Genomic DNA, 57,671 nt, shown 5'->3' on the forward strand with positions numbered 1-57,671 from the left:
CACTCCAATAGCGGCACATTTGCAGATAGCTGGCACACGATGTAGGTTTGCTTAACTCAAGCGAACCTATATTTTACGGCGCATTAAGTTATGAACTCAATGCTATAACTTAGCTCATATATCACATTCTTTCTGAGTAATTCGCCATTTGGCAACAAAACAGTTAATTTCAAAATATCCTTCCAAAATTTTTATAATTAATCTCAAAAATAATGTAACTGACTAATTATAAATGAATTAATTATTTAATAGTCGCGAATAAATCCTATGTTACTTCCATGTTCATATTCAGTTTATTTTGAAGACTAACCCAAACACCCCCCTTTTTGGCTTTTTAGCAAAAGTGTGTCTTTTTAACTAAATCTAACTAATTGATTTATATCGGTTTATTATTTTTAGGTAAATGGCTGTTGCTAAATAGCAACAATAACACCTCCTCAAATTAAGCTTCTCTCGCTTTATATTGTTTAACTCATTGTTTTTAAATAATAAATAAAAAGTGGCACCGAAGTTGTAATACCTAGAGTGTATTAAGCAAAACGTGATGAAAGCCAAAGGCCTTAATCGCAACAACCCAATGAAGGAATACTATTATGAAAACATTTCAATCAACACTAGTACTAATGGCGCTAGCTTCTTCATCAGCGGCTTTTGCAGTAACAGATTTTGATACGCTAGACGTAGATGGTAATGGCGCAATCAGCCAAGCCGAAGCATCAGTGGATGCTGAGCTTTTAAGCAAATTTGAAGAACTCGATACAAACCAAGATGGTGAGCTATCTGAAGATGAGTTTTCTAAGGCCTAAAATTAAAGCCTTAAGCAGTTTAAGCAGTTAATGCTCTGTAATGTTATCTAAATTCTGAGTTGCCAAAGACAACCTAAGTAGGCAAGGGAGCCTACTAAAAAGAATAACCAGGAAGTGACTAGAGAGCACTATAGAGCAAATTTATTTAGGACACCGCATACTTTTGAAGGATTAAATTATGAAAAAGCTACAATCAACATTTGTACTTATGGCTATTGTTTCTTCGTCAGTAGTATTTGCAAACACAGACTTTGAAACACGCGATGCAGTCGACAACGCTTCAATTAGTCGCTCTGAAGAATCGGTGCAAGTGATAGAGCAATTTGACGAGCTGAATGTTCAAAGTAGCGGTGGTCCGACAGAAAATGATTTTTTTGAATATTAATTTATAAACACTTTACTCCTAAAGGATCTTTGAAAAGGACTTCTTACCCCTAATCAGGCTCAAAGCCTAAGGAAACGATTATGAAAACATTACACAAAACTCTAGCACTTGTAGCCCTTGCTTCTTCTTCAGCGGCGTTTGCTGCGGTAGATTTTGATTCTTTTGATACTGATGGCGACGGCGTAATTAGTAAAACAGAAGCCCAAGTAAACTCGCAACTAGTACAGCTTTTTGATCAATTAGATGCAGATGGAAATGGCGAATTATCTAAAGAAGAGTTTTCGAAGGTTCAGTAACAGGCTCTATATTTAAGTTAGTCGTAAAGCCTTACCAGTCATACTCACAAAGCAGCTAAGTAATTAATACTTAGCTGCTTTTTTGTGCATTTAACTTAATATATTACTGTTTAGTCACCAAAATAGTGCAAAACTCGAGTTTTAATTTAATTAAGTTACTGATTATTAAGTTGTTTTATTATTGGTTTTAAACTTGCAAATCTATTTATAACTTAGGTCAATGAGTATTTAAAATGGCGCGAATGAGTTATATCAGTAGTGTTGAGCGCTACCACGAATATGAGCATGTAATACACAGCTTACTTGAATCTATTTTGATGAGTATTGAGGATGGGTTAACTAAGGAGCGTGATACCCGCTACCTGATTAAGCAGTACCCATTTTTAGAATTACAATATTGTTTAAATGCAGAAGGTTTGCAGCAGGGTAATAATGTCTGCTTTAAACGGGCATATAGAAAAAAGCTAGGTGAAAGTGGTAATCAACAAGATTTAAGCGAGCGCCCCTATTTTTTGAACGCTAAAACAAGTGATAGGGTGTGCTTTACTGATCCCTACATTTCTATAGCGACTAACCATTTATGTATATCGGCGATTAAAGAACTAAAAAAACCAATTAATAATCAACATTACTTGGTCGTTGATGTGAGCTTAACGCAGCTTATTGAGTTTGTAATGGGTGATACTGCGCGCGCTAATATGTCGCCTTACTTTAAAGCGGGTTACGGTATTATTGTTGCGTGCTTATTTTGCTTAGTATTATTTTTACTGAATATCGTTTTTAATGATATATACGCGCTATTAACCCATGTAGATACCTCATCAGACCCACTTGAACCCTTTAGTATCATTATTTACATCACCCTAGCATTAGCAGTATTCGATTTAGGTAAAACAATACTCGAAGAAGAAATCCTTATGCATAAGGATATTTTTAGGCACTCATCTACGCGGCGCACTATTACACGGTTTATATCTACCGTGTTAATTGCTATATCAATTGAGGCGTTGTTAACTATGTTTAAAGCGGCGTTGGGGCAATCGGAGTATTTAATGCCTGCAATAGCGATGATGCTTGCAGTAGTGGGGCTTTTAATTGCACTAGCTATTTATGTTTATTTAGGAGCAAAGGCCGAAACGCTATTAATGCGGGCTCGTTTAAAACAAAAATCCTCCAAGTAGGAGGATTTTTATATTACATAACTATTAATAGTTATTTATTGTTTATCTTGCGCGCGTTTGGCTTTAAAGTCAGACTCGCTCGTCCACTTTGGCCAATCGCCATTGTTTGCAAGTTGAGTGGCTATATCAACAATAAGATCTATATCTTGCTTAACACCACCTAACGACCAATCAGCAGAGTAGTCGTCTGCTTCTTTATGGTACTTATGCGCAATGTACTCAGGATCGGTATCGCCCAGGCTCATAAATAATAGACTAGGCACACCTTGCTTAGAAAGTGAGAAATGATCAGATCTAAAAAACAAGCCATTTTGCGGGCGAGGATCCATTTTAACAACACGACCTTGTGATTTTGCAGCCTTTGCTAAATAGTTTTCCATTGTCGATAAATCTTTACCGTATTGTAAAATGTAGTCAGTGCCATCAAGCACGTTCATGCCATCAATATTTAATAGACCGACCATTTGTTTTGTAGGTACAACCGCACCCGATGCAAATTCTTCAGAACCAATTAACCCCGTTTCTTCTGCTGTAAAGTTAGCAAAAATAATTGAGCGTTTAAATGGTTTTTGCTTATTCATTTTGCTCATGATGCGTGCTATTTCAAGCGTGGCTGCAGTGCCTGAAGCGTTATCTACTGCGCCGTTATAAATCTTAGGGCCAGTATCAGTTTGTTTAGTACCAAAGTGGTCCCAGTGAGCGCTAATAACAACGTATTCGTCAGGTGATTCGCTACCTGTAATTTGTGCAACTACGTTATGCGATTTTGCATGAGATACTTCGTTTTTAAAGGCAAGGTTTGCTTTTAAGTTAAGTGGCGTCGCTTTAAAGTCATCATTTAATGCTGCTTGTTTTAAATCTTGATAGTTAAGCTTTGCGGCGTTAAACATTTTCTCAGTCGCATCAAGTGTTAGCCAGCCCATAACCGGTAATTTAGACGCGTTTAAATTGTTATCCATTAACGTGTATTTAGTGCCGGTGTTTGAACTTTCAACTACGCCCCAAGGGTATGCCGCAGGTGCTGTTTCATGAACAATAAATACAGCCTTTGCACCTTGGCGAGCGGCTTCTTCATATTTATAAGTCCAGCGACCGTAGTAGGTCATTGCATTGCCAGTAAAAAGGGCATCGTTTTGAGTAGCAAAGCCTGGATCGTTAACTAGCACAACCACTGTTTTACCAGTTACATCAATATTTTTATAGTCATTCCAGCTATATTCTGGCGCATTAATACCATAGCCCGCAAATACAACGTCAGAGCTTCTTACATCAATTAATGGCTGAAGTTGCTCGGTACGTGCGGTAAAGTCTTTGCCTGATTCAAAGCTCAAATCACCTACCTTTAACTGCATGTCCTGATTAGCTGTCACCATTGCCATTTTTACAGGCTGTAAGTATTTACCTTTATAAGCACCGGTTAAACCCAGCGCTTTATATTGCTCGCTTAAGTAGCCTACTGTTTTCACTTCGCCATGAGTAAGCGGGCCTCGGCCTTGAAAGTCATCAGAGGCTAGCGTTTTAATATGCTGTTTAATATTGCTAAGGCTTACACCGGCTGTATTTTCTAATGGGGTTTGTTCGCTTGCAGGCTCTGAGCAGCCAAAGAGTGCAACTAGCAGGCTTAGGCTAGCGCTTTTTAAAAGAGTAGATGCCATAGTCTTCATATTGTTATTTAATTAGGCTTTCAATATAAAGGAAGCACCGCAGCGATGTCGAATTTTTATAGAGAACTTTTCATTCAATTGCAGATTGATTTTATAAGGTGTATAAATAACGAACAACCTAAAGGAGCACATAATGAGCCAATGTAAAAAAAGTGGGTATTTATTTATAGCTAGTGGCATTGCATTTTTTGCTGCTGCAAAATTAGCTGAGCAGGAGACATATTTTGTGCTGTCTGCTTCTTTTATAATATTGGGCACTATAAGTATAAAAAAAGCGGCTTAATAACCGCTTAGTTTTTTTAGCTAAATATAAAGCTTAAATACAATACTTGGCACTAAAAGCAAAAAACCAGCATTAGCTGGTTTTTTAGTATAAGTTGCAGTTAGCTTTATGCGTCTGCAAGCTTTACGCGGATCTTACTTTTATCAACAGTAGATTGGTTAAGTGCTTTAATGGCGCTTTTACTTTCTATGTCGTTTGGCATTTCTAAAAAGGCAAAGCCTTTAGATTGGCCAGTTTCTTTATCAAGTACCAAGTTGCAGGTAGTCACTTTACCGTGCTCTGCAAATAAAGTACGAAGCTCATGCTCAGTGGTAGCACGAGACAAGTTACGAACTAATAGTTTCATAATGAACCTAAATAATTATGTCAGTACTAATTATCTCAAGTAACTCAGCTTTAACCTAATTTTATTTTAAAACATATATAAATAAACGTTCTATAGGAATAATTGTTTGTATCACACTGAAAAAACATAGCTTTTATAATTTTAAATGGATTGCCATTAAATTGGTCATGTTAATTGGTAATTGAGTTGTGGTTATTTGCATAGTTAATTGGTAAGTTTATGTTTTATTAACTTACTATTAACTATAAAGCTAACAATGCCTAAATATAATCTTAAACTGCGTAATGTAATTACAACCGCACTTCTATCTTGTTTAGTTGTTGGTTGTGGCAGCTCTGGCTCTGATTCTACGGTGCAAAATAATGACGCGATTACTTTAAAAACTCCAGCAATAATTGGTGGTAATAGCCGAGGCGAAGTTATTAGTGATAGTAATGATGCAATAACAGGCTCATTAACCATTACTGATCAACAATCCGGTGAGGCTGCTTTTATAGCACAAGAAAATAGCGCTACAAGCTATGGTTTTTTTAGCTTAAATGCTGGTGGATATTGGTCATACACACTTGATGATTTAAATGCTTCAATAACATCTTTAAGGGAAGATGAAAAACTGCAAGACACAATAACAGTAAACTCTTTAGATGGTACTGGCGCACAAATTATCATAACAATTGTTGGTGCACCAATAACTCAAGCTGATGGCTTTGAGAGTATCTCGCACGTGTTATTGCAATCAGATGGCGTAGATTCGGGACTTGGCGCATACACACTTATTGAAAATGCATTCGGCGAAGGGTCAATTGAATCTCCAGATTTATACGCTGGCAATCATGAAAGTGTTGTCCATATTATCGAAGATACCGATACGATAATTGGTAGCCATTTTGTATTTTTAGCCCACCGAGATGATGACCAAGATAAAGACAAAGGTGCAAGTGACAGGCAACGCAACGAAATAAAAACCTACGATAAATCACCGCAAGAAACACTGGCGTTTGAGGGTGAGACATTTCAATACAGCTGGAAATTTAAAGTAAGCAGCGAGCTTGAGCTTACGAGTAAGTTTAGCCATTTTTTTCAAATAAAAGCCCGTAACGAGAGTAACGACAACACCAATGGTAATGACGATCAGCCTATTATCACTCTCTCGGGTGCGCAAAAAAACAGTACAGGCAATCAACTGCAAGTGCGGTATAGCGCAGGCTTTGACGAAAACGGTAACAGCACGGGTCTTGATAAAAACTTAATTGAAACCGACTGGTCTTTAATTACAGATGAATGGGTCGAGGTATTTGTACAAGCTACATTTAGTGAAAGTGGTAAGCTTGATATGACATTAACGCGCTTAAGCGACAACGCAGAGATATTTAATATAAGCGAGCAAAACATAGATATGTGGCGCGGCTTTAATGATGATGATTTTGCTCGTCCTAAGTGGGGAATATACCGCTCAATTGTTGAAACCGACAGCCTTCGAGTTGATGAAGAACGTGTTAGGTTTGCTGATTTTTCTATCACAAGAGGTAAGTTAGCGCAGTAAGCTATTTTATCAATTAGCATGAAAAAGCCGTTAATAATTATGCATTATTAACGGCTTTTTTTATTCTTTGATAAAAGTGGTTATTTTACTTCTTTGCCCGCTGCTTGTTGATCAGCATGGTAGCTTGAGCGTACAAACGGACCTGAAGCCGCGTGAGTAAAGCCAATTTCGTCTGCATACGCTTTTAAGCCGTCAAACTCTACTGGTGGCACGTAGCGTTTAACCGGTAAGTGATGCTTAGAAGGTTGTAGATATTGGCCTACAGTTAGCATGTCAACGTTGTGTGCACGTAAATCGCGAAGTACTTCTTCAATTTCGCTAATTTCTTCACCTAAACCTACCATTAAGCCTGATTTAGTTTTAACTTCTGGGTGAGCTTCTTTAAAGCGACGAAGTAATTCTAATGACCATTTGTAGTCAGCACCTGGGCGAGCTAGTTTGTATAAACGTGGCGCAGTTTCAAGATTGTGGTTAAACACATCTGGTGGCGTCTCGATTAATATCTCTAATGCGCGGTCCATACGACCACGAAAATCAGGTACTAAAATTTCGATAGTGATAGTTGGATTATGTTTACGAATCTCGCGAATACAATCGGCAAAATGCTGAGCACCGCCATCTCGTAAATCATCACGGTCAACTGAAGTGATTACAACGTAGCTTAGCTTCATATCTTTTATAGTAAGTGCTAGCTTTTCAGGTTCAGTGGCATCAGGTTTTAATGGGCGACCATGGGCAACATCACAAAATGGGCAACGACGAGTACAAATAGCACCTAAAATCATAAAGGTAGCTGTACCGTGGTTAAAGCATTCAGATAGGTTAGGGCACGAAGCCTCTTCACATACCGAGTGTAAGCCATGCTTACGTAGCGCTTTTTTAATGCCGTCAATGCGATCGGTTGATTTAGGTAAGCGAATTTTTAACCATTCTGGCTTACGCAACATTTCAGTTTTTTCTGTAGGTAAAACTTTTACTGGGATCAACGCCATTTTTTCTGCGTCGCGTAGTTTTACACCTGGTTCCATTTTGACTGGTTTATTCATTCGTTTTCAAACCCTTCAGTATGCTTAACCTGTGTTGCATTAAGCTTCTTGATCATGTGTTTCACCAATCCTTCACCTGCACTTTCTAGGTTTTGAGGACCATCTAATTCTTTAGTTTGCACCATATTCATGCCCGCATAACCACATGGGTTAATGCGTAAAAATGGACTTAGGTCCATGTTAACATTTAATGCTAAGCCATGAAACGAGCAACCACGACGAACTCGTAATCCAAGGGATGCAATTTTGCTGTCGTTAACGTAAACACCGGGTGCATCAGCTTTAGCATAAGCTTCAATACCATACTCGGCGAGTGATTCAATAATGCACTCTTCAAGCCATGTAACCAATTCACGTACACCAATCTTTAAACGACGTAGATTAAATAATACATACATCATTTGCTGGCCAGGGCCGTGATAAGTTACTTGTCCACCACGGTCAACTTTAATCACCTCAATGTCGCCAGGAGCTAGTAAGTGTTCGTCCTTACCAGCCTGACCTTGGGTGAATACACTCTCGTGCTCTACAAGCCAAATTTCATCTGGCGTATTTTCATCACGGGTGTCGGTAAAGTCCTGCATTTTTTGCCAAATTGGCATATAACGCTGACGACCCAGTTGGCGTACGATCAAAGTGTTTTCGTTCACAACAAATCTCAACTATGGCTTAAAGCATGTGGCGTACGTCATCAATATTGCTGATCACGTTGTAAATTTCTTCAATGTGTTTGCCACTGGTAACCGTTGCTACAAGGCTTACTGACTCGTAATTACCTTTGCTGCTTGGTTTTACTTTAGGGGCGTAATCGCCAGGTGCTATTGGTTGTAACTTAGCTAAAATTTGATCAGTTAAGTTTACATTAGCTAAACCCATTATTCTGAATGTAAATGGGCAAGGGTACTCTAGGTACTCATCAAATTTAGTATCTTTAACAGGTTGAACCACGACGGTGACTCCTCATACAAAAGTGTGGACTCTATGCAAGCTCGAAGCTTAATACAGATAGGCAATTAGCAGTCTTGCTTATATGGGGCGCATTCTAACATTTTTCAAGCAAAAAAAAACGCCTCACAGTGGAGACGTTTAAATTAGTTACCCTAGTTAATAGGGGAGCTATAAATTACTGCATGATCTGTAAACGTAAGTAATCATAAATTTTGCTAAAGAAGCTGCCTTCTTCCACTTCTTCAAGTGTTACTAGTGGGTATTGAGCAATATCTTCGCCCTCTAGTTGTAAGAATAACGTACCTACTTTAGTACCTTTAGCAAGTGGTGCTTCAAGTGTGTTATCTAGCTCAAAGTTGGCTTTAAGGTTTTTATGCTGACCACGTGGGATAGTAATCGGTGTATCTTCTAAAATACCTAAAGATACATTTTCTTTGTTACCCATCCAAATACGTTGTTCTGCAAAGCTATCGCCTGCTTTGTACGGAGTAATTGTTTCATAAAAACGAAAACCATAGTTAAGTAGTTTTTTACTTTCTACTTTACGAGCTCGTTCGCTGGTAGTACCCATAACAACAGCAATTAAACGCATATCGTTTTTAGTTGCTGAGGTAACTAGGCTGTAGCCAGCTTCTGATGTATGACCAGTTTTAATACCGTCAACATCTAAGCTTTCGTCCCACAATAATGAGTTACGGTTATATTGCTTAATGCCGTTATAAGTAAACGATTTTTGCTTATAAAGTGCATATTCATCTGGCACATCACGAATAAGTGCAGCACCAAGTGTCGCCATATCGCGAGGCGTTGTGAAGTGCTCGTCAGTATCAAGGCCGTGGCTGTTGATAAAGTGGCTGTTGCTCATACCTAATTTAGCAGCATGGGCATTCATTAAATCAGCAAATGCGCTTTCGCTTCCAGCAATATGCTCAGCCATTGCAACACATGCATCATTACCTGATTGGATAATAATACCGTGGTTAAGCTGATCAACACTAATTTGCTTACCTACTTCAATAAACATCTTTGAAGATTCTGGGAAGTTTTTAGCCCATGCTTTTTCGCTTACCGTTACCATATCGGTAGTGGCAATATTACCTGCTTTAATTTCAGTACCAATTACATAACTGGTCATCATTTTAGTTAAACTTGCAGGTGCTAGCTGTGTATCGGCTTCACCTTCCGCAATAACTTTACCTGTTGTAAAGTCGACCAAAAAATAACCTTTTGCATTAACTTGAGGTGGTGCCGGAATAATTTGGGCGCTGGCTGAAAATACGGCGGCTGTACAAACTAGGCCGCATACACCTTTGAGGATTTTATGTTTAATAGATTTCATCATACTCATTAATGGTTAAAGTTAAAGATTCGCGTTACGCCATTTTATACCCAAACCACCCCAAGATGCGAGCATCCTGGGGTAGTTTGGGTATTAGTCTTACTGAGTGTAAAGCAAGAACGCGTTTTGAAATTGATTTTGTTTTAATTTTTTTAATACTTCGTCTGCATGAGGGGTGTCTTTTATTGGCCCTAAATGCAGTCTGTAAATATCGTCTTTTTGCACAATATTTGTTGGTAATTTGTATTGCTCTCGCAATGTGCTGGCAAGTGCTTCAATATTAGCAAGTGTACTACCTGCAGCTACCTGAATATAGGTTTGACGCGCAGTTGCGCCCGCAAGCGTAACGGCTTCTAGCTTAACCTTTGCTGTACCATGGGTGTAATAGCCAAGCTTATAAGCGGCTGCGTACGAAAGGTCAATTACTCTATCGTCATGAAACGGGCCCCGGTCGTTCACGCGTACGATTACCGACTTACCATTTGCTGTATTGGTTACTTTAACAAAGCTAGGTAGCGGCAGCGTTTTATGCGCTGCGGTCATGGCAAACATATCATACGTTTCACCATTTGAAGTGTGATAACCATGAAATTTACGACCATACCAAGAGGCAATGCCTTCTTCACTAAAGCCTGTTTCATCAAGCATGGGTGAATAACTTTTACCAAGCACTGTATATGGGCGACTAGCGCTGGCACTTTTAGTAACTTCGGTAACTATAGCGTCTTGCATCTCAAGTGTAGTTGGGGCTCTTAATGGTGCTGCATCATGGCGCATGCTATAACGGCTACTTGAGCCGCTACTACATGCACTTAAAAGCAAAATTAATAACGTGGTAAATATAAGCTGGTTAGTGTGTCGCATTATTTTAAAAGCATCCTTTTATCTGTTGCGATTGACATAATAATGCCAAATCCTGCCATTAACGTCACCATCGATGTACCACCATAACTAATCAGTGGTAAAGGTACGCCTACAACAGGTAATAAACCCGACACCATGCCTATGTTTACAAATACGTACACAAAAAAGGTAAGGGTGAGTGCGCCTGCGAGCAATTTACCAAATGCATCTTGTGCATTAACAGCAATGTATAAACCACGGCCAATAATAAATAAATAGAGACTAAGTAAAACACATACGCCAAATAAACCAAATTCTTCGCTTAAAACCGAAAATATAAAGTCGGTGTGGCGCTCTGGCAAAAATTCTAATTGCGATTGCGTACCAAGCAGCCAGCCTTTACCTTCTATACCGCCTGAGCCAATAGCAATTTTAGATTGAATAATATGATAACCCGAACCGAGCGGATCGCTCTCAGGGTCTAAAAAGGTGAGTACACGCTGCTTTTGATAATCGTGCATACCGTAGTGCCAAAATGGCCATGCGGCAAGCGCTACAATAGAGCTTAAAAAGCCGATTAAACGCCAACTTAATCCAGACAAAAACAAAACAAATATACCTGAACTTGCAATAAGTATAGCGGTACCTAAATCGGGTTGTTCTTTAATTAATAATGTAGGGAGCATTACAATCATAAAGCCAATAATTAAGTGCATTGGCCGAGGAGGTAAGTGGTTACGCCCTATATACCAAGCTACCATCATAGGGACTGCCAGCTTCATTAATTCTGCAGGTTGAAACCGTGTCACCCCTAAATCGAGCCATCGCTGTGCGCCTTTTGAGCTTACGCCAAATAAAAGTACACCCACTAGCATTAATAAACCAACGCAATAAAGTGGGATCACTAAACGCTTTAATGTGGCAGGCGAAAACTGGGCCAAAACAACCATAGCAACAACCGCTCCGCCCATACGAGTCATGTGCCTAATCATCATTGAAGAGTCTTGGCCGCTTGCGCTGTAAACAACCATTATGCTACCAGCCATCATTATGAGTAATGCAATAAGCAGTGGTAGGTCTAGATGCATACGCATCCAAATAGAGCGTTTATCGTGCAAAGCGGTCATGGTGTATCGTTCCTTGCAAGATTAACTGGATTGGCTGCAAAGTAGTAATCCATAAGTTGGCGAGCAATTTGAATACCACCGTGGTTGTTTTCTAATACAACAGAAACCACAATTTTAGGATCGTTGTAAGGTGCAAACCCTACGTAAATTGTGTTGTCACGCTGGCGCTCTTTAAGCGATTCTGCATCGTAGCGTTCACCTTGGGCAATACTAACTACCTGTGCAGTACCCGTTTTACCAGCCGAGTCGTAGTTAGTGCCTTTAAATGCTTTGTGCGCTGTGCCTGATATTTTTTGAACTGTATTATGCATTGCATCTAACGATACTTGCCAATGGCGTGGATCTTTTAAAATAACAGGAGGTTTTTCTTCGTTGTTAATTTGCGTTATGTCGCTATCTTTTTTTATTACTTGCACCAAATGAGGTGGATGATTAATACCACGATTAACTAATATGTTAGTCGCATTTGCAATTTGAATTGGTGTAGCAGTCCAGTAACCTTGACCAATACCTACTGAAATAGTATCACCACGCCACCAAGACTCTTTAAAGCGTCCTTCTTTCCATTCTTTTGAAGGTAGAATAGCAGTAGTTTCTTCATGAATATCAATACCTGACAAATCGCCGTAGCCAAAACGGGCCATAAAATCACTGATTTTAGTAATGCCTAACCGATAAGCCGCATCGTAAAAATAGGTATCGCACGACTCTTCAATCGCCTTGTATACATCCACATGACCATGGCCCCAACGTTTCCAATCTCGCCATTTGTGTTCAACATTTGGAATTTGAAAAAAACCAGGATCCCACATTGATGTTGATTCATTTACTATATTTTCTTCAAGCGCTAATACAGCCATTAAGGGTTTTACCGTAGAGGCAGGGGCATAACGACCTTGCGTAGTACGGTTTATTAACGGACGGTCTTGGTTAAGTAACGCTTTATAATTTTTGCTGCTAATGCCGTGTACAAATAAATTTGGGTCGTAACTTGGGTTTGAATAAAGCGCCAGCACGCCACCATCTTTTGCATCCATAACTACAACAGCGCCACGCATATCTTTAAGCCCATGCTGTGCAATTTGTTGCAAGCCAATGTCTAAGGTAAGTACTAAATCGCTACCAGGTTGTGGCTGGGTCATGCTTAGAGTGCGAATTACACGGCCACGGTTATTAACTTCTACCCGTTGTGAGCCCACTTTACCGTGCAATGTCTCTTCATAGTATTTTTCTAATCCGAGCTTGCCAATATCATATGTAGCACGGTAATTGGTTGCACGATCTTCTTGTTCTAATTGGTTTAGCTCTTTTCTATTAAGCTTGGCAACATATCCAAGCGCATGCGTTAGCGTGTCGCCAAATGGGTAGTAGCGAGCCAGACGTGCCTCAATACTAAAACCAGGGAATTTATGCTGATTAACCGAAAATTTCGCCACTTCTGTTTCGTCTAAGCGGGCTTTTAATACTTGTGATTTAAAACGACGGGTGTGTTTTATATCTTTTAAAAAGTCTTGTTTATCTTGCTCTGTAATCGCAATTATTTTACTTATTTGCTCAAGCGATTCGTCAAGGTCATCTACCTCTTCGGGGATGACTTCAAGGTTGTAAACAGGTTTGTTTTCAGCAAGTAGCACACCGTTACGGTCGTAAATTAAACCACGGTTGGGTGCAATAGGAATAACTTTAATGCGGTTATCGTTGGAGCGGGTTTGGTAGTCTTGGTGATCTTCTACCTGAATAGTATAAAGATTAGAAAGTAATACAGCGACTAATCCTAATACAAAAACAAAACCCACGAATGCTCGCCTAGCAAATAAGTTTGCTTCTGCGGAGTGGTCACGAATAGTGGGTCTATGTTTTAGCATGGCAAGGGGTTACTCGCGATGATAAGGATGGTTGTTATTTAAGCTCCAGCCTCGGTAAAGGCTCTCTGCAACAATTATACGCACCAAAGGGTGCGGCAATGTTAAATTAGATAACGACCATTTTTGCTCAGAAGCTGCAATGCACTCTGGAGCAAGTCCTTCAGGTCCGCCAATAAGTAAACTTACATCGCGGCCATCGAGTTGCCATTTTTCCATATTTTTAGCAAGTTGGTGAGTATCCAGCGCTTTCCCTGTTACCTCTAACGTTACAATACGATTGCCTTTTGGAATAGCCGCTAATGTTTTTTCACCTTCAATGTGTAAAATACGTTTTATATCTGCATTTTTACCACGTTTTCCGGCTTGAATTTCAATTAACTCTAGGGCCATATCTTTAGGGAAACGTCGCTGATATTCTGCAAACCCCGTTTCTACCCATGCTGGCATTTTAGTACCAACAGCAATCATTTGTATTTTCACGTATTACTTCCAAGCATTGTCTAAAATGAGTGAGCGTTTAGCCCCACAGTTTTTCTAGATCGTAATAGCTACGTGCTTCGTTTTGCATCACGTGTACAACCACATCACCTAAATCAACCAGTGCCCATTCGCCGTCGCCTTCACCTTCATAACCTAGTGGCTCTGAATCTGCATGACGCGCTTCTTTTGCTAAGTGATCGGCAATTGACTGTACGTGGCGTTTAGAAGTACCAGAACAAATTACCATGTAATCTGTGATATCTGATGTTCCAGTAACGTCAATATGAACGATGTCACGCGCTTTCATATCGTCAATTTTGTCCATAGCAAAGGCGAGTAGTTGTTTTGAATCCAAGGTTTTGTCTCAATTTAAAAATTTAATGGCGCGCATTTTAACACGCTAGGAGTTTTTAAGCATCAATTTGATAGAGCTGATGCACTTCTATGTAATGACTCACTGCATCGGGCAATAGTTCATTCTTTTTATTACTTTTTTTCAGTTGTTCGCGAATGGTGCTTGAGGCCGCATCGAGCATTTCGCCCGGTAAAAAATAAAGTTTACCTGCAAGTGAGTGTTTAAGTGCCGCTACTTCGCCGGCATTTGCGCGTTGCATATAGCTTTTGAGCTCACCTGTTACAGTGCAATGTTGAGCAGGGCGCTGGTACACCACAATATGGCAAAGCTGCGTTATTGCCTTCCACTCAAACCATTTATCTAGGTTGTTAAATGAGTCCATACCAATTAAAAATAAAATAGGTGTAGTGGGGTGCTCTTTACGAAGTTCTTGTAAGCTCAGCAACGAATACGATGGACCGGTTCGATTAAGTTCTCTTAAATCGAGTTCAAAATGAGGATAAGGTGCAATAGCTGCGTTGAGCATATTAATTCGGTGCTCTGCACTAATACCCGGAGCTGCTTTATGTGCAGGTAATGCACAGGGCATAAAATAAAGCGTATTTAAATTAAACGCATTTACGCATTGCTGCGCCATATTTAGATGGCCTAAATGGACTGGGTCGAAAGTGCCACCAAAAATTGCGATCATTTAACACCCATTAGCTATTTATTAATTAACCGCGTGGCACGGCATAGGAATGTTGAGCGGCTGGCAAAATTTAATACAAATATGAGCAAGCGCTTGGTAAGGTGCAATTAAATTACCTTGCTTGTAACTGGCATCAAACAACGCAACATCACTGTTTATTTGTTCTAGTGTATGCATGTTTAAACGGTTAATAGCATTTTGAACTGGACCTTGTTGGTTTTTCCAAATTGCTTTTTGTTTAAATAAATTAGCGATAGGTTCGCCATTTAATAAACCAAGTTGCACGCTTATAAGTGTATTAAGCTCTTTGGTTATAGCCCACAAAATACTCACCACTTCGGTGTTATCGCTGGCAAGTTTGTTTAATACTTTTATAGCTTGTTTAGCGTGACCATTTAATAGCGCATCGCTTAAATCAAAAATATCAAACTTGGCTTGGTTTAATAGGCCTTGCATTACTAATTGCTGAGTAATTAATGCATTGCCGTGCAGTAGCGAGAGCTTCTCAAGTTCCTGAAAACAGGCTAACAAGTTGCCTTCGGTGGCATTTATTAAGCTTACTTTGGCGTCGCTTTGCATATTAAGTGATAAACGTTGGCATTGCTCATCAAGCCATCGTTTTACATGAGAGCCCGTAAGCGGGTAGCAAGGTACAAATACACCTTGCTTATCAAGAGCTTTAAACCATGCTCCACGTTGTACTTCTTGGCTGGCTTTAGCGCCTTTAACAATTAAAATAGTATCGGGATTAACCAGCTCAACCACTTTTTTAAAGGTGTTGCTGCCAATAACGCCTGGCTTTTGTTGGTTTAAATCAAGCTCAATAATAGTGCGGGCGCTAAACAGCGACATACTTTGGTACTGGGCTATAATTTCTTGCCAATCGAATCCTTGCATTAAAGTAAACTTAATTACTTCATCAAAACCTTGTTGCTTAGCACTGTCGCGAATTTGTTGTACGCACTGCGCTTCTTGAAAAGGCTCTTCTCCAAATACTAAATAAAAGGGCTTTAGCCCTTTATTTAATTCACTCGGTAGTTGATTAGCGTAGCAGCGCATTATAGTTGCGACAGCTCTCTAACAATACGACGACTGGCTTGCTCACGAATTTCGCTAATAAGTAGCTCAAGCTCTTTTGCTTTTGCTAATGCATGATCCGGATCGTCTTGGTAATTACGGTAAAGCTCAAAACGTTTTTCTATCGCTTTTTCACCTGGGCGTTTAACTACATACGATACGCCATAAGCGAGCTCATATTCAGCAACTTGGCCGTTTTGAAACAGCGAAAGTGTTTGGCGTTCAATGCTTTCTTTGCGTAAATACAATTGGGCTTTATCTTTAGCTGACGATACTAACTCTACGTTACTCGCTTTAAGCTCTTTTTTAAGCTCAGTGAATAAAGTCGATTTTTCGTCATCGCCTACAAGTGTTAGCTGTTTTAAGTTATCAGGCAGGCTAGAGGCTTTTTTTAAATGAAAGCCACAGCTTGATAACAAAAAACAGACTAGCACTAAGGCTAGTCCATTTTTAATGGCGTTAAATGCAGCCATATTAGTTAGCTACCACGTTAAGTAGCTTGCCTGGTACGTAAATGATTTTACGAATGGTTGAGCCATCAGTAAATTTAGTGACGTTAGATTCTGCAAATGCAAGGGCTTCTACTTGCTCTTGAGTTGCATCAGCTGCCACTGTTAACTTAGCGCGAAGCTTGCCGTTTACTTGTACGATGATTAGTTTTTCATCTTCAACAAGTGCAGACTCGTCAACTTTTGGCCATGCAGCATCTAAAATCTCACCTTTTTTACCAAGCTCTTTCCAAAGCTCATGCGATAAATGCGGAGTAATAGGTGCAAGCATAATAACTAATGCTTCAAGTGCTTCGTTAGCAATCGCTACATCTTGTTTGTCACTCAGTGGTGCTTTTAATAACTTATTAGAAAGCTCCATAATGGCTGCAATAGCGGTGTTAAAGGTTTGACGGCGTTCAACATCATCAGTCACTTTAGCAATTGCTTTGTGTAAGTCGCGACGTAGTACTTTTTGCGGGTTAGTTAGCGCTGATTTATCAAGTGCTTGGTAACCTACTGTTTTAACGTCTACCGCGTATTTCCATACACGTTTTAAGAAACGATGTGCGCCTTCAACGCCTGAGTCTGACCATTCAAGCGTTTGCTCTGGTGGTGCAGTAAACATCATGAATAAACGCACTGTATCTGCACCATACTGGGCAATTACATGTTGTGGGTCTATACCATTGTTTTTAGACTTAGACATTTTGCTCATGCCTGATGAGAATACCGGCTCGCCGTCTTCTTTGTGCCATGCTTTAGTAACGCGGCCTTTTTCGTCGGTTTCGGTATTTACATCAGTTGGCGAAATCCAAATATCGCCGCCTTTTTCATCTTTACGATAAAATGTTTCAGCAAGTACCATACCTTGACAAAGTAAGCGGTCAAACGGCTCGTCTGAATTAACTAAACCAAAGTCACGTAATAATTTATGGAAAAAGCGCGAGTACAATAAATGTAAAATTGCATGCTCAATACCACCAATGTATTGGTTTACTGGTAACCAGTAGTTAGCAGCCGCAGGATCTAGCATGCCTTCGTCGTAGCGTGGGCTACAGTAGCGTGCGTAGTACCAAGACGACTCCATAAAGGTGTCAAACGTATCCGTTTCGTGAAACGCAGGTGCGCCATTTACTGTTGTTTTAGCCCACTCTGGGTCTGCTTTAAGTGGTGAAGTTACACCGTTCATTACCACATCTTCTGGTAAGCGAACTGGTAGCATATCTTCTGTTGCAGCAAGTTCTTTACCATCTTCATCGCTAAGCATTGGAATTGGAGAACCCCAATAGCGCTGACGGCTCACACCCCAGTCACGCAGGCGGAAGTTTACTTTACGCTCACCAACACCGAGTGCTTCTAATTTATCGGCAATCGCTTTAAAACCAGCTTCAAAATCAAGGCCGTTAAATTCACCCGAATTTACAAGTACGCCTTTATCGGTAAATGCTGATTCTTTTAGGTTTACTTCAAGATCTGAACCTTCAGCAGGCGCAATGACTTGTTTTATATCTAGGCCGTACGCTGTTGCAAACTCAAAGTCGCGTTGATCGTGTGCAGGTACTGCCATTACAGCGCCTGAGCCATAATGCATTAATACAAAGTTAGCAACCCAAATTGGTACTTGCTCGCCCGTTAATGGGTGAGTTGCGTAAAAGCCTGTTGCTATGCCTTTTTTCTCCATTGTTGCCATGTCTGCTTCGGCAACTTTGGTGTTTTTGCATTCTTCAACAAACATTGCAATAGCATCGCTATTTTTAGCGGCTTCTTGCGCAATAGGGTGACCACCAGCAACAGCAACATACGTAACACCCATAAAGGTATCTGGACGTGTTGTGTATACGCTAAATGTTTCGTCGTTATCGGTGCGTTTAAATTCAATATCACACCCTTCAGAGCGGCCAATCCAGTTGCGCTGCATTGTTTTAACTTGCTCTGGCCAATCTTCTAACTTGTCTAAATCGTCAAGTAGCTCTTGTGCGTAGTCGGTAATTTTAATAAACCACTGTGGAATTTCTTTTTGCTCAACCACAGCACCTGAACGCCAACCGCGACCGTCAATAACTTGCTCGTTAGCGAGTACAGTTTGATCGACTGGATCCCAGTTAACTGTCGACATTTTTTTATACACTAGGCCTTTTTCGTAAAGCTTAGTGAAAAACCACTGCTCCCACTTGTAGTATTCTGGATGACATGTCGCAATTTCGCGATCCCAGTCATAACCAAAACCTAATTGCTTAAGTTGGGTACGCATGTAATCAATATTTTCGTATGTCCACTTAGCTGGTGCTGTTTTGTTTTTAATAGCAGCGTTTTCTGCAGGTAAACCAAACGCATCCCAACCCATAGGTTGCATTACGTTTTTGCCTTGCAGGCGCTGGAAACGAGAAACAACATCACCAATGGTGTAGTTACGCACATGACCCATATGCAGTCGACCACTCGGATAAGGGAACATAGAAAGGCAGTAATACTTTTCTTTGCTCTCATCTTCAGTGACTTTAAATACCTGGTTTTCTTCCCAGTAGCTTTGTACTTTTGACTCTATATCTTGCGGGTTATATTGCTCTTGCATCTATGGTTCCAGACTTCTTGCAAACTAATAAAAAATTGCCGTTAGGATACCCCAAATAAAACACTATTCACAGCGTCAAAAACATGCTTTTATTAAATTGTAACTTTCAGTGCAGGTTAACCTGCATTTTTATAGTGTGGTTAGCTAAAGACATAAGTTACAGACTGATTTAACAGCAATTTTGAAGGAGTAAAAAATGACTGATTACAAAACATGGCTTAGCAGTTTTACCCATTGGATAAAAGATGTGAAAGAGCATGGTTTAAAAGATGTGGTTTCTGGGTTTGTTGAATCTGAGCAGGCGCTTAAAGATTTAAGTCAAGAAAGATATGAGCTCTACAAAAGTTATTTAAAGAATGATATTGAACATATAGTAGAGAACGAATCACACTATAATTCGCTTGCATGGCAAGAGCTTAAAGAGTCTCTTTGGTTTGAACTTTCGCACATAGAAGATAAAACTCAACTTGAGTGGCAATCTCTTAGCCAAGATTTTAAGCACAATGGTGTGTATCACGCAGGCGAATGGATAGCCATGGGCACATTAGTATGTAAGAATTGCACCCATAGTTACGATGTTTATCACGCTACACAAATTACACCGTGTATTGAATGTGATGGAATCTATTTTAGTCGTAAGGCACTGCACCCTTAAATATAAGTATTAAGTGGCTGCGGGCCACTTAATACGCCCAAAGGCCAGCGAATATGCTGGTAAAAAAAGAAGTTAGAATGACGAAAAAATTGCTGCCACTATCTGTTTCAAAGCTCGCACCGAGTATTTCTACTAATCACGTAAACACGTGTATGAACAATCCATACCCAGAGCAACTTACGTTTATAGGCCAACAACGCGCCCAAAGTGCTTTAGATTTTTCATTAGGGATGGAACTGCCGGGTTACAACGTTTATGTAATGGGCGAGGCCGCTCACGGGCGCTTTACGCTTGTTAAAGATAAACTTAAACAACACGCAAAAGACCGCTCAACGCCAAACGAATGGTTATACGTAAACAATTACGATGACCACAGAGAACCTATTGCGCTGTTTATGCAACCAGGCCAAAGCAAGCAACTTAGTGACGATATAGATTCATTTTTAGATGAAGTGCTCGACACCTTTCCTGCGGCATTTGATAACCCAGCGTATCAGCGTAAGAAAAAATCAATCGATCGTGAATTTAACGATGCCTACGACAGTGCTATTACCGCAGTAGAAATTGCGGCGTTTGAGCAAAGCGTTGCATTAGTTGAAGAAAAAAATTCAGTAGGGTTTGCACCACTTGTAGATGGTAAACAATTAAGCGACAGCGAATTTGGCGAACTTGAAGAAACGTTACGTGAAGAGTTTTTTGAAAAAATTGAAAAGCTAGAAGATGCATTAATAGAAGCGTTAATAGAGCTGCCACGTTGGAAACGCGAATCAAAAGAAAAACAACGCAATCTTAAAAAATCGACTGCAGAGCAAGCCACTAAACCACTTTTAAAAGACTTAGAACATAAATACGCAACTCATATTGGCGTACTGCGTTATTTAAAAGATATACGCGTTGAAATTATAGACGCGGTACTTGAATGGCTAGATGACGAAGACGAAAGTGAAGAAAGCAAAGAAGACTTTGATCGCAAAGGCATGCTTACCGACTTTTTTGCACCTAACATTTTAGTTGAGTTTAAAGAGGACGACGCAGCACCGGTTGTGTACGAGCCTAATCCAACGTTTGGCAATATATTTGGCAAAATTGAGTACTCAACATCGCAAGGCTCTTTAATTACCTGTTATCGCTCAATTCAGGCTGGTGCATTGCATCGTGCTAATGGCGGTTATTTAATTATGGACGCTGAAAAAATCATGGCAAACCCACAAGTGTGGGATGGTTTAAAACTCGCGTTAAAAACACATCAAATTAAAAACGACTTACCGTACCAAGACAGCACAGTAGGGACTAGCTTTACACTTCGCCCGCAGCTTATACCGCTCGATGTTAAAATTATTTTATTAGGTTCGCGCGAGTTGTACTACACCATAGGTGAATACGACGAAGAATTTGCAGAGCTATTTAGAGTATTAGCCGATTTTGATTACTACTTGCCAAGTAGCGATAAATTGCAATACCAGTTTATTACTAAAGTAACCGAGTATTGCGAGCAAACATTAAAGTGCACTGCAACGCAGGCTGCTATGGTGCGTTTACTTAAATTTAGTTACCGCCAAGCTGAGCATCAAAATAAATTATCAGCGCGTTTTGCTGATGTACTTGAACTTATTGCAGAAGCCAGTTACTACGCAAAACAAGACAAATTAGCCGTTATTGACGCGCACCATATTGACGAAGCCATTGAAGGCAAGCAATACCGTACCGGCCAAATTAGCGAAAATATGCTCAGTGATATAAAAGAAGGTCACACACTTATTGCAACCGACGGCCAAGCCATTGGTAAAGTAAATGGCTTAACCGTATTACACATTGGCGATACCTCATTTGGTACCCCTGCGCGTATTACGGCAACGGTTTATGCTGGCGCCGATGGCGTAATAGATGTTGAACGCGAAGCTGAGCTTGGTAAAGCAATTCACTCAAAAGGTGTTATGTTGCTTACCGGTTATTTAGGTAATAAATATGCGCAGCACTTTAGCTTAACGCTTAGCGCTAATATTGCCATTGAGCAAAGCTATGGTTACATAGATGGCGATAGCGCGTCTTTAGCAGAGTTGTGTGCGCTTATTTCGTCTATTACAAGCCTACCTATTAGCCAATCAATTGCGCTTACAGGCTCTATAAACCAACATGGTGATGTACAAGCCATTGGTGGCGTAAACGAAAAAATAGAAGGCTTTTTTAAACTGTGTAAAATGCGTGGTTTAACAGGTTCGCAAGGCGTTATCATTCCTAAATCAAACCAAGTTAACTTAGTGCTTGATGACGAAATACTTAATGCGGTTGAAGCGGGTAAATTCAATATTTACGCAGTTGAAACCGTAGACCAAGCGCTTAACTTGTTAATGGATATAGAAGCTGGCGATATTATTGATGACCAGTATCCAGAAAACTCAGTAAACGGTATTGCACTTGCTCGCCTCAAAGAGATTGCCGACATAGTAAACGGCGATGATGACGAAAAAGACGAAGAGCTAGATAACGAAAAAGGTTAATGATGATTAATATAATTTTGGCGGTAGTTATCGCCATTTTTTGTTTTTTAATATTTCAAAATAGTAAAAAAGCAAAACAACAAGCAGGCATAAATGCACAAATAGGTGCAGATTATTTAGCCGCTAACGCAAAGGTAGAAGGTGTAGTAGAAACGACTTCTGGCTTGCAGTATAAAGTAATCCATAAAAGCGAAAACGAAAACACACCAACCCCAAAAAGTATGGTTAACGTGCATTACCACGGCACACTAATCGACGGCACTGTGTTTGACAGTTCAGTAGAGCGTAAAACACCTATTAGCTTTGGTTTGCACCAAGTTATTAAAGGTTGGACTGAGGGCTTACAACTTATGAGCCCCGGCGATAAATACACGCTATATGTACCGCACCAATTAGCGTACGGCGAAAAACGTGTAGGGAGTATTCCTCCTGCCTCAGTACTTATATTTGAAGTAGAGTTACTGGCAATTGAGTCTTAGTGATCAAATAACAAGGAAGTAAATTATGAATAAAGACGAATTACTTAAAATAGCCAAGGGTGATATTAACTTTACCTTTCAATCTATTATTTATGCATTAGCGCTATGCTTACTAGTTGCAGCTGTTTTTTTACTAGAGATGAGCGTTAACCTACAAATGGGTTTAATAGTTTGTATTATCGGTGTGTTTGGAATGACTATTTATAATAATTTAAATACTCGCCTAAATGCGGCGCTTGCACTTATTGCGCTCTCACAAGATAAGCAAAGCACTAAGTAAGCAACGAGTTAGTTTAATAAATTGGTATAAGCCCTACTTTAATAAAGTGGGGCTTTTTGCTTTTAGCTAACAATAAAATTTACTCAAGAATTTTAATACGAGGTCGATACCTATAAAAGAGACAAAGCTATTTTAGGGATAAAATAATGAAGATTTCACCGACTCCCATTGCATACCAAGTACACAGCTCAAATGCTCAAACTTTAGCGCAATCAGATAAACTACCTGTTGAAAAAGCGAGTGAAGAAAAGAGCGAGGAAGAAAATGAGGAAGAGCCAAAATATGTGTTATCAAAGTTTCTAGATACCAAAGCGCCAGAATATAGTGAAGATAACGCAACGTTTGGCAATCAATATAAAAACCTAGAAAAAGTATACAAGCACTTCACTGGGCGAGTTATTGCGCTGCAAGAACAAATTAATAAACTTAAACAAAGCCCCGTACAACGTAGTTTAACTATAAATACTTCTGCAAGTGAGCTAAATAAAAGTGATGCGAGTTTAACTCTAGATGCAGAGCACTTAGGCTCTAAAAAATATAAAAATACGCAACAGCAAGAACAAATAGATATGTTAGAGCTGCAATTAGGGGAGTTAAAGTCAGAGCAAGCAGCAATAAAACAACAAATGGTTGAGCTGGTTATTAGTGAAATGAAGAGACGGGGCGACGACTATACTATTTAGCGCCACCAACATACTGGTGGGCTAGCTTTTAAACTCACTTTTACCCACTTCAAGTTTAAACCTACCTTCTTGCTTGCCTGCAATCATAAAGTCTAGCTGTTTTATATCATCAAAATCAATAATCGGTTGTTGCTCAAGCACGCGGCCGCGATACGTTAAAGTAAAATCACTCGGAGCAAAGTTTATATCTACCCATTCATTTTTTACTGTTTTAAATGAGTGGGTGTACGCTGCGCCATCAAGATAATTGGTAGTTCTGAGCCTAAGCTGATAGGTTTGTCCATCCCCTTTAACGCGCAGTGCTATAGCTTTAGTATTTTGGCTTTGTGTATTTAGCTCTGTACGTATTGATGCAAAACCGCCGTTATTATCAAGCGAAACATTGCCTGTAAAAAGCAAACTTTCTTGAGTTTGTGTTACTTGGCTATTAGATACACCGCCCATTACTGAGTCGTTAACAACGTACCAGCGCTGGTTTGCATTCGCTTGTGCACTTACAGCTAATAAATTAAATACAAAAAGTGATGATAGTTGCTTTGTTGTCATACGTGTTTCCTAATTCGCATTAAGTAAGTGGGGTACTTACAACCAATACGCTTTAATAACGTATTTGTTCACTAATTTAAAACTAATTATTTTTACGAGCCCACTTATCCATTATTTTATTAAATAATATTTCATCATCAGTTTGCTCACCAGGGCAGGTCTGCGCGCTACCTTGAGGCATGCCATTACTACCAAATACGGTTGAAGTATCAATTAAATAGCATTTACCGTTAAATTTTTCTAATCGTCGTGTGCCTATTGTATTTTGGCTAATAACTTCCGATTTTTGTGATTTAACCGGTGATTTAACCGGTGATTTAATTGTGGGCGTGGCAGCTATTGCATCATCAGTACTGTCTGAGTTATCTGCTTCGCCAAACGTGACCATTTTTTTATGCGTTAAGTTATTTATAGGTGCGCCATAAATAGGCGCATACGGGTTAAGTTTTTTAAACGTTTGCGTGTTGGTATTAATGGTGTGGGCAGAGGGGTGAGATTTATTTGTAATAGTGGACTTTGTTACTGTTGTTGTTTTTGGTTTTTCGTCACGTTGTTTGGGTGCTTTAGTAGCTTGTGTTTGAGTTGTAGGTATTTTATTGGTGCTTACAGATTCAGGTGCTTTTTTTACCTCTAACTTTGCAGGCTCAACAATCGGTGCGTTAGTGGTGGTGTTAACGGTGCTTAACTTAGGTTGCGTTGATAAGTTAACCATTACATAAGCGTTTATTACGGTGTCTTTTTTTGTTGGAGGTACTTCAACTTTTATTTTTTGCGAAAGTAATTTATGTGAAAGTAATAAGTACAGCAACACGCCATGTATACATAACGAGATAACCCACGGCCACGCATTCCCTTTATTCACATCAAACCCTCAACTTAATAGTGCTGTTAAGAGTCAATAAAATACATTTAGTTCACCTAAAGTTAATGTGTTTTACTTTGTAGCTTTATTGCAGATACAACAAAACTATTTTGCAGTTTTTGTTGTTTTTGCATGTGCTTTGTTACGTTATTATGAGTGCAATCAAACTTAGGAGGCATTATGACATTACTTTTTGAACCAATAGAACTTGCAGGTAAAACATTAAAAAACCGTATTGTTATGCCCCCAATGACTCGCTCGCGTTCAACACAGCCTGGCGATATAGCTAACGACTTAATGGCAACATATTACGCACAGCGCGCAAGTGCCGGGCTAATTGTAAGCGAAGGCACACAAATTAGTGAACTTGGCAAAGGCTACGCTTGGACTCCGGGTATTTATTCAAATGAGCAAGTTGTAGGTTGGAGTAAAGTAACCAACGCAGTACATAGTGCTGGTGGCGTTATGTTTGCTCAGCTTTGGCATGTTGGCCGTGTAACTCATAGTGACAACACCGGTGGCGTGCAGCCTATTTCAGCCTCGGCCATTGCTGCAAAAGACGTAAAAGTATTTGTAGATACAAACGGCGCACCGGGGTTTGTAGACACCCAACTCCCACGCGAAATGAGCAAACAAGATATTACGCATGTCATAGGCGAATTTCGCCAAGCTGCTAAAAATGCAGTTAATGCAGGATTTGATGGCATAGAGCTTCATGCTGCAAATGGTTACCTTATTAACCAATTTTTAGATTCAGAATCAAATGCTCGCACCGATGAATATGGTGGCAGCGTGCAAAACCGAATACGTTTTTTAATTGAAGTGGTAAATGCTGTTAGCGACGAAATTGGTAGCAGCAAAGTAGGCGTAAGACTAGCCCCGTTAACAATTCTTAATGGCACAGTAGACGAAAACCCTGAGGAAACTTATTTAGCGGTTTCGGAGGCATTAAATAAAGCCAGCGTGGGTTACATGCATATAGCCGAAGCTGATTGGGATGACGCACCTTTAATGAGTGTTGAGTTTAAACACGCTATTCGTAAAGCCTACAGCGGTGTATTAATTTACGCAGGCAAGTACACAAAAGAGCGCGCAGACAAAGCACTTAGCGAAGGCTGGGCCGACATGATTGGTTTTGGTCGCCCATTTGTATCAAACCCAGACTTACCAGCACGCTTAAAGCAAGGCAAGCCTCTTAACAGCCACAACCCCGACACTTTGTTTGGTGGTGCAGAGCAAGGCTATACCGATTATCCAACGGTATAATTGCTAGTCAGTAATAAACATTGAGTAAAAACATGAAGGGCTGCATTTTATGCAGCCCTTTTTTGTGCACTGATTCTATTAGCTTTATCTTGAGCAAAAAATAAAAAACGCGTAAGTTAACCGGGTTACCTATTTTAATAACAAGAAAATAAATGAAAGCCAAAGAGATAGAACAATTAGAATTATCAAATTCTGAAACCCGAGAAGTTATTACCCCCTACGCCTTTAAAATAGACAGTGCTTTACTGGGCTTGCCTTTAGCTACGCCAATTCGGCGTGCACTAGCGATTATTATTGATGTAGCACTGATATTTTTAGCAGCCAAACTCAGCGCGGCTTTAATAGCATTTATTGCTGCAATGGCCTTTTATAAAGGTACGGCACAGCAATACCTTCCAAAAATGTCGAATGTGTGGCGAAGAATCTTAAAAATAACGGCAGCAAGTATTTTATTTGTAAGCGCACTTACAGTGCTTTCAATTGGCATTGATTACCTAGAAGACGATAACACTGATCAAGGTTTAGCTGTTCAGGGCGTAAAAATACAAGATGAAATACAGCTTACCGCCACAGAAAAACAACGGGTAAATACTTATTTAGCACAAACAGCTGATGAAAGCTGTGAGCAACCTTGCCAACAAAACGCGCTTGATAATTTAATCGGGCAAGTACCTAAATTAGCAGAAATGGACGACCTACAAAACCCACAACTTGCTACCGTACTTTTACAGCTACTAGTGCTCAGTGAAAATAACGAAATAAAGCCTGCACAGTTAATAGAAGAAAAACCTGCACAAACAACCACAAATAGTATTTTGCAGTGGAGCAAAGGCATTATTCAAGACTTAGGCTTAGGGTTTGGTTGGGCTGCTGTTTACTTTACGTTGTTCTCGTTACTTTGGCGCGGCCAAACACCGGGTAAAAAGGTATGTAATATTCGTGTGGTTGCCTTAAGCGGTGAGCCATTAGGTTTATTAGATTGTTTTGGTCGCTACGGCGGCTACGGCGCAGGCTTTGCAACGGGCTTATTGGGCTTTTTACAGATATATTGGGATCCAAACAGACAAGCCATTCAAGATAAAATATCAGCCACTGTGGTTATTAAAGGCAACTTGAATCAAGTTGTAAATGTTGAAACGGTAGAAGAGACTGTAAAAAGTTAAGTTTGCTCTTATTAATTACAAGGATGGTTATGAAAGCTTTATTAATGGCGTTTAGTTATCTGTATTTTATTACAGCTTCGTATGCATCAGAAAATATTGTGTTAGCAAAAAAACATCAGCTTAAGTCTATTATTTTAGGTGAGCAGCGCAGTTATAGTGTTTATTTACCACCAAGCTACAAGCAAAACCTCGAACGAGTATATCCTGTTATTTACTTGCTTGATGGCGGTCCAACCCATTTAAAAGCCTTAGCGGGGCTCGTTGAAGCACTCAGTACTGAGCGGCTAGAAAAACAAATTCAACAAGCAATTATTGTCGCTGTTCCTAACAGTAAAAATGCGATAAGAGAGCGCGACTTTACCCCTACCAATGTCGATTGGACTTTTAACGGCAAGCTACTCGAAAAATTTGAAAACATTGGCAATGCCGCAAACTACACTGTTTTTTTTGAAAAAGAACTTATTCCCTTCATTAATAAAAATTACCGTACATCAAATAAGCGGGTATTAATTGGGGAATCTTTCGGCGGCTTGTTCGCAAGTTATGTTTTACTTACAAATCACTCTTTATTTACTGATTACTTAATTATTGATGCAACCTACCTTTGGGATAATAATTATCTCAATCGTTATTTTGACGAGCAACAGCTTATAAATAAGCAGCTTAAAGGCAATGTATATTTTACTTTTGCTAATAATGCAGCTTTTGGTGAAATTGGAGAGGCTAATTATAAATGGGGCTTAGAGCTTGCTAAAAAACTAAAAGCGCACCCGAGTAACAGTTTATATATAAATCAACGTTACTTTGAAGAAGAAACTCATGGCACGGTGGCAGCGCTTAGTTGGTATTATGGTTTAATACGTTTATTGAAATTGTAAATAAAGCTTTCGGTTATTCCAACGCTTAATCAGTCCCTGAATAGCTTTATACCACTTGCTTTACTAATTTTTTGCAAGCTTCTATTAAAAGTATCAATTTGAATTTGTTTATTTGGGTATATGCTTTTTAAGTGTTTTATTAATAATGACATAAGACCTCTATTTCTATAGTTGGGTTCTGAATAGCACACCCAAATAAAGATAATTTCACTTATTTCATACATTAAATAAGCTTTGTTTTTAATAAATAAAACTTGATATGGATATAGAGAGTACTCTGAAAAGTTCATATGATCTAAATAAAAGCTTTTGAATCTATAAATATGATTCGATTTATATGTTACTGGATCTATGACTACTTCCTCTTCAACAAATTCACTTGCATCACAATCATAGGCGCACTCTGCAAAATTTAAGTTTAGTTTAGAAAACTCTATTAAGCTGTTTTGTTCAATCAAATTTGGCACCATTATTACTAAATAAAACGTTTATCGTTATTTTGTGATACTGGAGAAAATCACTTGGAAGATACATATCGAACGCCAACAACTCCCATCAACAACACAAATCCCCATACAAACACATTGCCGTATTGGCTGTACACGCTGTCGCCTTTTATGAGCTTAATGTTAGCTTTCAATGTTGTAGCTTCAAACTGAGGCATGGTTTGTTGTGTGTGGCTTATAGGGTCGTATACGGCGCTTACACCATTGTTTGTAACACGCACTAGAGGGCGTTGTAGCTCGAGCGACCGCATACGGGCTATTTGCATATGTTGCAAAGGTCCAATAGAGTCGCCAAACCAGGCATCGTTACTTACAGTAAAGAGTAGGTCGGAATCGCTTTTGTAATTACCGCGTACTAAATCTGCAAAAACAATTTCGTAGCAAATAGCGGGGAGTAAGTTATAGCCATTGGCGCGTAAGTTGTTTTGCACTTTGTCGCCACGGGTAAACGATGACATAGGTAAATCGAATAATGGGGCAATAGGGCGCAAAAAGTCTTGAAACGGTACAAATTCGCCAATGGGTAATAGCTGGTGTTTTTGATAGCGGTTTTTATCAAGGTAATGATAATGCCCGTGCTCGTCGCCGCGTTCTTTATTACCGACCACAATAAGCGTGTTGAATATATTTTTGGTGTCTCGCTGATAGTCAACAATACCGGTTACAAGGGCGGTTTTATTAAACGAGGCTGCACTGTCTAAATTGGCTAGGTAGGAATCAGCAAGCATTTCTATTTCAGGCACTGCGGCTTCTGGCCATACTATTAAGTCGGCATCCCAATGTGGGCGTGTCAGGTCTTGGTATTTGCTCATTGTGGTCCAAAACTCACTTGGCTCAAAGCGCAGGTGCTGCTGTATGTTCCCTTGTACGAGCAATACTGACATGTTTTTATCTGTGTAATGAATACTGCCGGTGGTGCTTGCGCCTGTAAAAATAAGCGCAACAGCTGTCGCAGTAACCGCCGGGGTTTTAAAATCTTTTTGGGTAAGTCTATATAGTGCAAAGCCAATAGCGACACAGGTGAGTGTTAAGCCAAACTCGCCAATATAAGGGGCAAGCAACCTTAAAGGTCCGTCGGTTTGTGTGTAGCCAAAACTTAACCACGGGAAACCGGTAAGTACGGTACTACGTAAATACTCGCTAATTGCAAAGCAGGCAATAAGCAATGCGCCAAAGCTTTTAGGACCAGCGGCAAAGCGTGTAGTTGCCCAAAAGGCAAGTGCGGGAAATAATGCTAAGTAGGCACACAAAAATGCCATTAACGAGAGCGATGCTATAAGCGGCATACCGCCAAAGGTGGCAATAGAAACATGTACCCAGCTTATACCCGCACCAAACCAGCCTAGGCCAAATATAAAGCCATATTTAGCAGCGGTTTTTGCGTGTGCTTTACCGGTATTATTGGGATTAACGCAAAAAATTATGGCACCAAGGCTAATAAATACGATGGGCCAAATTTCAAAGGGGGCGTAGCCAAAAGTTAAAACAAGGCCCGCAACGAGTGCGAGCCATGCTTTTTTATCTTTTGCTAATAGGGTAAGTCTAGTTAGCAGTTTCTTCACTGTCGTTATCATCAGCCTTAGGAACGGTGACTTGCAGTTGCAAAATACGACGATTGTCGGCGTTGGTTACTTTAAATTGGTAACCTTCTATGTCAATCGTTTCACCACGGCTTGGCATATGGCCAAATGCGTGCAGTACAGTTCCGCCAATAGTATCGGCTTCGTCTGTGCTGTAGCCTGTTTTAAAATGCTCGTTAAAGTCATCTACAGGTGTGAGTGCTTGCACTACGTGAACATGTTTAGCAAGTCGACGAATATCTTGATGTTCTTCTTCTTCGTCGTGCTCATCTTCGATTTCGCCAACAATTATTTCAAGAATATCTTCAATCGTTACCAAGCCCGATACGCCGCCGTATTCGTCAATAACAACAGCCATATGGTAGCGTTGCTGACGGAATTCGTTTAGCAATGTATCAACACGTTTGCTCTCAGGTACTACCATTGCTGGGCGTAAATAATCGCGTATTGATGGTAAATGCTCGTCTTTATTTAAGATCAGTGGCAATAAATCTTTAGCGAGTAAAAAACCTTCTACATGGTCTTTGTCTTCAATCACCACTGGAAAACGTGAGTGAGTTGAGTCAACCATCATTGGAATTAGCTCTTCAAGCGGGCTGTCGATCTCAAGAGTGATCATTTGTGAGCGCGGAACCATTATGTCTCGCACTTTAAGCTCAGACACGCCAAGCACACCTTCTATCATCTCTTTTGTTTCAGGATCGATTACGTCTCGTTCTTGCGCATCGGCAATAACTTCGACCAGCTCTTCTCTATTCTGGGGTTCCCCTTGCAACATTTGGGCTATTCTGCCCAACCACGTTTTGCCAGAAGAACCCTGGCTAGATTGCGAGTTACCGTCGCTCATTGCGTCTAATTGCTCCGTTAATTTAAATATCGTCCCGGTATGGGTCTGCTATGTTTAGCTCTGCAAGTAATTGCTTTTCGATGCTTTCCATCTCTAAAGCATCGTCACTCTTTATATGGTCAAATCCAAGCAAATGCAAGCATCCGTGAATAACCATGTGAGCAAAGTGGTCATGAAATGACTTCTCTTGCTCAATTGCTTCAGCTAATACAATGGCTGGGCAAATAATTAAATCACCAACCAAAGGAATATCTATTCCTGGTGGTGCTTCAAATTCGAACGACAGTACGTTGGTCGGTTTATTTTTACCGCGATAGTCGTTATTAAGTTGTTGCGATTGCGCTTCGTCGCTAATAACGATACTGAGTTCTGACTCGTCACGGTATTGGCTAAGGGCTTTGTCGGCCCACAGTGCAAATTGCTCTTCGCTTGGGAGGTTGTCAAACTCACAGGCTATTTGTAAATCAAGTTCGGTTGTCAAAGTATTACTCTTTAGTAGTAGGCTGTTGAAGAGCAGCAAGTGCGTCTTTTGCATTTTGCTTTTCAATGCGCTTTAGTCGCTCGCTTTCGTCGTTTCGCTCGTAGGCTTCAACTATGCGTGCTACAACAGGGTGGCGTACTACGTCTTGGGCTTTAAAGTAGTTAAAGCTAATTTCGTTTACGCCATCAAGTACTTCCATTGCATGGCGAAGGCCTGAGCGTGTTCCACGAGGTAAATCGACCTGTGTTATATCGCCTGTAATAACCGCTTTTGAGTTAAACCCTATACGGGTTAAAAACATTTTCATTTGCTCAGCGGTGGTATTTTGGCTTTCATCTAAAATAATAAAGGCATCGTTTAAAGTGCGTCCGCGCATGTAAGCAAGCGGAGCGACTTCAATGATATTTTTTTCGATGAGTTTTTCTACTTTTTCAAAACCTAGCATTTCAAAAAGAGCGTCGTAAAGAGGGCGCAGATATGGGTCTATTTTTTGACTTAAATCACCTGGTAAAAAACCAAGCTTTTCGCCGGCTTCTACAGCAGGGCGCGTTAATAATATGCGGCGTATTTCTTGGCGCTCAAGGGCGTCAACGGCGGCAGCAACTGCAAGGTAGGTTTTACCAGTACCAGCAGGGCCAATACCAAAGGTAATGTCGTGGTTTAAAATATTAGCCACATAAACACCTTGGTTATCGTTACGTGGTTTAATAACACCACGGCGCGTTTTAATCACCATTTCTTTGCCGTAAGCGCTGCTTGATGCGTCTTGCTCTAGGGCTTTTGATTCGGTAATAGCTAAATGAACGGCTTCGGGTTCTATTTCGCCTAAAACACCACGAACTGGCTGAGTATCAACATAAAGGTTTTTTAAGATTTCTACAGCGCCGGCGCAGTTGTGTAGTTTACCGGTTACTTTAAAAAAGTTGTCACGGTGAATTATTTCAACAGCCAGGTGGCGTTCAATTTGTTTGATGTTTTCGTCAAACGGGCCACATAAAGAAGAAAGGCGTTTGTTATCGGCAGGTTCTAAATAAATCTCTAATGTTTTTAACTGATTACTCAAAATTGCTTCCTATAGTACTGCGCCAGCGTTAACTGGCGCTAATAGTGTGACTAAGGAACGAAAGTAGCTACGCCAATTTCGTTAACAGTGTCTGGTTTTGGCTCTGCAGCTGCAGCTTTAGTTAAAATAGCTGAAGGAGCGATTTCACGTCGTAAGTTCATTTCTGATTCTGTACGAATTAAGTCACCACGTAAAGAGTTAGGTAGTGCTTCGGTAATACGTACGTCAACAAACTGTCCGATCACTGTGTGCGGGCCAACAAAATTTACTACACGATTATTTTCGGTACGGCCACGTAATTCCATTGGGTTCTTTTTAGAAGGACCTTCAACAAGTATACGTTGCTCTGTATCGAACATTTGACGGCTAATTTGCTGCGCCATTTGTGTAATACGGTTTTGTAGTAAGTATAAGCGTTCTTTTTTCTCTTGCTCTGTTACGTCATCTGGCAAATCTGCCGCTGGCGTACCTGGGCGGGCACTGTAAATAAAGCTAAAGCTCATATCAAAACCAATGTCGCTAATAAGCTTCATGGTCGCTTCAAAGTCTTCTTTACTTTCGCCTGGGAAACCAATAATGAAATCTGACGACATGCTTAAGTTAGGACGAATTTTGCGTAACTTACGAATTGTCGATTTGTATTCAATTGCCGTATGGCCACGTTTCATTAGGTTTAATATACGGTCTGAACCACTTTGTACTGGTAGGTGTAAGTGATCTACAAGCTCTGGTACATCAGCGTAAACGTCGATTATATCAGGCGTAAATTCTACCGGGTGCGATGTGGTGTAACGAATACGGTCAATACCATCAATAGCAGCAATAAGACGAATTAAATCTGAGAAGTAACATATTTCGCCATCGTGCGTGTCGCCGCGGTATGCGTTTACGTTTTGGCCTAGTAGGTTTACTTCACGTACGTTTTGCTCAGCAAGCTGTGCGATTTCAAGTAGTACGTCATCTACTGGGCGGCTAACTTCTTCGCCGCGAGTATACGGTACAACACAAAAAGTACAGTATTTAGAACAGCCTTCCATAATTGATACAAACGCAGATGGGCCATCCGCTTTTGGCTCTGGCAGGCGGTCAAACTTTTCAATCTCTGGGAATGAAATATCAACAACCGATGAGCCTTTGTTGCCTTGCACTTGTTTAATCATTTCTGGTAAACGATGCAATGTTTGCGGGCCAAAAATAACATCTACAAATGGAGCGCGTTGGCGAATAGAGTCACCTTCTTGTGAGGCAACACAACCACCTACACCAATTATTAAGTCTGGCTTATCGTCTTTTAACAACTTCCAACGACCTAACTGGTGAAATACTTTTTCTTGTGCTTTTTCACGAATTGAACAGGTGTTAAGTAAGATTACGTCGGCATCTGTTGCATCATCAGTTAGCTGGTAGCCGTTGGTGGCATCTAAAAGTTCAGCCATTTTCTGAGAGTCGTATTCGTTCATCTGACAACCCCAGGTTTTAATATGCAGCTTTTTGCTCATTGAAATATTGCCTCGTGTTCAATTCGATAGTGGCACAAAAATGTGCTAGAAACAGGATTAAGGAGCAAGCATGCTCACTTAAAGGAGGCGTATTTTAGCTGGATACCCGCCCAGATCCAAGTATAGTTTTCATGTTTGTGATCTCAAATCAATACGGGGCGAGTTTAATGTGCTGTTAGGGATATCCTCTGGTATAAAACAAATTAATTTTGATACAATCAAAACAGACTCAAGTAATAATAAAATGATGAAAAACATGACCAAAAATAATGTGATAGTGGTTGGCGGGGGCATGGTTGGCGCAGCTATGGCGATAAAGCTGGCTCAGCAAGGCTTTGGTGTGCGCATAATTGAAAAACACCTAATAGACCCATCGCACATTCTTAGTAGCGATAAGGTGGATATTAGGGTGTCTGCTATTAATCGTTTTTCAGAAAATTTACTTGATGAATTAGGGGCAATGCCTCTATTAAGGCAAAACCGCATTGCACCATATCAACAATTAGAGGCTTTTGAGCGCGGTGGTGACAATTTATTATTTGATTGCGCCGACATAAACACGACACATTTAGGCCACTTGATTGAAAATAGTTTAATTCAAGCAAGCTTGTGGCAGCAATTTGGGCATTATAAGATTGAGGTTATTGAGCAATCATTGCCGGTAACTAAAATAGAGCAAACGGATGATTTAATTACGCTTGTGTATGGTGATCAAACTTATACGGCTGATTTAGTAATTGCCGCCGATGGTGGGCAATCGCAGCTGCGCGATAAGGCGAATATTGGTATTACGGGTTGGCAGTACCAACAGCATTGCATGGGGGTGTTAATTAAACTCGATGCACCGCAACAAATTAAAACATGGCAACAGTTTACACCAAGTGGGCCGTTAGCATTTTTACCAATGCAGGCACCGTACGCTAATTTAATTTGGTACGACGATGCAAATACATTGCAAGCATTTAAAGGGTTAAACCCAACTCAGTTAAAAACGCACGTACTGAATAAATTCCCAGAACTTGCTGGAGACTTTGAAGTACAAACCCATGCAGTATTTCCGCTTACTCGCCAACATGCTAATAATTATTCGCAAGGGCGCTTGGTTTTAGTGGGCGACGCTGCGCATACAATTAATCCCCTTGCAGGGCAGGGCGTTAATTTAGGTTTTCAGGACGTAGTGGCACTTGCTGAGGTTTTAAACGAAGCAGGAGATATAGGTTGCCCACTAAAACTTAAAGAATACGAGCGAGCTCGCCGCAGGGCTAATTTATTAATGATGAGCATGATGGACGCGTGTTACTTTGGGTTTTCTAATCAAATTACGCCACTTAAATGGGCACGCAGCCAGTTTTTAAAAATGGCTAATAATACGGGGCCGATAAAAAACTGGGTTTTAAAATACGCAATTAGTGGTGATTTAGGCTAAATTTAAAGTAGATATTAGAAAGGCTCATTTATGAGCCTTTTTTTATGTCTGTTTTTAAGTCAGCAAATAGTGACTCGGCTATATTGAACACGGTTTTAATTTAACTGGTGTTACATCACTAAATCGCAATTTAATAACTTTAAAGAGCCTGTGTGTGGATAATTTTTTTACAGTAATAATTATTTTAGGTGCGCTACTACTTGTTGCTAGCTTAAAAACAACCGTTAAAGTTTGCAAAAAAACATCGCAAAGAGCATGGAGTGTACTGCTATGCGCTATTATTTTTTTTATTATAGGGTATTGGTGGATACTCTATTATTTTTCAAACCACGACATTGCACCCGTCGTTATGAATATGGTGGCTATGTTGTTACTTGGCGGTGGTGGGTTTGTTTTTTTAGTTATTAAACTGAGCTTAAAAAGTATTCTTAAAATAGAGCAAGCAACGCAGTATCAAAAATATCAAACTGAGCACGATAACTTAACAACTCTACCTAACCGCGATAAATTTTTTAAATCTTTAAGTAAACAAGTTGAATATCCTTCCCCATTTTCACTATTTTATATCGACTTAAATAACTTTAAACAAATTAATGATGCGTTTGGGCATCAGTGTGGTGACCAACTCTTGGCTGCATTTGCCAATAAACTAAATAAAGAATTATGCGGCATTGCTAAGTTATATCGAATAGGTGGCGATGAGTTTGCTTTTTTATTGCATACCGATACAGATGAAAGCATGAATTATTGTGTAAACATTATAAACTCAGCCGTCAAAAGTCCGTTTTGTACGAATGAGCAAATGGTTAAAATACAATTAAGTATAGGCGTAAGCCGTTTTCCTGATGATAGCCGATTGCCCGATCAGCTATTAAAAAAAGCTGACTTGGCACTGCATGAAGCTAAAAAAACATTTCAACCTTTGGTAAATTACTCATCTGCAATAGGTAAACGAGCTGAGGACTTTTTTGATTTATCAGCCAAAATTAAAGTGGCATTACATAAAGATGAGTTTGAGCTTTATTTACAACCCATAATGGACTCTAAAGATCTGCAATTACATGGCCTAGAAGCGCTTATCCGATGGCCGCAAGATGATGGTAGCTTTATTAGTCCAGAAAAGTTTATAACCGTAGCTGAGCGTACAGGGCTTATTTTTCCTTTATCGAAATGGGTTGTACAAGAAGCTGTTAATCATATTAGAAAGCTCAAGCTATTTGGTTTCACCGGTACTATACATGTCAACTTATCGACTAAAGATATTGAAAGCAGCGAGTTTTACGATTTTATAATTAGTTTACTCGCAACCGACCCTACATTAAGCGACTCGTTAATTTTTGAAATTACAGAAGGTGCAATGATGACAAATATACCGGCTGCTAGAAAAATGATGCAACAGTTGAGTATGCGCGGGTTTAAATTTAGTGTTGATGACTTTGGTACTGGCTTTTCGTCACTGTCATTATTAAGAGAGCTGCCAATCAATCAAATAAAAATTGATCAGTCGTTTGTCAAAGATATGCTTACTAACTCGCCTGATTACGCCATTGTAGAATCTACATTGTTTTTAGCGAGTCGATTAAATTGCGATGTAGTTGCTGAAGGAATAGAAACTAAAGAGGTAGAACAGGCGTTGTTGAGTCTTAACTGTGATTATTTACAAGGGTATTTATATAGCAAACCAATAAATATAGATGAATTTATAAATGTTTATTTAAGTGCAGAAAAAGTAAGTTGAATTTAATGAGTATTGAGAAGTTTTAGACAGAGGAGTCAAATTGGCTGGGATACCAGGATTTGAACCTGGGAATGCCAGGATCAAAACCTGGTGCCTTACCGCTTGGCGATATCCCAACNTATCAAGAAATGGTGCGGAAAGAGAGACTTGAACTCTCACAACCGAAGTTACTGGAACCTAAATCCAGCGCGTCTACCAATTCCGCCACTCCCGCATCGTTTGTACAATAAAGTACAGGTAGTTATTTTAAACTCTTCATTGAGCTGCAATTTAACTCTTGCAGAGCCATTTCTAAAAGAAGAAATGGTGGCTAAGACGGGATTTGAACCTGTGACCCCATCATTATGAGTGATGTGCTCTAACCAGCTGAGCTACTTAGCCATTGTTGGCTGGGATACCAGGATTTGAACCTGGGAATGCCAGGATCAAAACCTGGTGCCTTACCGCTTGGCGATATCCCAACAATAACAATTGATAGTTTTAATTCTTATCAAGAATTATGGTGCGGAAGGAGAGACTTGAACTCTCACATCCTAAGATACTGGAACCTAAATCCAGCGCGTCTACCAATTCCGCCACTCCCGCACACAAGGTAGTTATTTTAAACTCTTCATTGAGCAACAAAAAAATAATGGTGGCTAAGACGGGATTTGAACCTGTGACCCCATCATTATGAGTGATGTGCTCTAACCAGCTGAGCTACTTAGCCATCTTTTTTTGTTAGCACTTCATCGCTGAGTGCGGGGCGTATTATGCTGATATGACCCAAATTCGTCAACACCTTTTTTGCAAAAAAACACTTAACTGTGTTTGTTTGCAGGAAAATTAAGCTAACAGGCTAAAATTTAATAAAAATGCTGTTTTTTTAGCTGCCTTTAAGGCGCGGAATCTTAATTAACCCTGTACTTCTTTAATTAAGCGATATTACAAAGATAGACTAGTTGAGGCTAATTATTATTTTTATAATGCTTAAATACAAAAAAGGCTCGTAAAAACGAGCCTTTAAAAATTATTACCAAGTGAAATTGGTTTAATTTGTACTTATACGTTGAACAAGAAGTTCATTACATCGCCATCTTTAACAATGTACTCTTTACCTTCTTGACGCATCTTACCTGCTTCTTTTGCGCCACTCTCACCTTTAAAGGCAACAAAGTCGTCAAAAGCAATAGTTTGCGCACGGATAAAGCCACGCTCGAAGTCGGTATGGATTTTACCCGCTGCTTGTGGTGCTGTTGCACCTACAGGGATTGTCCATGCGCGTACTTCTTTTACGCCAGCTGTGAAATAAGTTTGTAATTGTAGTAATTCATAACCACCACGAATAACAAGGTTAAGACCTGGCTCTTCTAGACCAAGATCAGCCATAAACTCTAGCTTGTCTTCGTCATCTAGTTCTGAAAGCTCAGACTCGATAGCGGCACATACAGGAACAACAATCGCATCTTCAGCTGCGGCAATAGCGCGTACGCGGTCAAGGTATGGGTTATTTTCAAAACCATCTTCAGCAACGTTTGCAATATACATTGTTGGTTTAATCGTTAAGAAGTTAATAGAGCTGATTGCTGCTTTTTCTTCTTTAGTTAGTGCTAGACCACGTAAAGTTAAGCCTTCGTCAAGATGCACTTTTACTTTTTCAAGTACAGCATTTTGCTCTTTAGCGTCTTTATCGCCACCTTTTGCTTTTTTTGAATTACGGAAAAGGGCTTTTTCGGCGCTATCCATATCAGCAAGTACTAACTCAGTGTTGATTACGTCAATATCGTCAGCAGGGTCAATAGTGCCTGCTACGTGGATGATGTTTTCATCTTCAAAACAGCGAACTACGTGGCCAATTGCATCGGTTTCACGAATGTTAGCTAAAAACTGGTTACCAAGGCCTTCACCTTTAGATGCGCCTTTTACTAAGCCAGCAATGTCTACAAATTCCATACTGGTAGTAAGAACTCGTTGAGGATTAACTATTTTAGCAAGTTCGTCTAGACGAGGATCTGGCACAGGTACCACACCTGTATTAGGCTCAATGGTACAAAAAGGAAAGTTAGCGGCTTCAATACCCGCTTTAGTTAGTGCATTGAAAAGCGTTGATTTACCAACGTTAGGCAAGCCAACGATGCCACATTTAAAACCCATAGTAAGATACCTTGTTTAGAATTCGTTTAAACGGTGTACTTGGACCCAAGTTACTAGGGTTTAAACGAATGTAGTCTGTTTTGTGCTTTTAACACACCATCTTTTGCAAGTATTTCCATGCAACGAACTGCTTCATCAACGGCAGCATCCATTTTTTCTTGGTCTGCTTTGGCCGCTTTTCCAAGCACCCAACCAGTAACCATTTCACGATGCCCCGGATGACCTACACCAATGCGCAAGCGCATAAAGTCTTTTTGATTTGCCATTTTTGCAATAATGTCTTTTAAACCATTATGACCGCCATGCCCGCCGCCTTTTTTTAACTTGGCAACGCCTGGGTCTAAATCCAATTCGTCATGGGCAACTAAAATGTCCTCGACAGGGATTTTGAAAAAATTAGCTAAACTACCGACCGCTTTACCACTTAAATTCATGTAAGTAGTGGGGATCAATAATTTGAATTCTTGGCCTTGAATGATCACTTTGCCTGTAAGGCCGTGATATTTAGGATCGTATTTTAGGGTGCAGTTGTAGCGTGCAGCGATTTGCTCGATGAACCAAGCACCTGCATTGTGGCGTGTGTTTGCGTATTCGGGGCCTGGATTAGCCAGGCCCACAAGCATTTGAATAGAATTCAAGGTTGCGAGACCTTAAAAATTATTCTGCTGCTGCAGCGTCGTCTTCAACTGGAGCTGCTTTGTTTGCTTTGATAGTCAGGATAGACTGATCATGGCCTTCGCCTTTACCTAAATCTACAGAGCTAACGCCTTTAGGGAAAGTAAGGTCAGAAATATGAACAGAATCGCCAACAACAAACTTAGAAACATCTACTTCAATGAATTCTGGAAGTGCTTTTGGAAGACACGTAATTTCAACTTCAGTTAACTGGTGAACAACAGTTGCGCCAGCTTTAGTTACAATATCTTCACCGATGAAGTGAAGAGGAACTTTAGTTTGAAATTTATGAGTAGCATCTACACGTTGGAAATCAAGGTGAGTAAGCTTAGGCTTGAATGGGTGACGTTGGATATCTTTTAAGATTACTTCAACAGCTTCGCCATCTACGTTAAGCGTAAGGATATGCGTGTAAAAACCTTCGTCTTCTTGTGCTTTGATCATATCTTTATGAGCAAAAGTAAGAGATAAAGCTTCTTTGTCAGCTCCGTAAAGGATTGCAGGAACTTTGTCTTCGCGACGTAGGCGGCGGCTCGCACCAGTACCAGTTTCTACGCGAAGTTCAGCGTTATATGTATAAGTTTTGTTAGACATGATGTCTCCAGTTATTAAAATGTGTAGGGCCTTTGCGACCAAGGTCCCTAGCCAAAAGGCGCGCTATCATACCACCACGCCCAGACAAAATAAACATCGCTTACAAAAAAAGCGCCAAAAGGCGCCTTTATACTCAGGAATGTTTAATTTTAGTGTTCAAACATCGCTGAGATAGATTCTTCGTTACTAATACGACGAATAGTCTCTGCTAACATGTCAGCAAGCGTAAGTACCTTAATTTTATCAAGGGCTTTAAGCTCGTCAGATAGCGGAATTGAGTCAGTTACAATTACTTCGTCAATCATCGAGTCACGTAAGTTTTCTGCTGCTTTACCTGAAAGAATAGGGTGCGTTGCGTATGCAAATACGCGTTTAGCGCCATGTTCTTTAAGTGCTTCTGCGGCTTTACATAACGTACCACCGGTATCAATCATATCATCTACGATAATACAATCACGACCTTCAACGTCACCAATAATGTGCATTACTTGAGAAACGTTTGCTTGAGGGCGACGTTTATCAATGATTGCTAAATCGGTATCGTTTAGTAGTTTTGCAATTGCACGTGCGCGTACAACACCACCAATATCTGGAGATACAACAACGACGTCTTCAAAGTCGCGTTCTTTCATATCTTCAAGTAATACAGGGCTGCCAAATACGTTGTCTACTGGTACATCAAAGAAGCCTTGGATTTGTTCAGCGTGTAAATCAACCGTAAGAACACGGTCAACACCAACGCTTGATAAGAAATCGGCAACAACTTTAGCGGTAATTGGAACACGGGCAGAACGTACACGACGGTCTTGGCGCGCATAACCAAAATAAGGAATGACGGCAGTAATACGACCTGCAGATGCACGACGTAGAGCATCAACCATAACGATAAGTTCCATTAGGTTATCGTTTGTAGGGGCACAGGTTGATTGCAAGATAAAAACGTCCGAGCCACGAACATTTTCATTTATTTGAACACTGATCTCACCGTCGCTAAAACGGCCAACAACAGCATCGCCTAATTCAATATATAAACGTTTTGCAACTTTTTGAGCTAACTCAGGTGTTGCGTTACCAGCGAAGAGCTTCATGTCAGGCACGGTAGGGTTCCTCAGGCACTGAATATTTGGACTAACGGGCAATGATAAATACCACTGCGAGTTAACTTATGATTACTTGTACGTTACTTCATTGATCGAATATGGCGGTTAACTCCGTATGAGCAGGTGAGACATTTGCGCTTGAAGCCACAAAACCCTGCCAAGTATGGGGGAGATTTTCAAGTACATCTTGTGCTTGAACTTGACTAGCAAATTCGACAAAACAACATGAACCTGTTCCGGTCATCTTCGACGGTGCGTATTTTAGCAACCACTGGAGGGTTTTTTCAACCTCGGGGCAAAGCTTTTTAACTAAAGGCTCACAATCGTTGGCTAAAGTATGGTGTTTCCAATCGCCTATTATTTTTGGTGTGTCGCGTTTTAAATCTGGATGTGTAAATATTTTTGCGGTACTTACATGTTGATTTGGGTGTACAACGCAGTACCATTTTTGTTCAAGTTTTACCTGGTGTAATTTCTCACCAATACCATGCGCTATGGCGCTTTGCCCTTGTATGAACACCGGAACATCAGCCCCTAATTTAAGTCCTAATTGGGCTAGAATTTCTAAATTTAGTTCTAATTTCCATAATTTATTTAGGGCTAATAAAGTACTTGCGGCATCGGATGAACCACCTCCAACACCTCCGCCCATCGGTAAGCGTTTAATTAAATTTATTTTTACACCCAAAGAGGTTTTACAGTGTGTTTGTAATAATAAAGCCGCTTTATAGATGAGATTATCATTTAGGGGTATGTCTTTAGTATCACCACCGACAGAAATACCACCGTCTGTTGTTAGCTCAAAATGCAACTCATCACCAAAATTTAAAAAAGTAAATAAGGTTTCTAGTTCATGATAGCCATCTTCTCGGCGAGCATTAATATGTAAAAATAAATTGAGTTTTGCCGGAGCAATAAGTGAAAAAGAGGTTTTGTTATTCATACTTATTTAAACTGCCAATCGTAGAGTTGAATTTTTATTTTTATTTGTTGATGCTTTAACGTCAGTTTAGTTGGTAACCAGTAACCTGCGTTTTGTACGTAAGTGCCGTAATCTATTTGCCATTTTTTGCCTGTATTATCAAACCATAATACTTGCTTTGCGCGGCCTAGTTCATCAACGACTAAACTTTGATCGTCAATGGTGCCCTTAAGCCAGTTATCGGCGTTATCAACAGGGAGTGTAAAACCCGTTAAACGCTTTAAAAGCTCTGCAGCATTAGTATCAAAGTACTCATCGCCGTCAAACTCTAATTCAGCACCATTTGCTGTTTGTTTAAGCGACAAAATACGCGTACCAATAAAAGTAGTCAGTATTAAATTATTGGAATTTGTTGTTTGCTGCCAATTTAAGTTTGCAGATTGACGCTCTTCTGGGCTTATAAACGCGAGTTTACCCTCGACCTGCCAAGTTTTTTGAGCAGCTAAACGTGGCTTCCAATCATCATAAAGTGTTGTTTTTGTATCAATTTGATGGGCACAGCCACCTAATAATAAAAAAAACATGAATAAAATCAAATATTGTCGAATCAAATGTTGTTCCTTACTTTCCATATTCCGCTGATTTTTGGTAAAATTACCGCCTTTGAAGTAGGGCTCAGCAATATTTGGCAAATATGACCATAATAGCACTAGGTATAAATCACAAAACCGCATCCGTAGAATTACGTGAAAAAGTGGCTTTTTCGCCTGAGCAAATTTCAGAGGCGTTGCAACAATTAAGTGGCCATGCCGACTTTAATGAAGCGGTTATTGTGTCTACCTGTAATCGAACCGAGATCTATTGTAGCCTCGCTCAGCAAAATTCCCAAACACTGTTAACTTGGCTTGCCAGTTTCCATGGTTTGGATGAACATGAACTGAGCAGCAATATATACTGCCATGAAGGTAATGACGCCATTAACCACTTAATGCGCGTAGCGTGTGGGTTGGATTCTCTTGTGTTAGGCGAGCCGCAAATTTTAGGGCAAATAAAGCAATCGTTTTTTAGTGCTAAAACCCACGATGCAATAGGGGTTACTTTTGATAGGTTGTTTCAAAAAACCTTTTCGGTAGCGAAGCAAGTTCGCACTGAAACAAATATAGGCGCAAGTGCCGTGTCGGTTGCATTTGCGGCTGTTAATTTAGCAAAACATATTTATGGCAAGCTTGATCAAACCAATGTGTTATTGATTGGTGCTGGTGAAACCATTGAACTGGTTGCTAAACATTTATATCAAAATGAGCCTAAAAAAATTACGGTAGCTAATAGAACAATTGAACGTGCTCGCAGCCTTGCTGATGAAGTGTCGGCAGATGTTATCGCACTTGCACAGTTACCAGAACGTTTACATGAAGCCGATATAGTCATTAGTTCTACCGCCAGTACTTTACCTATTATTGGTAAAGGGGTGGTTGAGCAAGCGCTTAAGCAGCGCCGTCACAAGCCTATGCTATTTATAGATATTGCGGTTCCGCGCGACATAGAAAGCCAAGTAGGTGAGCTAGATGCTGCCTATTTATATTCCGTTGATGACTTACAAACCATTGTAAGCGAGAATATGGCAGCGCGTGAGCAAGCTGCACAGCAAGCGCAAATAATCATTACTGAACGCACCAAAGAATTTGCAATGTGGATGCGCTCACTCGATTCGGTAGATTTAATCCGCCATTATCGAAATGATGTACAAACAATTAAGTCAGAACTTGTAGAGCGTGCTGTTAGTCAGCTAAATACAGGTAAAGATGCAGAAAAAATTATATTAGAGCTCGCCAATAAATTAACCAATCGCTTAATGCACGCGCCTACCCGTGCAATACAAGACGCAGCGAAAAAAGGTGAAGTGGCGCAGCTAAACCAGTTGAAAAAAATGTTAGGTATTGATCAGGAATAACCGTTAAATGAAAGAGTCTGTTTATAATAAATTAGAAACCTTAGTAGAGCGTTACGAAGAAGTACAAGCGCTACTAAGCGACCCGTCGGTCATTAGTGATCAAAATCGTTTTCGTGGGCTTTCAAAAGAATACTCTGAGCTTGAAGAGATTGTAAAAACGTTTTTAACTTACAAAGAAACGCAAGATGATTTAGCCAGTGCAGAAGAAATGCTTAAAGATTCTGACCCTGAAATGCGTGAAATGGCGCAAGAAGAATATAAAGAAGCTAAAGCACAAATTTTGGTAATTGAAGATCAAATTCAAGTATTAATGTTGCCAAAAGATCCGCGAGATAACAATAACGTGTTTGTTGAAGTACGCGCTGGAACAGGCGGTGATGAAGCGGCTATTTTTGCTGGCGACTTATTCCGTATGTACAGCCGCTATGCAGAAACTAAAAAATGGAAAGTAGAAGTTGTGAGCACCAATGAGGGTGAGCACGGTGGCTACAAAGAAGTTATTGCAAATATTAGTGGCGAAGGCGTTTACGGTCAATTAAAGTTTGAATCAGGTGTACACCGCGTACAACGTGTGCCAGAAACTGAGTCACAAGGGCGAGTTCATACCTCTGCATGTACTGTTGCGGTAATGGCGGAAGTACCAGAGGCCGAAGCGATACAAATTAATACCGCAGATTTAAAAGTTGATACATTTCGTGCATCAGGCGCAGGTGGTCAGCACGTTAATAAAACAGATTCTGCTATTCGACTTACACATATACCTACCGGTGTTGTTGTTGAGTGTCAGGATCAGCGTTCACAGCATAAAAACCGTGCTAAAGCGATGTCGGTACTTGCAGCACGTTTGCAACAGGCTGAAGATGAAAAGCGCCATGCGGCAGAAGCATCTGAACGTCGTGACTTAGTAGGTAGTGGCGATCGTTCTGAACGTATCCGTACTTATAACTACCCACAAGGTCGTATTACTGATCACCGTATTAACTTAACACTTTATCGTTTGAATGAAGTGGTAGCGGGTGATTTAAGCTGCGTTATTGACCCATTAATGCAAGAACATCAAGCTGACTTATTAGCGGCTATGGGCGACGAGTAATCGTGAGCCAAACTCTTGAACAAGCTATTGCTGCAGGCGCTAATTTATTAGCACCTAGCAGCGAAAGTGCTAAATTAGACGCACAAGTTTTACTTCTACATATTCTTCAAAAACCTCACAGTTACCTTTTTACTTGGCCAGAGCATGCGCTTAATGCCGAACAACAACAGCAATTTAATACATTTTGCCAAAGACGTTTAAACGGTGAACCTGTTGCACATATTACGGGGCAACGTGAATTTTGGAGCTTATCGCTTGAAGTTAACGCAACAACTTTAATACCTCGACCAGATACTGAAACGTTAGTAGAACAAGCACTTGAAGTGGCTGTACCTGCTACAGCTAAAGTGCTTGATTTAGGCACGGGTACTGGTGCAATTGCGTTGGCATTGGGTAGTGAAATGCCTAATTGGCAAATTATTGCAGTAGATAGAGTAAGCGATGCAGTTGCACTGGCTACACGTAACCAGCAGCGATTGGCGATTAATAACGTTCACATTAAGCAAAGCAACTGGTTTAGCGAGTTACATGGTGAGAAATTCAACCTAATTGTCACTAACCCACCTTATATTGAAAGCAGTGATATACATTTAAATCAGGGCGATGTGCGCTTTGAGCCTTTGTCGGCATTAGTGGCTGATGATTGTGGAATGTCTGATATTAAACAAATAATTACACAATCACGTGACTATTTGTTATCTAGTGGCTATCTTTTAATAGAACACGGTTTTGAGCAAGGTGAAGCTGTTCGTCATTTTTTCAAAAAAATGGCATTTGTGAATATTAAAACAGTGAAAGACTTTGGTGATAATGACCGTGTAACGTTTGCACAGTGGCCCTAAAGAATAATAATTGCCTGCTAGTGCGTTAAATAATGCCATGAAGGAATTTCGACTATGATGGGTGATTTTTTATTTTCAGATGAGCCAGAAGAAGCAATCAATGAGATTGAACTCGGTACCTGGAAAGTATTAATCGTTGATGATGAACCTGAAGTTCATGCTGTTACAAAACTAGCGTTGAGTGATTTTGAGTTTCAAAATAAACGCTTAGAATTTATTAGTGCTTACTCAGGTGCTGAAGCAAAAGAGCTTGTGAAAGAGCATCCAGATGCAGCCATTGTACTACTTGATGTAGTAATGGAGACCGATGATGCCGGTTTGCAAGTTGCTAAGTTTATTCGTGAAGAAGCTAAAAATAATCATATTCGAATTATTTTAAGAACGGGTCAACCTGGTCAAGCACCTGAACGACAAGTAATTATTAATTATGATATTAACGATTACAAATCTAAAACAGAGCTAACGGCTCAAAAATTATTTACTGTTATTATGTCGAGCCTGCGCTCGTATCGGGATATTATTTCGATTGAGCAGTCACGCGAAGGGCTTGAGAAAATAATTATAGCGTCCCGTGATATTTTTTCTGCGCATTCAATAGAACACTTTATTGAAGGCGTTATGCAGCAGTTAACTTCTTTACTTGGTATTGCTGATCAAGCTATGTATGCAACTACTTTAGTTGCGCAAAATCCTGAAGCACAAAATAATAAAAAATTAATTGTTTGCTCGGGTACCGGTGACTTTGAAAAAAGTGAAGGTAAAGAGCTCGATGAGGTATTACAAGCTGAACAGTTAAGTGCATGTCATCAGGCGCTTAATGAAAAAAGCATTATTTATAAAGATAACTACTTATTTGCGTATTGTAGCAGTGAGTACAATCATAATTCGATGCTATTTATATCAGGTATTCCAAAGGATTTAACGGATACTCAGCGCCATTTAATTAAGATTTTCTCTCAAAACGTGCAACTTGCGTTTGAAAATGTACAACTTCAGTCTGAAATAGAAGCAACGCAACAAGAGCTTGTTTACAGGTTAAGTGAAGCGGTAGAGCAACGCTCAACAGAAACGGGTAATCATGTTAAGCGTGTAGCACATATTTGTCATATATTGGCACAAGGGTATGGCTTATCTAAGCATGATGCTGATTTAGTAAGGTTGGCGTCGCCTCTTCATGATGTAGGCAAAGTGGGCATTCCTGATGCGGTATTAAATAAACCAGCAAAGTTAGACGCCCAAGAATGGGAAGTGATGAAAACCCATACTGATAAAGGCTATACTATTTTAAAAGACTCGCCGCATGAGATTGTTAGTGCAGGCGCAATTATTGCAAAAGAGCATCATGAAAAATGGGATGGCTCTGGTTACCCACAAGGTTTAAGCGGAAACGCAATTAATGTATTTGGTCGTATAGTTGCACTTGCTGATGTATACGATGCACTTCGCCATAAACGATGCTATAAAGAACCTTGGACACTGCAAAACGTAGTTGATGAAATTAACGCTCAAAAAGGCACACACTTTGAACCAAAATTGGTTGAAGTATTTAACGAGAAGCTTGATGAGTTAGAAGCGGTTCTTAACCGTTTTCCTGATTAAATTTTTATAAAACAGAAGTACAGGGGCATATGGATTATTTAGCAGTAAAGCATTCACACATGGCAATTGCGATGTTGAGTGTGATTTTATTTTATGTTCGCGCATTTTCGCGAATGGGCAGTGGTAAATTAGCAAAAAATAAAGCGGTAATGATTGGTAGTCATAGTATAGATACTTTGCTATTAGTGTCTGCACTTACGCTTATATTTATGGCTAAAATTAACCCGTTTGAACAATATTGGCTATTAGAAAAAATAGTTTTAGTGGTTATATATATTGGTATTGGGGCTAAAAGCGCCAGACAAACTAAAATGACGGCTAAAGTTGCTTACGTTTTAGTTAACACTGCTGTTATTTTAGCGATAGGTTATTTAGCGACGTCTAAATCAGCTTTTTTGCTTTAAGTAATACCTGACTATTTGAGCTTTATAGTTGTTTTATAAAGCTCAAATACGACTCCCTCTCAGAAAATATTCAAAAACATCTCTATATTGGTATATAGCTTTAAAGTTAGGTAAACTACGCCTTCGTTTTCTAAAATGTTGCAGTATTAATGACTACCCTCGGGTTTGACGAACACGATGAATCTTATCTTGATGATGCTTACGATGAATTTACACCTCCAGCGATTTACCGCTGTATTAAAGCAGAGTCAAAATGGGACCCTCAGATAGATTTAACACCATGTTATGAAACTTTAACTGACTTTGAACAGCAAATTTCAGCGCTGTGTTTAAAAGTGAGTGATGAGCACGATCGCTTCGAAAAATTATTAGATATGTTTTACAGCGATTGGCTATTTAGTGCCTCAGGCTTAAAAGTGCCAGAATACAAATTAAATACATTAAGCTATACGCTTTCTATGCGTAGTGGCTCACCAACAACGCTTGCAATTATACTTTGTCACTTTTTACAACAAGCTAACTTTGATGCAAATCTTAGTCTTACGCTGGGTGATGTTGGTGTTCATGTGGCGATAAGTGATGAAGAGGGCTACATAATTGAGCCAAGCAGCGGGCAACAAAGCTGGTATATCATCCCTGAAAACGCAGATGAAGATGATGGGCAAGAACAAGAGCCTTTAGAGTTAATTTTTGATGACGAAGTATATAAGCTATTTTTAGCTCAGCAAAAATGGTCTTTCATTAGCGAAAACAAATTTGGTCATGCTTTGACCTGTGTAGAGATGCTAATGGAGCTAATAGGCGACGACCCGTATGAGAGACGCGACAGAGGTTACTTATTAAATCAGCTCGGTTGCCCTAAAATGGCACGTGATGATTTACAGTTTTTTGTCGATGAGTGTCCGGACGATCCTGCAATAGAGATTATTCAACACCAAATAGAAGAACTAGAAGATAATAATAAAACGCACCATTAAGAATAGGAATAATTATGGTTGAAACTCAAAGCGCATTAATTACAAATGATGCCGTTGTGCTTGGTTTGCTTGCTATTATTTTGGGGTTTATTTTTAAAACCTCAAATAGTGAGCGTCCAGCTTTAAAACGATTTTATAAATACGTACCTGCTTTACTACTGTGTTACTTTTTACCTTCGTTATTAAATACCTTTGGTATTGTAGATGGTAATAAATCCAATGTTTATTATGTGGCTTCGCGCTACTTACTGCCTGCTTGTTTAATACTGCTTACCATTAGTATTGATTTAAAAGCTATTATTAACTTAGGCCCTAAAGCGCTCATTATGTTTTTAGTGGGTACATTGGGCATTGTTATTGGTGGGCCATTAGCTATTTTAGTCGTGAGTGCATTTGATCCAAGTATTGTTGGTGGTCATGGGCCCGATGCAGTATGGCGCGGTATGACAACCGTTGCGGGTAGCTGGATTGGCGGTGGTGCTAACCAAGCATCAATGAAAGAGATGTTTGAAGTTGGTGGTGATATATTTTCTGTGATGATTACAGTCGATGTAATAGTCGCGAATATTTGGATGGCTGTTTTATTGTTAATGGCAGCAAACCATAAAAAAATTGATGCTGCTACGGGGGCTGATACAAGCGCAATTGAAGACTTAAAAAAACGTGTTGAAGCCTATCACGCCGAACACGCACGTATTCCTACTCTTAACGATTACATAACGCTGCTTGCAATTGCATTTGGTATAACCGGTTTAGCGCATTTTTGTGCTGACTTTTTAGGTCCGTACTTTGGCACGACTTATGAATGGGCAAAAGAGTACAGCTTAAACAGTAAATTCTTTTGGCTAATTGTTATATCAACAACGATTGGCATAGGCTTATCGTTTACTAAAGTTAGACAAATAGAAGCGTTTGGCGCTTCAAAGGTAGCCTCTAGCTTTTTATATATTTTAGTCGCATCAATTGGTTTGCATATGAATGTAACCGCTATTTTTAATAACCCAGGGTTATTTTTAGTTGGTGCCATTTGGATGTTAGTGCATGCAAGCATAATGTTAGTAGTAGCTAAACTAATTAAAGCACCGTTATTTTATATGGCTGTGGGCTCGCAGGCTAATGTGGGCGGTGCAGCGTCTGCACCTGTTGTAGCATCAGCATTTCACCCTTCGCTTGCGCCTGTTGGTGTCCTGTTAGCTGTACTGGGCTATGGTGTGGGTACTTATATGGCTTATATTTGTGGATTAATGATGCAAGCAGTTGCACCATAAGGAATTTAAATGAAAGACCAAATTATTAAAATTAATGAAATTGAACTAGCAAACAACAAACCGTTTGTATTGTTTGGTGGTATTAACGTATTAGAATCTCGCGATTTAGCTATGCGTGTTGCAGAGCATTACGTAGAAGTTACGACGAAACTCAATATTCCTTATGTATTTAAAGCGTCATTTGATAAGGCTAACCGTTCTTCAATCAATTCGTACCGTGGTCCTGGTATGGAAGAAGGTTTAAAAATATTTGAAGAGATTAAAAAGACCTTCAACATACCGCTTATTACCGATGTACACGAACCGCATCAAGCAGCACCTGTTGCTGAAGTTGTTGATGTAATTCAGTTACCAGCCTTTTTAGCACGTCAAACAGATTTAGTTGTGGCGATGGCTAAAACAGGTGCAATTATTAACGTGAAAAAACCACAGTTTTTAGCGCCACATGAAATGCGCCACATCATTACTAAATTTAATGAAGCGGGTAATAATAACATCGCACTTTGTGAGCGTGGTTCTAGCTTTGGTTACAACAACCTAGTGGTTGATATGCTGGGTATGGATGACATGAAAGCAATGGCGCCTGTTATTTTTGATGCAACACATGCGCTACAACGCCCTGGTGGACGAGCTGACTCTGCTGATGGTCGTCGTGCACAAGCAGCAGAGCTTGCACGTAGCGGTATGGCGCTAGGTATTGCAGGTTTATTTATTGAGGCGCATCCAAACCCTAACGAAGCTAAATGCGATGGCCCATGTGCGCTAGCGCTTAGTAAGTTAGAAGGATACTTAACGCAAATGAAAGCGGTTGATGATTTAATTAAAAGCTTTGCCCCACTTGATACAAGTGCAAGCGATTTATAATTAAGCATGATGTTTATTAAAAAGCGACTCAGGTCGCTTTTTTTATGCCTTTAATATACACAAACTTATATGATGTATATAATCTCACGCATAAGAAAAACTAATTCTAAGCTTGGTTATTATGTCAAGACGGGTACCTCCATTAAACGCATTAAAAGCCTTTGAAGCGGCTGCGCGTCATTTAAGTTTTACTAAGGCTGCAGAAGAGCTCTATGTAACGCAGGCGGCAGTAAGTCATCAAATAAAAACACTTGAAGAGCATTTAGGTTTAAAGTTGTTTTTACGTAAAAACCGCTCATTACTATTAACTGAAGAAGGCCAAGGCTACTTTTTAGATATAAAAGAGATTTTTACTCAGCTTATTGATGCAACTGAAAAGCTATTAGCCCGTGGTGCTAAGGGCTCATTAACAGTTAGTCTAACACCAAGTTTTGCTATTCAGTGGTTAGTGCCTCGTTTGAGTTTGTTTAATGAGTTACACCCAGAGATAGACGTGCGAATAAAAGCACAAGATCAAGATGAAAACTCACTGACTGATGACGTAGATATTGCTATTTACTATGGAAGAGGTCATTGGAATGGCGTACAAGCGTACAAACTTCATACCGAGTATTTAGTACCACTTTGTAGTCCTATGTTATTAAGCGGATTAAAGCCGCTTGATCAACCTAGTGATTTAGCGCATCACACCTTATTGCATGACACCACACGTAAAAACTGGAAAACGTGGATGAAAACTGCAGGCGTGCGTAACATTCAGGTAAATCAAGGACCTATATTTAGTCACTCATCAATGGTGCTTCAAGCTGCAGTACATGGGCAAGGTGTGGCAATTGGTAATAGTGTATTAGCTAAACCCGACATAGATGCAGGGCGTTTGGTTATTCCGTTTAATCACAGTCTAGAAAGTAAAAATGCATATTACTTAGTGCTTCGCGAATCGCAAACAGAGCTTGGTAAAATAGTTTCGTTTAAAGAGTGGATGCTGAGCTTAGTAGAGCATGAACAAGAACATGAGTATTAATAATGATTGAATGGTTTAAAAGCACCGCACAACCTGCAATTGCACAGTTTATATTTGCGCATGGTGCAGGTGCCGGTAGCGATTCTGACTTTATGCAACATATGGCAAAATTAATAAGCGAGCAAGGTGTTGATGTTGGCTTATTTGATTTTGAATATATGCAAATTGCTAAACAAACTAATAAACGTAGGCCTCCAGAGCGAGCGCCAAAGCTACTTACTTATTATGAGCAAGTGCTTGGTCAGGCGCAGCCAGATTTACCGTTATTTATAGGCGGTAAATCGATGGGCGGACGCATGGCATCAATGCTTGCGTGCAGCACAGAGCAAAGACTTTCGGGTGTTATTGCATTTGGTTATCCATTTCATCCGCCGGGTAAACCAGAAAAGTTACGCACCGATCATTTTGCTGATATTGTTTGTCCTTTTTTAGTATTACAGGGCGAGCGAGATACATTTGGTACACGTGAAGAACTGCTTACTATGGAAATGCCAAAACAGCCTTTACTCACATGGCTGACTGATGGCGATCATTCATTAAAACCACGTAAAAAAAGTGGCGTAACTGAACTGCAAAATAGAGAAACAGCAGCGTTAAGTGCCGTTGAATTTATTAAGCAACAAGTAGAGATGTGTTAAGACTCGATTAGGGGATTAGATGATTAAATTATTTTTAATGGCCGGCAGTATTTTTTGTATGCTCTCGGTTATGTTAGGTGCATTTGCTGCCCATGGTTTAAAAAGCCGTTTATCGGAGTATTCATTAGGGGTTTTTAAAACAGCTGCTGAGTATCAAATGGTGCATGGCCTTGCACTTATTGCGGTGGCTATTTTAATTAAATGGGGCATAAACCTGAGTTGGGCTGGTGGCTTTTTTATAACGGGCACACTACTTTTTAGTGGCAGTTTATATTTACTCGCTCTAACAGATATGAAGTGGCTAGGGCCGATAACACCGCTTGGTGGATTGTGCTTTATTATTGGTTGGATTGTTATTTTAGTGCAAGTCGCACGATTTAAGTTTTAAAGAGTTTAAGGGTTAATATGTCTAGTGTTGTGATTTATTGTCGTAGTGGTTTTGAAAGCGATGCCGCTGCTGAAATAACGTTTCATGCTGCAGAGCAGGGTTTTGCAGGGTATGTAAAAGCAAAGCCAAATACAGGTTATGTTGTTTACGAATGTTTTGAAGCGCATCACAGCGACGAAATAATCAAAAAAGTCGATTTTAAAAATATGGTGTTCGCACGCCAATGGTTTGCCGGTACATTACTTGAAAACATGCCAGTAGAGGACCGTGTAAGTGCAGTAGTTGAAGCTGCTAAAGATTTTACATTGTGCTCAGAGCTGCGCGTAGAAACGCCAGATACAAATGAAGGCAAAGAGCTTTTAACGTTCTGTAAAAAAATATCAACGCCGCTTAAAAAAGCCCTCGAAAAACAAAATACAGTACTGCGTGAGCCAAAAGCAAACCGCCCAGTAATGCATGTCATGTTTTTAACAAACAATACGGCTTATGTTGGTTACTCGTATAGCTTTAATAATTCTCCATTTTTCATGGGTATTTTACGCCTTCGTATGCCAAGCGATGCACCGAGTCGTTCAACGTTAAAACTCGACGAAGCGTTTAATGTATTTATTCCTGAGCAACAACGTGAATCACGCGTGGCAGCAGGTATGCGCAGTGTTGATTTAGGTGCATGCCCGGGTGGTTGGACTTATCAGCTTGTACGCCGTGGTATGTTTGTAAGTGCGATTGATAACGGCCCAATGAATGACGATTTAATGCAAACGGGTCAAGTTAAACATTTTAGAGCAGATGGTTTTAAATATCGCCCAGAAAAAAGAAATATTACTTGGTTAGTGTGCGATATGGTGGAAAAACCAACCAAAGTGACTACGCTAATGATTGACTGGGCAGTAAATGCATACGCAAAAGAGTTTATATTTAACTTAAAACTACCTATGAAAAAACGCTTTGATAGTGTTTATGAATGTCTTTCGATGATAAGAAAAGAGCTTGAGAAACATAGCATTAATTACGAGTTACAAGCTAAACATCTCTATCATGATCGTGAGGAAATAACCGTTCATTTAAACGTTACTAAGGTGCCACAAAATTTGTATAGTTAATATGTAGAGGCTAAAAGTGGTAAAAAACAATATTAATAAATGGCAAAGTTTACTTTTTTTATCACTTTTAATCACAGGTTGTGGCGGCGGCGGAGAAGGTAGTGATTCAACTACGCCCTCTGGTAACGCTGCGCCCAGTGTTACGCTCTCTGTTAGTAGTAACGTTATTGTCTCTAACCAATCGTTTACTATTACTGCGCTTGCAAGTGATAGTGACGGGCAAATAGCCAATTATCAATGGCAACAACTTAGTGGTCCTGAATTTACATTTATTGTTAATGGCAATACGCTTACAGCCACTGCACCGAGTGTAACCACTGACACGACCTTTAGTTTTTCAGTTACTGTTACTGATAATTCAGGTGCTACTGCACAACAAGTATTTTCAGGCACTATCACTTCTCAAAATAATGCACCTACAGTTAATATTACAGGCCCAAGTAGTGCACTTGCTAACACACAAGTAAGCTTAGTTGCTAACGCTCAAGATACAGATGGAACTATAAGCACTATTAGTTGGATTCAGTCTGCGGGAGATAATGTTGATTTTAGCCAGTCAGATGGTGTACTTAGTTTTACTGCCCCCAATGTATCTGAAAATACAACGCTAGGCTTTAGCGTAACCGTAACAGACAATGCCGGTAAAAGCGCTCAAGCGAGTAAAACGGTTTTAATTAATCAAGTAAATAGCGCGCCAACAGTCATTGTTACAGGCCCAGAAGAAGCTGAAAAAGATGACATTGTAACCCTAGTTGCAGATGCACAAGACAGCGATGGTAGTATTAATAGCATAACCTGGCAGCAAACAAGTGGCCCTGTAGTTGAACTTACCCAAACAGAAACAAGTATTAGCTTTAATGCGCCCACTGTTGCGCAAAATACCAATGTAACGTTTGTAGTAACTGTTACCGATGACGATAACGCTACAAATAACGCCCAGAAAATAGTTGTAATATTAGCCCCAAATAACCCACCTACTGCCGATGATGTAAATATAAATGTGCAATATAACCAAGCCACAGAATTTAGCTTAGTGGTTAGCGACGCAGATAACGATAGCGTACAGATTGACTTTGGTGATGATTTAAATGGTGCGCAAATCAGTGTTATTGACGCCCAAGCCTTACGTTTTAGTTACACACCTCCTGCAAACAGTATCACTCCACAAAGCTATACGTTAACGGCGACTGATACAAAAGACACAACTGAATTTGTATTGAATGTTACCGTTGTTGATTCAACGCCCGCTACAATTAGTAATGTAACGCCCCAAAATAGTAATGAACCAGTATTTGTAGATAGCCCTGTTAGCATTACATTTTCAGATATTATGCTCGTGAGTACTTTAGCCGTTAACTCTAGCAGTGGTACTTGTACTGGAAGCGTACAAGTGTCAGCAGATAATTTTACTACTTGCTTGGCCTTAACTATTGAAAGTTTGTCGGGTACTACCAGCGACACAAGTACTTATTTTCATACTGTAAATTTAAGCGCAAGCTTTGATGAAGACACTCAATATATTGTTCGTGTTACAGCTGATTTAGCTAATTTTGATAGCGCAACTATTTTGGCGCAAACTGCCACCTCGTTTACAACTTCTAGCCAAGATATAAAAATAACAGAGCTTTCATCTGTGCAATTTAGTAATGACTTACCTTGGATTGAACTTTATAACGGCACCGGTGCGACAGTAAATTTACAAGACTACTCTCTTAAAGCTCGCAGTATTAATATGTCTGATAGTACGTTGAGTGATGAGCAAGTATTTACGCTGCCTAATAAAGAGCTTTTAAATGGCGCCTATATTATTTTACAAAGCCGCTTTGGCGATGACTTTTTAGCAAGTGCGTCATTAAATAACACTAAGCTTGTGCTTGTTGGTAGCGCGAATGATCAAATTAGGCCTTATTGGTACATAAATGGTTTTGCAGAATTACTTAATAGTGCGGGTACACAAACTATCGACTTTGTTAAGTTTGGAAATTCAACCCAAGAGCCTGTAACAGCCTCGCAGTGGCAGGCGAAAATGCTGCACAAATACCGCCAGAGCAGGGCGCCAGCTTAAAGCGTACGCTCGGCGCAACCGATACTAACCAAAATACAGACTGGAACTACTCAGTATTCAATACTCCGGCAGGGCCTAATGATATAACTTGCTCAATAGATGATGATGAAGACGGTATTCCAGATTGCGCAGAGGTAGAGGGGGCAACATTTGGTGGGCTGCCTTTATATGAATGGGGAGCGCGTACTTCACAAAAAGATATATTTATTGAAATAGATTATATGGATAGTAGTGATGTTGGAA

Annotated in this window: 59 protein-coding genes and 6 tRNA genes (1 of these 65 cut by a window edge); 30 read left to right on the forward strand and 35 right to left on the reverse strand. The window is 39.9% G+C overall.

The window, feature by feature from the left end:
* Positions 1–593 precede the first annotated feature (593 nt).
* The 4 genes from GQR45_RS08700 to GQR45_RS08715 all read left to right on the forward strand — a co-directional run bounded on the left by GQR45_RS08700 (position 594) and on the right by GQR45_RS08715 (position 2,668).
* Entirely contained in the window at positions 594–806 is a 213-nt protein-coding gene (locus GQR45_RS08700) for a calmodulin (protein ID WP_165725688.1), read from the forward strand.
* A gap of 178 nt (positions 807–984) precedes the next feature.
* Positions 985–1,191 carry a calmodulin gene (locus GQR45_RS08705; protein ID WP_165725689.1) on the forward strand — a complete coding sequence of 69 codons (207 nt, stop codon included), beginning with the start codon at positions 985–987 and terminating at the stop codon, positions 1,189–1,191.
* An 80-nt stretch (positions 1,192–1,271) separates the two neighbouring features.
* Positions 1,272–1,487, forward strand: a complete 216-nt coding sequence (locus GQR45_RS08710) for an EF-hand domain-containing protein (protein ID WP_002958509.1) — start codon at positions 1,272–1,274, stop codon at positions 1,485–1,487.
* A gap of 233 nt (positions 1,488–1,720) precedes the next feature.
* Positions 1,721–2,668, forward strand: coding sequence for an EAL-associated domain-containing protein (locus tag GQR45_RS08715; protein WP_165725690.1), 948 nt, complete (start codon positions 1,721–1,723; stop codon positions 2,666–2,668).
* A 35-nt stretch (positions 2,669–2,703) separates the two neighbouring features.
* Here the strand turns inward: GQR45_RS08715 and GQR45_RS08720 are convergent, their stop codons facing one another.
* On the reverse strand, positions 2,704–4,323 hold the full coding sequence (locus GQR45_RS08720; RefSeq protein WP_165725691.1) for a M28 family metallopeptidase: 1,620 nt from the start codon (positions 4,321–4,323) through the stop codon (positions 2,704–2,706).
* A gap of 142 nt (positions 4,324–4,465) precedes the next feature.
* On the opposite strand from GQR45_RS08720, the gene GQR45_RS08725 reads away from it, so the two are divergent.
* Positions 4,466–4,615, forward strand: coding sequence for a hypothetical protein (locus GQR45_RS08725; protein ID WP_165725692.1), 150 nt, complete (start codon positions 4,466–4,468; stop codon positions 4,613–4,615).
* Positions 4,616–4,721: 106 nt separating this feature from the next.
* Here the strand turns inward: GQR45_RS08725 and GQR45_RS08730 are convergent, their stop codons facing one another.
* On the reverse strand, positions 4,722–4,961 hold the full coding sequence (locus GQR45_RS08730; RefSeq protein WP_007585551.1) for an RNA-binding protein: 240 nt from the start codon (positions 4,959–4,961) through the stop codon (positions 4,722–4,724).
* A gap of 256 nt (positions 4,962–5,217) precedes the next feature.
* Between GQR45_RS08730 and GQR45_RS08735 the strand changes: the two genes are divergently transcribed.
* Positions 5,218–6,504: a VCBS domain-containing protein gene (locus tag GQR45_RS08735; protein WP_165725693.1), complete on the forward strand. Its 1,287-nt coding sequence runs from the start codon at positions 5,218–5,220 to the stop codon at positions 6,502–6,504.
* Between the two features lie 80 nt (positions 6,505–6,584).
* Here GQR45_RS08735 and lipA read toward each other — a convergent pair whose 3' ends face one another.
* The 13 genes from lipA to leuS all read right to left on the reverse strand — a co-directional run bounded on the left by lipA (position 6,585) and on the right by leuS (position 19,338).
* Positions 6,585–7,550 (reverse strand): lipoyl synthase, encoded by a 966-nt coding sequence (lipA, locus tag GQR45_RS08740; RefSeq protein ID WP_002958515.1) that lies wholly within the window; start codon positions 7,548–7,550, stop codon positions 6,585–6,587.
* Positions 7,547–8,200 (reverse strand): lipoyl(octanoyl) transferase LipB, encoded by a 654-nt coding sequence (gene lipB, locus GQR45_RS08745; protein ID WP_010554695.1) that lies wholly within the window; start codon positions 8,198–8,200, stop codon positions 7,547–7,549. The genes lipA and lipB overlap by 4 nt, the downstream gene beginning before the upstream one ends.
* Positions 8,201–8,219: 19 nt before the next feature.
* The gene (gene ybeD / locus GQR45_RS08750) at positions 8,220–8,498 is read right to left on the reverse strand and encodes a DUF493 family protein YbeD (protein ID WP_002958517.1); all 279 of its coding nucleotides are present in this window, start codon (positions 8,496–8,498) and stop codon (positions 8,220–8,222) included.
* A 175-nt stretch (positions 8,499–8,673) separates the two neighbouring features.
* The gene (locus tag GQR45_RS08755) at positions 8,674–9,837 is read right to left on the reverse strand and encodes a serine hydrolase (protein WP_010554697.1); all 1,164 of its coding nucleotides are present in this window, start codon (positions 9,835–9,837) and stop codon (positions 8,674–8,676) included.
* A 99-nt stretch (positions 9,838–9,936) separates the two neighbouring features.
* A complete protein-coding gene (locus GQR45_RS08760; RefSeq protein ID WP_165721388.1) occupies positions 9,937–10,701 on the reverse strand; it encodes a septal ring lytic transglycosylase RlpA family protein in 765 nt (254 codons plus the stop codon).
* A complete protein-coding gene (gene rodA, locus GQR45_RS08765; protein ID WP_007585558.1) occupies positions 10,701–11,807 on the reverse strand; it encodes a rod shape-determining protein RodA in 1,107 nt (368 codons plus the stop codon). The genes GQR45_RS08760 and rodA overlap by 1 nt, the downstream gene beginning before the upstream one ends.
* Entirely contained in the window at positions 11,804–13,672 is a 1,869-nt protein-coding gene (gene mrdA, locus GQR45_RS08770; protein ID WP_165725694.1) for a penicillin-binding protein 2, read from the reverse strand. Before mrdA ends, rodA begins: the two co-directional genes overlap by 4 nt.
* 9 nt (positions 13,673–13,681) lie before the next feature.
* A complete protein-coding gene (rlmH, locus tag GQR45_RS08775) occupies positions 13,682–14,152 on the reverse strand; it encodes a 23S rRNA (pseudouridine(1915)-N(3))-methyltransferase RlmH (RefSeq protein WP_007585562.1) in 471 nt (156 codons plus the stop codon).
* A gap of 37 nt (positions 14,153–14,189) precedes the next feature.
* A complete protein-coding gene (gene rsfS, locus GQR45_RS08780) occupies positions 14,190–14,507 on the reverse strand; it encodes a ribosome silencing factor (protein ID WP_007585564.1) in 318 nt (105 codons plus the stop codon).
* 55 nt (positions 14,508–14,562) lie between these two features.
* Positions 14,563–15,198 carry a nicotinate-nucleotide adenylyltransferase gene (gene nadD, locus GQR45_RS08785; protein ID WP_165721389.1) on the reverse strand — a complete coding sequence of 212 codons (636 nt, stop codon included), beginning with the start codon at positions 15,196–15,198 and terminating at the stop codon, positions 14,563–14,565.
* 21 nt (positions 15,199–15,219) lie between these two features.
* Entirely contained in the window at positions 15,220–16,257 is a 1,038-nt protein-coding gene (gene holA / locus GQR45_RS08790) for a DNA polymerase III subunit delta (RefSeq protein WP_010554702.1), read from the reverse strand.
* Positions 16,257–16,748, reverse strand: coding sequence for an LPS assembly lipoprotein LptE (lptE, locus tag GQR45_RS08795; RefSeq protein ID WP_010554703.1), 492 nt, complete (start codon positions 16,746–16,748; stop codon positions 16,257–16,259). The genes holA and lptE overlap by 1 nt, the downstream gene beginning before the upstream one ends.
* Position 16,749: 1 nt before the next feature.
* A complete protein-coding gene (leuS, locus tag GQR45_RS08800; RefSeq protein WP_165721391.1) occupies positions 16,750–19,338 on the reverse strand; it encodes a leucine--tRNA ligase in 2,589 nt (862 codons plus the stop codon).
* Positions 19,339–19,534: 196 nt separating this feature from the next.
* Between leuS and GQR45_RS08805 the strand changes: the two genes are divergently transcribed.
* The 5 genes from GQR45_RS08805 to GQR45_RS08825 all read left to right on the forward strand — a co-directional run bounded on the left by GQR45_RS08805 (position 19,535) and on the right by GQR45_RS08825 (position 23,933).
* Entirely contained in the window at positions 19,535–19,993 is a 459-nt protein-coding gene (locus tag GQR45_RS08805) for a zinc ribbon-containing protein (protein ID WP_007585575.1), read from the forward strand.
* Between the two features lie 77 nt (positions 19,994–20,070).
* A complete protein-coding gene (locus tag GQR45_RS08810; RefSeq protein WP_024591122.1) occupies positions 20,071–22,491 on the forward strand; it encodes an AAA family ATPase in 2,421 nt (806 codons plus the stop codon).
* A gap of 2 nt (positions 22,492–22,493) precedes the next feature.
* The gene (locus GQR45_RS08815; protein WP_007585579.1) at positions 22,494–22,970 is read left to right on the forward strand and encodes an FKBP-type peptidyl-prolyl cis-trans isomerase; all 477 of its coding nucleotides are present in this window, start codon (positions 22,494–22,496) and stop codon (positions 22,968–22,970) included.
* Between the two features lie 25 nt (positions 22,971–22,995).
* Positions 22,996–23,250 carry a hypothetical protein gene (locus GQR45_RS08820; protein ID WP_165725695.1) on the forward strand — a complete coding sequence of 85 codons (255 nt, stop codon included), beginning with the start codon at positions 22,996–22,998 and terminating at the stop codon, positions 23,248–23,250.
* A gap of 146 nt (positions 23,251–23,396) precedes the next feature.
* A complete protein-coding gene (locus GQR45_RS08825) occupies positions 23,397–23,933 on the forward strand; it encodes a hypothetical protein (protein WP_165725696.1) in 537 nt (178 codons plus the stop codon).
* A 21-nt stretch (positions 23,934–23,954) separates the two neighbouring features.
* On the opposite strand, the gene GQR45_RS08830 is transcribed toward GQR45_RS08825, so the two are convergent.
* Both GQR45_RS08830 and GQR45_RS08835 read right to left on the reverse strand, forming a co-directional pair.
* Positions 23,955–24,479: a CIA30 family protein gene (locus GQR45_RS08830; RefSeq protein WP_165725697.1), complete on the reverse strand. Its 525-nt coding sequence runs from the start codon at positions 24,477–24,479 to the stop codon at positions 23,955–23,957.
* Positions 24,480–24,561: 82 nt separating this feature from the next.
* Positions 24,562–25,341: a hypothetical protein gene (locus GQR45_RS08835; RefSeq protein ID WP_165725698.1), complete on the reverse strand. Its 780-nt coding sequence runs from the start codon at positions 25,339–25,341 to the stop codon at positions 24,562–24,564.
* A 180-nt stretch (positions 25,342–25,521) separates the two neighbouring features.
* Between GQR45_RS08835 and GQR45_RS08840 the strand changes: the two genes are divergently transcribed.
* The 3 genes from GQR45_RS08840 (at position 25,522) to GQR45_RS08850 (ending at position 28,648) form a co-directional block, all read left to right on the forward strand.
* A complete protein-coding gene (locus tag GQR45_RS08840) occupies positions 25,522–26,607 on the forward strand; it encodes an alkene reductase (protein ID WP_165725699.1) in 1,086 nt (361 codons plus the stop codon).
* Positions 26,608–26,759: 152 nt separating this feature from the next.
* The gene (locus tag GQR45_RS08845) at positions 26,760–27,770 is read left to right on the forward strand and encodes an RDD family protein (protein ID WP_165725700.1); all 1,011 of its coding nucleotides are present in this window, start codon (positions 26,760–26,762) and stop codon (positions 27,768–27,770) included.
* Positions 27,771–27,799: 29 nt separating this feature from the next.
* Positions 27,800–28,648 (forward strand): alpha/beta hydrolase-fold protein, encoded by an 849-nt coding sequence (locus GQR45_RS08850; RefSeq protein WP_165725701.1) that lies wholly within the window; start codon positions 27,800–27,802, stop codon positions 28,646–28,648.
* A 29-nt stretch (positions 28,649–28,677) separates the two neighbouring features.
* Here the strand turns inward: GQR45_RS08850 and GQR45_RS08855 are convergent, their stop codons facing one another.
* The 6 genes from GQR45_RS08855 to miaB are packed head-to-tail and all read right to left on the reverse strand — an operon-like array spanning position 28,678 to position 34,624.
* Positions 28,678–29,106 (reverse strand): hypothetical protein, encoded by a 429-nt coding sequence (locus tag GQR45_RS08855; RefSeq protein WP_165725702.1) that lies wholly within the window; start codon positions 29,104–29,106, stop codon positions 28,678–28,680.
* 59 nt (positions 29,107–29,165) lie between these two features.
* Positions 29,166–30,716 carry an apolipoprotein N-acyltransferase gene (gene lnt / locus GQR45_RS08860; RefSeq protein ID WP_346774197.1) on the reverse strand — a complete coding sequence of 517 codons (1,551 nt, stop codon included), beginning with the start codon at positions 30,714–30,716 and terminating at the stop codon, positions 29,166–29,168.
* Entirely contained in the window at positions 30,697–31,581 is an 885-nt protein-coding gene (corC, locus tag GQR45_RS08865; RefSeq protein WP_007585597.1) for a CNNM family magnesium/cobalt transport protein CorC, read from the reverse strand. The genes lnt and corC overlap by 20 nt, the downstream gene beginning before the upstream one ends.
* 22 nt (positions 31,582–31,603) lie before the next feature.
* Complete coding sequence (ybeY, locus tag GQR45_RS08870; protein WP_002958542.1) at positions 31,604–32,062, reverse strand: rRNA maturation RNase YbeY; 459 nt, start codon at positions 32,060–32,062, stop codon at positions 31,604–31,606.
* A gap of 4 nt (positions 32,063–32,066) precedes the next feature.
* On the reverse strand, positions 32,067–33,125 hold the full coding sequence (locus GQR45_RS08875; protein WP_007585598.1) for a PhoH family protein: 1,059 nt from the start codon (positions 33,123–33,125) through the stop codon (positions 32,067–32,069).
* A 50-nt stretch (positions 33,126–33,175) separates the two neighbouring features.
* Positions 33,176–34,624 carry a tRNA (N6-isopentenyl adenosine(37)-C2)-methylthiotransferase MiaB gene (gene miaB / locus GQR45_RS08880; protein WP_010554713.1) on the reverse strand — a complete coding sequence of 483 codons (1,449 nt, stop codon included), beginning with the start codon at positions 34,622–34,624 and terminating at the stop codon, positions 33,176–33,178.
* A 169-nt stretch (positions 34,625–34,793) separates the two neighbouring features.
* On the opposite strand from miaB, the gene GQR45_RS08885 reads away from it, so the two are divergent.
* On the forward strand, positions 34,794–36,050 hold the full coding sequence (locus GQR45_RS08885) for an FAD-dependent monooxygenase (protein ID WP_024593866.1): 1,257 nt from the start codon (positions 34,794–34,796) through the stop codon (positions 36,048–36,050).
* A 154-nt stretch (positions 36,051–36,204) separates the two neighbouring features.
* A complete protein-coding gene (locus GQR45_RS08890) occupies positions 36,205–37,788 on the forward strand; it encodes a bifunctional diguanylate cyclase/phosphodiesterase (RefSeq protein WP_007585601.1) in 1,584 nt (527 codons plus the stop codon).
* A gap of 41 nt (positions 37,789–37,829) precedes the next feature.
* On the opposite strand, the gene GQR45_RS08895 is transcribed toward GQR45_RS08890, so the two are convergent.
* From GQR45_RS08895 to lolB, 12 genes are all read right to left on the reverse strand, one after another.
* Positions 37,830–37,904, reverse strand: a tRNA-Gln gene (locus tag GQR45_RS08895).
* Positions 37,905–37,917: 13 nt separating this feature from the next.
* Positions 37,918–38,002: transfer RNA gene (locus GQR45_RS08900), tRNA-Leu, on the reverse strand.
* Between the two features lie 90 nt (positions 38,003–38,092).
* Positions 38,093–38,169, reverse strand: a tRNA-Met gene (locus GQR45_RS08905).
* 5 nt (positions 38,170–38,174) lie between these two features.
* Positions 38,175–38,249, reverse strand: a tRNA-Gln gene (locus tag GQR45_RS08910).
* Positions 38,250–38,288: 39 nt separating this feature from the next.
* A tRNA-Leu gene (locus GQR45_RS08915) sits at positions 38,289–38,373 on the reverse strand.
* Between the two features lie 47 nt (positions 38,374–38,420).
* Positions 38,421–38,497: transfer RNA gene (locus GQR45_RS08920), tRNA-Met, on the reverse strand.
* Between the two features lie 332 nt (positions 38,498–38,829).
* Positions 38,830–39,921 (reverse strand): redox-regulated ATPase YchF, encoded by a 1,092-nt coding sequence (ychF, locus tag GQR45_RS08925; protein WP_007583951.1) that lies wholly within the window; start codon positions 39,919–39,921, stop codon positions 38,830–38,832.
* 53 nt (positions 39,922–39,974) lie between these two features.
* Entirely contained in the window at positions 39,975–40,559 is a 585-nt protein-coding gene (pth, locus tag GQR45_RS08930) for an aminoacyl-tRNA hydrolase (RefSeq protein ID WP_007583954.1), read from the reverse strand.
* A 19-nt stretch (positions 40,560–40,578) separates the two neighbouring features.
* Entirely contained in the window at positions 40,579–41,190 is a 612-nt protein-coding gene (locus tag GQR45_RS08935) for a 50S ribosomal protein L25/general stress protein Ctc (RefSeq protein WP_008171830.1), read from the reverse strand.
* Positions 41,191–41,339: 149 nt separating this feature from the next.
* A complete protein-coding gene (locus GQR45_RS08940) occupies positions 41,340–42,287 on the reverse strand; it encodes a ribose-phosphate pyrophosphokinase (protein WP_007583957.1) in 948 nt (315 codons plus the stop codon).
* Positions 42,288–42,375: 88 nt separating this feature from the next.
* The gene (gene ispE / locus GQR45_RS08945; protein WP_165725704.1) at positions 42,376–43,233 is read right to left on the reverse strand and encodes a 4-(cytidine 5'-diphospho)-2-C-methyl-D-erythritol kinase; all 858 of its coding nucleotides are present in this window, start codon (positions 43,231–43,233) and stop codon (positions 42,376–42,378) included.
* A 2-nt stretch (positions 43,234–43,235) separates the two neighbouring features.
* Entirely contained in the window at positions 43,236–43,823 is a 588-nt protein-coding gene (gene lolB / locus GQR45_RS08950) for a lipoprotein insertase outer membrane protein LolB (RefSeq protein WP_101164113.1), read from the reverse strand.
* An 83-nt stretch (positions 43,824–43,906) separates the two neighbouring features.
* Between lolB and hemA the strand changes: the two genes are divergently transcribed.
* The 14 genes from hemA to GQR45_RS21355 all read left to right on the forward strand — a co-directional run.
* Positions 43,907–45,163: a glutamyl-tRNA reductase gene (gene hemA / locus GQR45_RS08955; protein WP_010554718.1), complete on the forward strand. Its 1,257-nt coding sequence runs from the start codon at positions 43,907–43,909 to the stop codon at positions 45,161–45,163.
* Between the two features lie 7 nt (positions 45,164–45,170).
* Positions 45,171–46,256 (forward strand): peptide chain release factor 1, encoded by a 1,086-nt coding sequence (gene prfA / locus GQR45_RS08960; RefSeq protein ID WP_007583962.1) that lies wholly within the window; start codon positions 45,171–45,173, stop codon positions 46,254–46,256.
* Between the two features lie 2 nt (positions 46,257–46,258).
* Positions 46,259–47,098 (forward strand): peptide chain release factor N(5)-glutamine methyltransferase, encoded by an 840-nt coding sequence (prmC, locus tag GQR45_RS08965; protein ID WP_165725705.1) that lies wholly within the window; start codon positions 46,259–46,261, stop codon positions 47,096–47,098.
* Positions 47,099–47,152: 54 nt separating this feature from the next.
* On the forward strand, positions 47,153–48,697 hold the full coding sequence (locus tag GQR45_RS08970) for a response regulator (protein ID WP_007583964.1): 1,545 nt from the start codon (positions 47,153–47,155) through the stop codon (positions 48,695–48,697).
* Between the two features lie 29 nt (positions 48,698–48,726).
* Positions 48,727–49,101 carry a SirB2 family protein gene (locus GQR45_RS08975; protein WP_007583965.1) on the forward strand — a complete coding sequence of 125 codons (375 nt, stop codon included), beginning with the start codon at positions 48,727–48,729 and terminating at the stop codon, positions 49,099–49,101.
* Positions 49,102–49,250: 149 nt separating this feature from the next.
* On the forward strand, positions 49,251–50,078 hold the full coding sequence (locus GQR45_RS08980; RefSeq protein WP_007583966.1) for a tetratricopeptide repeat protein: 828 nt from the start codon (positions 49,251–49,253) through the stop codon (positions 50,076–50,078).
* A 14-nt stretch (positions 50,079–50,092) separates the two neighbouring features.
* Positions 50,093–51,346, forward strand: coding sequence for a DUF819 family protein (locus GQR45_RS08985; protein WP_165725706.1), 1,254 nt, complete (start codon positions 50,093–50,095; stop codon positions 51,344–51,346).
* 9 nt (positions 51,347–51,355) lie between these two features.
* Complete coding sequence (gene kdsA, locus GQR45_RS08990; protein WP_007583968.1) at positions 51,356–52,210, forward strand: 3-deoxy-8-phosphooctulonate synthase; 855 nt, start codon at positions 51,356–51,358, stop codon at positions 52,208–52,210.
* A gap of 121 nt (positions 52,211–52,331) precedes the next feature.
* Entirely contained in the window at positions 52,332–53,234 is a 903-nt protein-coding gene (locus GQR45_RS08995; protein ID WP_002958561.1) for a transcriptional regulator GcvA, read from the forward strand.
* A 2-nt stretch (positions 53,235–53,236) separates the two neighbouring features.
* Positions 53,237–53,872, forward strand: a complete 636-nt coding sequence (locus GQR45_RS09000; RefSeq protein ID WP_165725707.1) for an alpha/beta family hydrolase — start codon at positions 53,237–53,239, stop codon at positions 53,870–53,872.
* Between the two features lie 19 nt (positions 53,873–53,891).
* Positions 53,892–54,260 (forward strand): DUF423 domain-containing protein, encoded by a 369-nt coding sequence (locus GQR45_RS09005; RefSeq protein ID WP_007583972.1) that lies wholly within the window; start codon positions 53,892–53,894, stop codon positions 54,258–54,260.
* A 17-nt stretch (positions 54,261–54,277) separates the two neighbouring features.
* A complete protein-coding gene (gene rlmM, locus GQR45_RS09010; protein ID WP_007583974.1) occupies positions 54,278–55,363 on the forward strand; it encodes a 23S rRNA (cytidine(2498)-2'-O)-methyltransferase RlmM in 1,086 nt (361 codons plus the stop codon).
* A gap of 16 nt (positions 55,364–55,379) precedes the next feature.
* A complete protein-coding gene (locus tag GQR45_RS21350; protein WP_240920192.1) occupies positions 55,380–57,428 on the forward strand; it encodes a cadherin-like domain-containing protein in 2,049 nt (682 codons plus the stop codon).
* Positions 57,377–57,671 carry the 5' portion of a hypothetical protein gene (locus GQR45_RS21355; protein ID WP_240920194.1) on the forward strand. The gene runs 1,016 nt beyond the window's last position, so the window shows 295 of its 1,311 coding nt (coding positions 1–295); it begins with the start codon at positions 57,377–57,379; its stop codon lies beyond the right edge, outside the window. Before GQR45_RS21350 ends, GQR45_RS21355 begins: the two co-directional genes overlap by 52 nt.

It is taken from the genome of Pseudoalteromonas sp. SA25 (assembly GCF_011378705.1).
Taxonomy (GTDB): Bacteria; Pseudomonadota; Gammaproteobacteria; order Enterobacterales; family Alteromonadaceae; genus Pseudoalteromonas; species Pseudoalteromonas arctica.

Excerpts from the sequence above, each read along its gene's own strand:
- GQR45_RS08700 (WP_165725688.1), top strand. The coding sequence starts at position 594 with ATGAAAACATTTCAATCAACACTAGTACTAATGGCGCTAGCTTCTTCA.
- GQR45_RS08705 (WP_165725689.1), top strand. The coding sequence starts at position 985 with ATGAAAAAGCTACAATCAACATTTGTACTTATGGCTATTGTTTCTTCG.
- GQR45_RS08710 (WP_002958509.1), top strand. The coding sequence starts at position 1,272 with ATGAAAACATTACACAAAACTCTAGCACTTGTAGCCCTTGCTTCTTCT.
- GQR45_RS08715 (WP_165725690.1), top strand. The coding sequence starts at position 1,721 with ATGGCGCGAATGAGTTATATCAGTAGTGTTGAGCGCTACCACGAATAT.
- GQR45_RS08720 (WP_165725691.1), bottom strand. The coding sequence starts at position 4,323 with ATGGCATCTACTCTTTTAAAAAGCGCTAGCCTAAGCCTGCTAGTTGCA.
- GQR45_RS08725 (WP_165725692.1), top strand. The coding sequence starts at position 4,466 with ATGAGCCAATGTAAAAAAAGTGGGTATTTATTTATAGCTAGTGGCATT.
- GQR45_RS08730 (WP_007585551.1), bottom strand. The coding sequence starts at position 4,961 with ATGAAACTATTAGTTCGTAACTTGTCTCGTGCTACCACTGAGCATGAG.
- GQR45_RS08735 (WP_165725693.1), top strand. The coding sequence starts at position 5,218 with ATGCCTAAATATAATCTTAAACTGCGTAATGTAATTACAACCGCACTT.
- lipA (WP_002958515.1), bottom strand. The coding sequence starts at position 7,550 with ATGAATAAACCAGTCAAAATGGAACCAGGTGTAAAACTACGCGACGCA.
- GQR45_RS08755 (WP_010554697.1), bottom strand. The coding sequence starts at position 9,837 with ATGAAATCTATTAAACATAAAATCCTCAAAGGTGTATGCGGCCTAGTT.
- GQR45_RS08760 (WP_165721388.1), bottom strand. The coding sequence starts at position 10,701 with ATGCGACACACTAACCAGCTTATATTTACCACGTTATTAATTTTGCTT.
- rodA (WP_007585558.1), bottom strand. The coding sequence starts at position 11,807 with ATGACCGCTTTGCACGATAAACGCTCTATTTGGATGCGTATGCATCTA.
- mrdA (WP_165725694.1), bottom strand. The coding sequence starts at position 13,672 with ATGCTAAAACATAGACCCACTATTCGTGACCACTCCGCAGAAGCAAAC.
- nadD (WP_165721389.1), bottom strand. The coding sequence starts at position 15,198 with ATGATCGCAATTTTTGGTGGCACTTTCGACCCAGTCCATTTAGGCCAT.
- holA (WP_010554702.1), bottom strand. The coding sequence starts at position 16,257 with ATGCGCTGCTACGCTAATCAACTACCGAGTGAATTAAATAAAGGGCTA.
- lptE (WP_010554703.1), bottom strand. The coding sequence starts at position 16,748 with ATGGCTGCATTTAACGCCATTAAAAATGGACTAGCCTTAGTGCTAGTC.
- leuS (WP_165721391.1), bottom strand. The coding sequence starts at position 19,338 with ATGCAAGAGCAATATAACCCGCAAGATATAGAGTCAAAAGTACAAAGC.
- GQR45_RS08805 (WP_007585575.1), top strand. The coding sequence starts at position 19,535 with ATGACTGATTACAAAACATGGCTTAGCAGTTTTACCCATTGGATAAAA.
- GQR45_RS08810 (WP_024591122.1), top strand. The coding sequence starts at position 20,071 with ATGACGAAAAAATTGCTGCCACTATCTGTTTCAAAGCTCGCACCGAGT.
- GQR45_RS08815 (WP_007585579.1), top strand. The coding sequence starts at position 22,494 with ATGATTAATATAATTTTGGCGGTAGTTATCGCCATTTTTTGTTTTTTA.
- GQR45_RS08820 (WP_165725695.1), top strand. The coding sequence starts at position 22,996 with ATGAATAAAGACGAATTACTTAAAATAGCCAAGGGTGATATTAACTTT.
- GQR45_RS08825 (WP_165725696.1), top strand. The coding sequence starts at position 23,397 with ATGAAGATTTCACCGACTCCCATTGCATACCAAGTACACAGCTCAAAT.
- GQR45_RS08830 (WP_165725697.1), bottom strand. The coding sequence starts at position 24,479 with ATGACAACAAAGCAACTATCATCACTTTTTGTATTTAATTTATTAGCT.
- GQR45_RS08840 (WP_165725699.1), top strand. The coding sequence starts at position 25,522 with ATGACATTACTTTTTGAACCAATAGAACTTGCAGGTAAAACATTAAAA.
- GQR45_RS08845 (WP_165725700.1), top strand. The coding sequence starts at position 26,760 with ATGAAAGCCAAAGAGATAGAACAATTAGAATTATCAAATTCTGAAACC.
- GQR45_RS08850 (WP_165725701.1), top strand. The coding sequence starts at position 27,800 with ATGAAAGCTTTATTAATGGCGTTTAGTTATCTGTATTTTATTACAGCT.
- corC (WP_007585597.1), bottom strand. The coding sequence starts at position 31,581 with ATGAGCGACGGTAACTCGCAATCTAGCCAGGGTTCTTCTGGCAAAACG.
- miaB (WP_010554713.1), bottom strand. The coding sequence starts at position 34,624 with ATGAGCAAAAAGCTGCATATTAAAACCTGGGGTTGTCAGATGAACGAA.
- ychF (WP_007583951.1), bottom strand. The coding sequence starts at position 39,921 with ATGGGTTTTAAATGTGGCATCGTTGGCTTGCCTAACGTTGGTAAATCA.
- GQR45_RS08935 (WP_008171830.1), bottom strand. The coding sequence starts at position 41,190 with ATGTCTAACAAAACTTATACATATAACGCTGAACTTCGCGTAGAAACT.
- ispE (WP_165725704.1), bottom strand. The coding sequence starts at position 43,233 with ATGAATAACAAAACCTCTTTTTCACTTATTGCTCCGGCAAAACTCAAT.
- hemA (WP_010554718.1), top strand. The coding sequence starts at position 43,907 with ATGACCATAATAGCACTAGGTATAAATCACAAAACCGCATCCGTAGAA.
- prfA (WP_007583962.1), top strand. The coding sequence starts at position 45,171 with ATGAAAGAGTCTGTTTATAATAAATTAGAAACCTTAGTAGAGCGTTAC.
- GQR45_RS08970 (WP_007583964.1), top strand. The coding sequence starts at position 47,153 with ATGATGGGTGATTTTTTATTTTCAGATGAGCCAGAAGAAGCAATCAAT.
- GQR45_RS08975 (WP_007583965.1), top strand. The coding sequence starts at position 48,727 with ATGGATTATTTAGCAGTAAAGCATTCACACATGGCAATTGCGATGTTG.
- GQR45_RS08980 (WP_007583966.1), top strand. The coding sequence starts at position 49,251 with ATGACTACCCTCGGGTTTGACGAACACGATGAATCTTATCTTGATGAT.
- GQR45_RS08985 (WP_165725706.1), top strand. The coding sequence starts at position 50,093 with ATGGTTGAAACTCAAAGCGCATTAATTACAAATGATGCCGTTGTGCTT.
- kdsA (WP_007583968.1), top strand. The coding sequence starts at position 51,356 with ATGAAAGACCAAATTATTAAAATTAATGAAATTGAACTAGCAAACAAC.
- GQR45_RS08995 (WP_002958561.1), top strand. The coding sequence starts at position 52,332 with ATGTCAAGACGGGTACCTCCATTAAACGCATTAAAAGCCTTTGAAGCG.
- GQR45_RS09000 (WP_165725707.1), top strand. The coding sequence starts at position 53,237 with ATGATTGAATGGTTTAAAAGCACCGCACAACCTGCAATTGCACAGTTT.
- GQR45_RS09005 (WP_007583972.1), top strand. The coding sequence starts at position 53,892 with ATGATTAAATTATTTTTAATGGCCGGCAGTATTTTTTGTATGCTCTCG.
- rlmM (WP_007583974.1), top strand. The coding sequence starts at position 54,278 with ATGTCTAGTGTTGTGATTTATTGTCGTAGTGGTTTTGAAAGCGATGCC.